We start from the raw sequence: 56,764 nt of genomic DNA, 5'->3' as shown, positions 1-56,764 counted from the left end.
GCTCGCCGTGCAGATACAGCGCCACGCGCTGCTCGACACTCAATGGCTGGTCGCACAGTTGCACCGCCAGATCCAGCCGCTCGACCTTGGCCGCGGTTCGCCGCGGGCCCGCCGGTAGGCCCACATGTCGACGCAGGCGCGGCAGCATTCGGCTCAATTGCTGCGCTTCAGCAGGGTCCACCGGCGCTGCGCTGGCCTCCTCGGCCAGTGCCAGGGCTTGCGCATAGGCGCCGGTCAGCTCCAGCACGCGAATCACCCGTGCACGGGCCTGGTGAAAGCTACAGCTTCTATAGATGGTCAGCGCCAGCTCCATGTTCTGCTGACGCTCACACGCGTAACCCAGGCGGAACAGCAGCTTTTCCCGGCGCCGCTGCAGCCAGGATTTGTCCGTATTGATGGCCAGCAACTGCTGGTGCAGGTCCGCGCTGGCCTCGCCGGCTTCCATGGCTTCTCCGCAGACGTGCAAGGCAATGCACGCGGCGACGTCATCGCGGTGAGTCAGGCCCCGGGATTCTGGCCCCATCGGCACCGACTCGTAACGGTATACCCCCAGATCGGCCAGGACGAAATCCGCCCAGCCCTGGCGCAGATTGCCGAAGAACAGCAAGCGCAGACGGTCACACAGCTCATCCACGGTCAGGCTGTACACGGCATCGCCAAGCGCCGGGCACCATTGCCCCAGCGGCTGGGCAGGCCATTCGCTTGCAGCCAATATTTCAAAGATCTGTGCCTTGGACAGCGTGCTGCGCAACTGGAGGTGGCTGAAATGGGTGATCAGCTCGGGCTTGACCAGCAGGTCGAACACCTGCTCCAGGGTCAAAGGTGCCTGGTCATCCAGCCATCCTTCGACCAGCAGCGGGCGTGCCGCCGTCAGGGTACAGCCAATTTCCGGGTAGTTCAGGCGACTGGCGCGGAACAGCGCGCCCTTGCGCATGATCATGCGCACCAGCAAGGCTTGGGCATTGTCCGGCAGCGTGGCGAAGCGACGGATGAACCCGTGCTCTTCGTCATCGAGTACATCGGCGTAGCGCTGCCCAAGCCACGCCAGTACCTGACGAAAGTTGGCCAGGTAATAGAAAGGGTTTTCCAGAGGTTCGAATGCCACGCCGCTGCCAGATCTGATACAAAATTTTACTGGTTATACATACAGACCGAAAATCAGGCAAACGGAAAATGACCGATGGTGCTAGACCCGATGCCGCTCCAGGGCGCAGCCCAGGGCAACCAGCAACCGCTCGAATGTGTTCGTATCGTGACGGCTGGCATCCACTCGCAGGTGGTGCTGGCAGTGGCCCTGGAGGCTGAAGATATCCCCGGGGGCAATCAGAAAGCGCTGCTGGCGCAGCGTCTCGAATACGCTGCGCATATCGACCGGGTGGCGAGCGGCCGCCCACAGCGTGGCGCCTCCCGCTGGCACGTTGATGTGCAGGTGTTCATCGAGCACTGTGCGCAGGACCCTGGCCCGAGCCGCCACCTGTGGCTGGACACGTGCGATCAGCCGGGTGATATGAGCGTCGTAACCACCGCTGCCGATGAAACGCGCCAGGGCTTTGTGGCGCAAGGGAGGGGGCACGGCCGCGCGTTGCAGGCAAAGGCGCTGCAGCCCGGCATGCCAGTGCCGGCTCAACAGGTAGGCAAAAGGTGCTTCGGCACCCAGGCTGTATTGCAGCGACCCCAGCACCAGCAGCCGCTGCGGATCGACCAGCTCGCGAAAGCGCATGCCGGGGCGCACGGCCAGGTCGCCTTGGGTATCGTCCTCGACCACCCAAACACCTTGCCGCTCGAGCAGTCGCGCGATCCCGCGCTTATCGGCGTCGCTCAGTGCCATACCCAACGGCCACAGGAACGACGAGCCGAGCACGATGACCCGTACCCGATGCCGGGTGAACAAGGCCTGCAGCCGCTGCAGGGGGAATTTCTCGCCAGGTGCCAGCGCCAGTTCAACCACCTGTGCCCCTGCGGCCTGCAACGTCCTGAGAATTCGCCATGAGCAAGGCGCCGGCACCGCCACCACCGCGCCCTTGAGCTCGAGCGCCGTCCAGGTCATCTCCAACACCGCGCTGAAATCGCTGCCGATGTAGACATCGTCAGCGCTCCAGGAGTCGTGCAGTGATCGAGTGTAGCGGGCCGCAAGCACACGACGCAGCTCCAGCTCGCCACCCGGCTGCGCCAACTCGGCCAGTCCCGCCGGGTAGCGACGTGCGAGCTGGGCTTCCAACTTCAGCAGTTGCCCAACGGCCACGGTGTCAGCCGGCGGCGCACCCCGACTGAAAGCCTGAATCGTCGGCTGACAGGCGCTGGCGAGCATTCGCTGCAGCAAGTCCGAACCGTAGAGGGCGGGCGGAAATGGTGCCGGCCCGTCGGCAAAATAGCCGGATTTGGCCACCGAATGGATGCGCCCCTCGGTTTCCAGAAGCGTATAGGCGGCCTGCGCCGTGGATACCGACACACCCAGCTGACGGCCCAGAGCGCGCAGCGAGGGAAGCTTGATCCGCTGTCCCGGCTCTACGGCGGCCAGCAGGGCAAGTAGATAGCGATAGACGCCCAGGTAAGCAAATTGCGCTGCGCCGCTTCCCCGCGCGCCCTTCATGTGGCCGGTCGCAGGCGGTACAGCTCCTGCAGAACGGGCAGTGGCAGCCCGGTACATTCTTGCAGCCACTGCGTAACCTGGTCTGGCGCGGCGGCGCCCTGCAGTGCCTTGTGCAGATAAGGCAACGCCACCAGCATGCCGGGATGACACGCACGCAGGAATGCCTCCATGCCTGCGGCATGGCCAACGATGGGGGCGAATACCAGACACGTCAGTTGGGTTTCGGTCAGGCCGTAGGCAACTCGGGCCAGCGCCTGGGCTTGCTCACGGGCAAGCTCCACAGGCGGCACCCGTACGGCGGGGTTTGCGCCTCCGCGCAATAGGCGGAGGTAGCGTTGCAAGCCTGCCGCATAACCACACTGTTCGACATGCTCGCCGCGCAGGCCAGCGATGTGGCCCAACAAGGCCACATGCCGATGCCTGCCCTCACTGGGGTGAAAGATCGGCTCCGCCACCTTGCAGCCCAGGAACGCCAGCAAGCCGCTGTAGTTGGGCAATGTCCCCATCATTTCGAACAGCGGCAGGAAGGCCGCTTCCTTGACCTCTCCAACGTAGCGACCATGCGCTGGGCACGGCAGCATGTCGCTGGGGTGAGCGAGCAACTCGAGGGCACGCAAGCAGCGTGTCCCCTGCCACTGACCTCGCGGCAGGGGACCCTGGCCAGCGCTGCGCAAACTGGCCATCCCCCACGAGACGAATCGACGGCGCTGGACAGGTGGATAGTCGACGGCAATGGCATCTGCCCCGCCGCGCCAGGCCAGCAAGCGTCGATAGATGCGCGTGAGGGCCATATAGCCTTCATGCTGCAAGCGGGCATACAACCTGGCGCTGCCCATATGGCCACACAACAGCAATTCATTGCGTCCACTGGGCTTGCCGCCGCCCGCCGCGAGCTTGAGGGGATCGTAGACGCCCACCTTGCCGTCGGACAGCTGGAGCATCTCCACCCTGGGATCGTCATGCACGAACAGTGCGTTGCAGCAATGCTGGATGTTCTCCCGCCGCTGCGCGTCAAACTGACCGTGAGCGTGCACCACCATGCGGATACGGAAAGTGGGCTGGTTGCGCGCGGCCAGGGTCAGCTGGGCCGCACGCAACAGGGCCATGGCGCCGGCACTGGCCTTGTCTCCCGCCACCAGCAGCATGATCTTGTAGGTACCCAACCGCTGCGCGCCTCCAGCGGCCAACTGCAGGCGCTGGATCAAGGTCTGCACGGCCGAACGCTGGGCGATGGAGAAAGTACCCAGCAGTTTGGTCAGCACCTGCTGGTAGACGTAGTTCATTGCTTGTTGGTGCATCACGCTCATTGCTTGATATCCGCGTCCAGTGCTCAGACTCCCCCGCGACATGCCTTGCTGCGCCGATTGGCGGGAGGACGGGACACGGGCGTCAGACCGGCATTATGGAGAGCTGCAACCTGATTAAAAGATACAGAAGGAGCGCAAAAAACCATGCAGATACGGACCTGGAAAAGACCCTGGGCGTGCTCGATCCATCGTCGAGACATGAGGCACCAGCAGCAGGTGTTCAGACAATTGGGCTGAGTCTGAAAAAAGGCGAGGACGCTTCCTACAGCGAAGCGGAAATGCAGAACAAAAAGCGAGGAAACCGGGCTGTTGCGGCGAGAGCCGCAACAGATGTGTCAATCAACACGTGAAGGGGACGTGCTCAGGCAGTGCCCAACTCCAGGGCGATGCGGCCGCCGCACGGGCACTCGTCCATGGCTTTATGCGCTTCCATGAACTTCTCGAACGGATACACCTTGGCGATCTGCGGCACCAGCACGCGGTCTGCGGTGAGCTGATTGATGTCGCGCAGGGCGCGCTGAAGCGCTTCGCCATCCTGGGTAATACCCAGTTCCGGCTTGCCCAGGAAGTTGCCCAGGCAGTGCACATGGAACTGGATATTCTTCTGGAACGCCGCGCAGGCTGGAAACGGCGTCTGGTTGCCACCCTGCAGGCCATACAGGATCAAGCTGCCGCGTGGCGCCAGCACATCCCCAAGCATGGACATCTGCGGACCGCCCAGACCATCCAGAACCATGTCGACACCCCGATTGCCAGTGTACTTGTTGATCTGCATCAGCAAGTCCTGCTCCTCGGTGACGATCACTTTCTCGGCGCCCAGCGACAACAGATAGTCGCGCTCATCCGGTGAGCGTGTGGCGGCAATCACTTTCAAGCCCAGGGCCTTGCCCAACTGCACAAACGAAGGGCCGGCACAGTGGCTCGCGTCAGTCACCAGGGCCGTCTGCCCTGGCTTGGCCCGCGCCAGTTCGGCATAGGCAAAATAAGCGATAAGCAATGGCGTGTAATGAACCGCCGCCTCGACTGGCGTGAGGAGGTCCGGGTAGCGGGTCAGCGCAGTGACCGGCAGGACGATGACCTCGCCATAGACCGGGTACTCGTTGGGGCTTTGCGCCGGAAAGCTGGCGACCTTGTCACCTACGGCAAAACCCTCCACGCCTTCGCCAAGCGCGGTCACCACACCGGACATTTCCTGGCCCAGACCAGCTGGCAAGCGAGCATGGGAAGGCGCCAGGTTCTGCCGCCAAAGGACGTCGTACCAGCTGATACCCACGGCCTGCACACGCACCTGCACTTCGCCCGCAGCAGGCGAAGCAGCCTCGTGCTCTTCGCACTTGAGAACTTCGGCCGGACCAAATTTATGAAAACGGATCGTGCGGGACATCGCAAACCTCGCCTTGTAAACCTCTAATACCCTGAACTTTATCTGGGCTTTGGCGCTTAAGCCACCCGCGCCTATTAATAGTCGACATGCTTGCCATCGATTTCGCCGAGCGCAGGCTCTACACCGGCTTTGCCAGACGAGCAAAACTGAATTTACCCGTGCAGGTTAACAGTCTTTGCCCTTAAGATTCACCACGCCACTCCCTTCTTCATGTTCCAGCGGGCCTATGAGATGAACCGTAACGACCTGCGTCGTGTCGACCTGAACCTGTTGATCGTGTTCGAAACCTTGATGCATGAGCGCAGCGTCACCCGCGCTGCCGAGAAACTGTTCCTGGGCCAGCCAGCGATCAGCGCGGCCCTGTCGCGCCTGCGCAGCCTGTTCGACGACCCGCTGTTCGTGCGCACTGGACGCAGCATGGAGCCGTCGGCACGCGCCACGGAAATCTTCGCCCTGCTCTCACCCGCTCTGGACTCGATCTCCACGGCCGTGAGCCGCGCCTCGGAATTCGACCCGGCCACCAGCACTGCGGTGTTTCGTATCGGCCTGTCCGACGACGTTGAATTCGCCCTGCTGCCGCTGCTGCTCAAGCGCATCCGCGCCGAAGCCCCTGGCATCGTCCTGGTGATTCGCCGGGTCAACTACATTCTGATGCCGGCGCTGCTCGCGTCCGGCGAGATTTCCATCGGCGTGAGCTACACCGATGACCTGCCCGCCAACGCCAAGCGCAAGGTGCTACGCCGCAGCCGGCCCATGCTGCTGCGCGCCGACACAAAACCCGGCGCCCTGACCCTCCAGGAATTCTGCGACCGCCCTCATGCCCTGGTGTCGTTTGCCGGGGACCTGAGTGGCTTCATCGACGGCGAACTGGAAAAGCACGACCGCAAGCGTCATGTGGTATTGGCCGTGCCGCAGTTCAATGGTTTGAGCTCGCTGCTGGCGGGTACCGATATCGTCGCGACCGTGCCTGACTACACCGCTGAAGCCTTGACGGCAGCAGGGGGTGTGCGAGCAGAACCGCTGCCGCTGGAGACGCAGACGTTCGAACTGCATCTGGCCTGGCGTGGGTCGCAGGATAACGATCCGGGAGAGCGGTGGTTGAGGTCGCGGATTCAGATGTTTTTTGGGGATCCTGACAGTCTTTAGCCGTTGTCTGACGGGAGCTCCTCCACCTCATTTACCACCCGTTACATCCAGAAACGTACCGGTAACGAATGATGCCTCCGCACTCGCCAACCACAGAATCGCACGTGCCACTTCCTCAGGCTGACCACCCCGCCCCATGGGAATGGAGTCCTTGACGCGATCGACTCGCCCCGGCTCACCGCCACTGGCATGCATTTCGGTGTAGATATGTCCGGGGCGGATACAGTTGACGCGTATGCCTTCCCGTGCGACTTCCTTTGCAAAGCCGGTGGTGAACGTCTCCAAAGCTCCTTTCGACGCCGCATAGTCGATGTACTCATTCGGACTGCCAAGGCGCGCTGCGGCCGAGGAGACATTGATCACTACGCCGCCTGGGCCGTTGTGACGGTAGGCCATGCGCTTTACCGCCTGCTGGGCGCAGAGTATTGGCCCAATGGCATTGACCGCAAAAATGCGCTGCATCCGTTCGAAGCCGAGACCCTCCAGGCGTGACTGAGGTGCCAGCATGCCGGCGTTATTGACCAGCACGTCAATGCGTCCAAACGAGTGGTCGATAGCCGCAAACAAATCAGCCACCTGCTGGGGGTCCGCACTGTCGGCCCGCACCGCCAATGCTCTGCGCCCCAACGCTTCCACGTCTGCGGCCACCGCGAGCGCTGCGGTCTCGTTGGCGACGTAACTGATCGCGACATCGTAACCTCTTGCGGCGGCCAGCCGAGCCGTTGCCGCCCCTACTCCACGACTTCCACCCGTGATCAGAATCAGCGGGGCCTGCGAGGCGTTGACCATTGAATTTAACTCCTGAACAAAGGGCTGTAACAGCCGCTGAGGAGCGTGCCCCACAGTCACCGTTCGCCCCAGCCTTCGTAATAAACGTCAACCTGCTGGAGCATCGTTGCTTTTCCTTCTGACGCGCTGACGTTTGGCGCCGCTTTCGTAACGGCGGATGTCTTCGATGGATTCAAGCCTAGGTAGGAACAAGGCTTCGAGCTCCTTGCCTCGGCCGAGCACCATGGCCACACGAACCATATTCTCCAGGCCTACATTGCGCCCTGCTTCAAGGTTGGAAACGGTGTTCACGCCAACACCTGCGCGGCCGGCAACATCGGCCTGGCTGAGCTGAAGAGCCAAGCGTTCCGTGCGCAGGCGCTCGCAAAGACGTCCCACCACTTCCTCCGGCTTACTGAAAGATAAGTCCAGCATAACGGGTGTTAACTCAATATTTTTGACTTAAGCCACAGTATAGCGGATTTATCAGTTTTTTATGGCCTGTAACTACCGCGCTAGAGCTCAGTCAAAAAGTTTTTTTGGCGACCCTGAGAGTCTTTAGCCGTTGTCTAACAGTCCGTTAAGCTGATCATATTTCCCGGACGCTGACCTCTTCACTCCAGCGGTAGGGCCGCTGAGCCTTAACCCGGCTTATGCTTGATTGGCATGGAATCGAAATTGACCGCGTAAGGATTATTCCTTACCATTCAGCCAATACACTCGGGAGAATACTCATGCCTGCCATCCACGAAATCGCCACGTTGACCTCGAAGGGGCAGGTCACACTACCCAAATCTGTTCGCCAGCTACTGGGCATTGACACGGGTGGCAAGATTGCATTCAACGTCCGCGGAGGTGAAATCGTGGTCAGCCGCGTAGAAACTACCCACGAAGACCCTGCCATCGGTGCGTTCCTGGGTTTGCTGGAGGCTGATATCCGAGGCGGCCGTCACCTCACCACTCTGCCGGAAAACTTGGCGCAAACCATGCTCGCCAACGCAAACCACTGCGTAAACCTGGACGATGATATCGATGGTGAGGTCGCGATCTGATGCTGCGACATGGCTGGACACTGTTGTTCCATGAAGGTGTGACTTTACAGCTACTCAAATTGCAAGAGGCTGCCACCCGAGCCGAGCAGAACGACCCGCAAGGTTTTGAGAGCAACGCCAACGTCAAGCTATTTCGGGCATTGAGCCATCTGATCATGGAGGCTGTGCCTACCGACCCGGGCCGGGATGAGTTCCGCCAAGGCAACACGCTTGGCACCGCCTACCGACATTGGCGGCGGGCAAAAATCGGGAGGCGCTTTCGGCTGTTCTTTCGCTACGACTCAAGGTCCAAGGTCATCGTCTACGCATGGGTCAACGACGAAAATACCCTACGATCCGCAGGCAGCAAATCCGACCCCTATGCCGTATTCGAGAAGATGCTGGGCCGCGGCAATCCTCCTGATGACTGGGATGCGCTGACTGCTGCGACCCGTAGCGACTGGGACGAGCCCAAAGCGTAAGCGGCACGCTTTGGCGAGTGATAGCACGTTCAACACGCCCCTCAGTGTGTCCACTGTTAACCCGTCGCGACCGGGGGCGAAACTGGGGGCATATCTGAAACTTATCTGCCTGAAAACTCTGATCTAGAGCCTGGTCAAAATTGTGCAGCGTTGAACCTTCCCCTGCTCCCCCGAGTCCGATTTCAAGGGCCTGAGTGCCCCCAGCCGTCCCCTCAGGAGCCTTGCCATGAGCACCCCCAACCCCCAGCCGCTCCCCGCGGATGCCCCGGCAGTCACTGCCCTGCACGTTTTGACGGTGAACACTCACAAGGGCTTCAGTCCGTTGAATCGGCGCTTCGTGTTGCCGGAGCTGCGCGAGGCCGTACGCACGCTGGGCGCCGACGTGGTGTTCCTGCAGGAAGTGCTCGGCGCCCACCGGGCGCATGGCAAGCGCTATGACAACTGGTCCGACACGCCGCAATACGAATTTCTCGCCGACAGCATGTGGCCGATGTTCGCCTATGGGCGCAACGCGGTGTATCCGGATGGGGATCACGGCAACGCGCTGCTGTCGAAATTCCCCATCGTGCGCCACGAGAACCTCGACGTGACGGTGAATGGCACCGAGGAGCGAGGTTTGCTGCATTCGGTACTGGCCGTTCCCGGTCAAGGCGAAGTGCACACGGTGTGCGTACACCTGGGCCTGACTGAAGCGCAACGTCAGCAGCAGCTCAAGCTGCTGTGCAAACTGCTGGACTCGCTGGACCCCAAGGAGCCGGTGATCGTCGCCGGCGATTTCAATGACTGGCGCCTGCGCGCCGATGACATTCTGGCTAAGTGCAACATGACCGAAGTTTTCGTTGAAGCGTTTGGCGCGCCGGCCAAGACCTTTCCCGCGCGATTGCCGCTGCTGCGCCTGGACCGTATCTATGTTCGCAACGCGACCGCGCACCAGCCCAAGGTGCTGTCGCGCAAACCCTGGTCGCATCTGTCCGACCATGTGCCCCTGGCGGTGGAGGTGCGGCTATGAACGAGCAATCCAACCAGCCGTTCACCGAGCAGTGGCGTGACAACAACGAAATCACCCTGCTGATCAATGGCGAAGAGTTCTTTCCCGCCGTGTTCGAGTGCATTGCCCAGGCCCGCGAAGAAGTCCTGATCGAAACCTTCATCCTGTATGAGGATGAAGTCGGCAGAGATCTGCAGCGGGCGTTGATCGACGCAGCCCAGCGCGGCGTGCGGGTCGAGTTGCTGGTCGACGGCTACGGCACCGCCGAGCTCAGTTCGCAGTTCCTCACCGATATGGCCAAGGCCGGGGTGCACTTGCAGGCGTTCGATCCGCAGCCCAAGGTCATGGGGATGCGCACCAACCTGTTCCGCCGCCTGCATCGCAAGATCGTGGTGATCGACGGCGAAATCGGTTTTGTGGGGGGCATCAACTACAGTGCCGATCACCTGGCTGAGTCCAGCGACCCGATGTCCAAGCAGGATTACGCCGTGAAAGTCCGGGGGCCTATCGTCCCCGACCTGCACCGCGCCACCCTGGCCCTGCTCGATCAGACCAGCAAGGTGGTGCGTACGCCGCAGCCCTGGCGCAGCAGCCGCAGCGCGCCGCCGGATGCGGACAGCGCCAGCGCCAGCCTGCTGTTGAGTATCCGCGACAACGACCAGCACACCAACGATATCGAGGCCCACTACCTGGAGGCGATCAAAGGTGCGCAGCAGCGCATCATCATTGCCAATGCGTATTTCTTTCCGGGCTATCGTCTGCTGCGCGAGCTGCGCAATGCCGCGCGCCGGGGTGTGGAAGTGACCTTGATTCTGCAGGGCATGCCGGACATGCCGCTGGTGCGCCTGTGCTCGAGACTGCTCTACAACTACCTGCTGCGCGACGGCGTAGTGATCCGCGAATACTGCCAGCGGCCCTTGCATGGCAAGGTTGCCGTGGTAGATGAACGGTGGTCGACGGTGGGCTCGAGCAACCTCGATCCACTGAGCCTGTCGCTGAATCTGGAAGGCAATCTGATCATTCGCGACAAGCGCTTCAACCAGCGCCTGTACGAGCATCTGCATGAGCTGGCCCACAGCACTTGCAAGTCCATCAGCCTGCAACGTGTGCTACGCGGTTACTGGTGGCGAGCGCCGATCATCTTCCTGACCTTCCACTTTCTGCGTCACTTTCCGGCGTTGGTGGGTTTCATCCCGGCGCACTCGCCCAAGCTCAAGCCATTGATCGAGGTCGAGCCGCAGCAGTGCGACAGCCGTGGCCTGGATCGCAAGGAGACGGTATGAACAGCGCCGATAGCACCGCCGGGCAACCGAAAAAGCGCGCCAGCAAATGGGTCTGGGCCAAACGCGCGATGACGCTGTTCTGCTTCATCCTGGTCCCCGTCCTGCTGTTCCTGCTGGTCAAGAATCTGGACTGGCAGGAAGTGCGTCACGCGCTGGGTTCCTACAAGCTGAGCACCTTGCTGATCGGCGCCGGGATCGCCCTGACCAGTTACCTGGTGTTTGCCAGCTACGACGTACTTGCCCGTCGCTATACCGGCCACAAGGTGCCGGTGACGCAAGTCATGCCGCTGGCGTTCGTCTGCTACGCCTTCAACCTGAACCTGAGCTCATGGGTCGGCGGCATCGCCCTGCGCTATCGCCTGTACTCCAAGCTGGGGCTGGATGTCCCGACCATCACCCGCATCCTGAGCATGTGCCTGATCACCAACTGGCTGGGCTACATGTTCATTGCCGGCACGGTGTTCGCCATGGGCCTGCCGGAGCTTCCGGAGGGCTACAAGATCGGCAGCACCGGGCTGCGAGTGATCGGTGTGGTGATCATCGCGCTGGGCCTGGTTTACCTGCTGGCCTGTCGTTTCGCCAAGAAGCGCACCTGGACCGTGCGCGATCAGGAAATCACGCTGCCCTCCTTCAAGGTCGCGGCAAGCCAGGCGTTACTGGGGGCCTTGAACTGGGCGTTGATGGGGGCGTTGGTGTGGTCGTTGCTGCCCGAGAAGGTCGGCTATCCCACCATCCTGGCGATCCTGCTGATCAGCAGCATCGCTGGTGTCATCGCCCACATTCCGGCGGGGCTGGGGGTGCTGGAGACGATTTTCATCACGCTGCTGCAAGGTCAATACTCCAAGGGCACGCTACTGGCAGCGCTGATTGCCTACCGCGCGCTGTACTTCCTCATGCCCCTGGCCATCGCCTGTGTGGTGTACCTGGTGGTGGAGCGGCGCACGCGCGACGTCGAGAAGCGCCGCGAATCCAATGCTCATTCCTGATCAATGGCCAGCGGCGCCCGGTGCCCGTGCAGCACCCGGCGCACCCTGTCGACGAAAGCATCCAGCAGGAACGGTTTGGTGAGCACGTGCATGTCATCGGCCAAGGGCGTGTGCTCGCTGATGACGTGCTCCGCGTAGCCGGTGATGAACAAGACTTTCAAGCCTGGGTCCAGCGTCCAGGCGGCATTGGCTACCTGGCGACCATCCAGGCCACCGGGCAAGCCGATGTCGGTGATCAGCAGGTCGGCCTTCAACCCGCCTTGAAGGATGGCCAGGCCCTCCACGCCGCTGGCCGCTTCGAGCACCCGGAAGCCCAATTCTCGCAACACCTCACCCATCATCTGCCGCAAGGTGCCCTCGTCGTCCACCAGCACGATAGTTTCACCCGTGGCAACGTTGCTCTCGTGATTGTAGGGCGCCGCCACGCTCTGGGCTTGCGCCTCACCCAGATGCCTGGGCAGGAACAGGTGCATGGCCGTGCCCTGCCCCGGGGTCGAATCGATCTGGATCTGGCCGCCTGATTGACGCGCAAAACCATAGACCATGGACAACCCCAGACCCGTCCCCTGACCCAATGGTTTGGTGGTGAAGAACGGGTCGAAGGCGCGGGCGATGGTGTCCTCGTCCATGCCGGTGCCGCTGTCGGTGACGCTCAAGCGTACGTATTGGCCTGGCTGCAGATCGTCATCGCTGCGCGCCCTGGCGAACTGGTGATGATTGCTGGCGCGCAGCCACAGGCTGCCACCGTCAGGCATGGCATCGCGGGCGTTGATGCACAGGTTGAGCAGCGCGCTCTCCAGCTGGTTGGCATCCACGCGCACGCGCCAGACGTCGGCACGGGTGTCGGCACTGAACTGGATGGTAGGACCCAGGGTCTGGCGGATCAGGTCTTCCAGATCGCCGATCAGCACCCCAGGCTCGACGGCACGCGGCGCCAAGGTCTGGCGCCTGGAAAAGGCCAGCAGCCGATGAGTCAGGGTGGCGGCGCGGCCTGCGGCGCCGTGGGCGGCATCGATGTAGCGGCCCAATTCGCCGGTGCGGCCCTGTGCGATGCGCTGCTTGAGCAACTCCAGGCTGGCGCTGATGCCGGTGAGCAGATTATTGAAGTCGTGGGCCAGGCCGCCGGTCAGCTGCCCTACCGCTTCCATCTTGTGGCTGTGGCGCAGCAACTCCTCGGCCTGGCGCAAGGCTTCGGCCCGCTCACGCTCCTGGGTCACGTCGCGGCCCACCGCATGGAAGCAGTCCTGGGCGGGTACCGCGGCCCAGTTGATCCAGCGATAGCTGCCATCGCGGTGGCGCAGGCGGCAGTTGATGTCACGCAAATGCTCGCCATGGGACAATGGCACCACGGCGGCGGCAACCATGTCGCGGTCGTCTGGGTGCACCAGCCCCATGGCGTGCTTGCCGATCAGATCCGCCGGCGCCCAGCCCAGTACCGTCAGCCAGGCAGGATTGATCGCAGTGACATTCAGTTCAGGCGTGGTCACCAGCATGATGTCCGAAGACAGTTCCCAGAACCGGTTGCGCTCGGCCGTGCGTTCGATCACCTGGCGCTCGAAATCATCGGACATGCGCTGAATCTGCTGTTGCGCAAGCACCGTGGAGGTGGTCTCGATGACCGTGTCGAGCATGCCCACCACCGCCCCGTGCTCGTTGCGAATCGGGCTGTAGCAGAAGGTGAACCAGGCCTGTTCCTCGGCACCGTTGCGCAGGATGGTCAGGGGGAAGTTCTCGATGAAGGTCGCGTTGCCAGAGAAGGCGCTGGTGAGAAACGGAGAGATGTCGTCCCAGACCTCGTTCCAGACGCTGCGAAACGATCGGCCCAGCGCTTCGGGCTTGCCCGCCAGCATGGGCTTGAAGGCATCGTTGTAAAGGGTGATCAACTCCGGCCCCCAGACCAGACACCCCGGAAACTTGGACACCAGCAACATGTCCACGGCCACTTTCAGGGCGGCGGGCCACTCCTCGATGGGGCCTAACGGTGTGGCTGCCCAATCATAGTGGCGTACTTGCTCGCTCATGCCTTCGCGCGGGAAGGGGAAGGGCTCGGTCATGTTCAACTCTGAATAAGGGTGCGCCAGCAACAATAGCATTGTGTGCCGGGACCGGCGACCAATGAGTACAGTTCCCATCTGCGCCACGGCCTGCGCGTCACAGGTTCAGGCGACCAGAATCGCTGATGAGTCCGCCACACGCCCGAGCCTGCGATCATTCACACCACCCCCGCATAGAACTCTTTCAGCGTCTCGATGAAATCCTCCGCCAATGTCGTCCGATTTTGCGCACTCGGCCAGATCACATAGGTGGGAAACAGGATATCCGGGCGAAACGGCCGCACCACGATATCCCGATGCAGGTAGTCCCTGGCCACCAGCGGATGCGCCAAAGTAATCCCCATCCCATGAGCCACCATCTCGCAATTGATCGCGCTGTACTGCGCTTCAACCGCCATCACCCGCTCCACCCCCGCCTGCTCGAACAGACCGTCTACCAACGCCCGCGTGCCGTCGCCGTGGCAGAGCGACACGAACGGCTGGCCTTCCAGATCACTGAAAGTAATGGACGCCTGCGCCGCCAACGGATGAGCCTTGGGCAGCACGCACACGGCCGACACCTGAGCCAGCAGCTCGACCTGATGGTTGGCCAGGTCGCCAGGGTGCACCACGATGCCGATGTCGCAGAACTGTGACTTCACCCACTGCTCCACCGTGGGTGAGGAGTTCACGTGCAGCGACACCGTGAGCTCTGGCCGGGTCTCAGTGAATGTCTTGAGCACCTGCGGGATGACACTCAGCCCCGTGGACGGCACCGCGGCTACCCGCAAGCGCCCGGTGCCCAGGTTGCGGATGTTCTTGGCAGAATGCTTGAGGCTGTCCAGCCCCACGAATGCCCGCTCCACCTCCTGAAAAAACGCCTGGCCTGCCTGGGTGGGTATCAGCCGTACGCCCGCACGTTTGAACAAGGTCAGCCCGGTGCTCAGCTCCAGCTGTGCAATGAGGCGGCTGACATTGGGCTGAGAGGTGTAGAGCACGTCGGCGGCCGCCGTCATCGACCCCATGCGCATGACGCTGCGAAATGCTTCGATCTGTCTGAGGTTCATGCTGGCGCTCCATGTCGAATATGTATAGCTAGCCCGGATATCCGTATTTGACCATATACCAGACTGCTCGCAATACTCGAACACAGCAGCACATAGCGCACACCAAGATGCGCTACCCGGCAGCCTTGGCCCCGGGAGCATGCACAGCGCATGCGTAGCGTCGAGAACCGTCGACGCGACTGACGCATTGTTCGATCTGCCCCATGCACTTCGGAGATAGTCTGTGAATAGCCAACAACCGTCCTTCGCTCGCTCCACCCTGCGCATCGCCCTCGCCCTGACCGCCCTCGCCGGCAGCCACGCCTTCGCCGCCCCGACCTTGTATGTAGCCGGTGTCGGCGGTTCCACCGAACAGATGTACAAGACCAAGGTCATCCCGGCATTCGAGAAACTGCACGACGTCAAAGTGGTGTACGTGGCCGGCAACTCCACCGAAACCCTGGCCAAGCTGCAGGCGCAGAAAGGCCGGCAGCAGATCAACGTCGCCATGATGGACGACGGCCCCATGTACCAGGCATTGCAACAAGGCCTGTGCGGGGAACTGAGCGACGCCCCGGTCTACCAGGACCTCTACCCGCTGGCCCGCCTGAGCTCGCAGGCTACCGGAATCGGCGTGGTCGCCACCGGTATCGGCTACAACGAAGAAGCCTTCAAGAAACGTGGCTGGGCCGCCCCCGATTCCTGGGAAGACCTCAAGGACCCACGTTTCAAGCAACTGCTGGGCATGCCGCCGGTGACCAATACCTACGGCCTGCATACCCTGGTGGAAATGGCGCGCCTGCGCGGTGGCAGCGAGAAAGACATCGACCCCGGCTTCAAGGCCCTCAAGGACGAGATCGGGCCGAACGTACTGGCCTGGGTGTCGGCGCCTGGCGAAATGGACGGCATGATGCAGAACGGTGATGTGGTCATGGCGGTGTACGGCAGTGGCCGCGCGGTTGCGCTGCAAGGCACCGGTTTCCCGCTCAAGTTCATCTACCCCAAGGAAGGCGGTATCGCCCTGCAGATCGCAGCCTGCGGCGTGACCCCCAACGCCCAGCCGGAGCTGTCCCAACAGTTCATCCAGTACGTGCTATCGCCCGAGGTACAGGCCATTCAGGCCAGGGAGAACGGCTTTGCGCCAGTCAACAAGACCGTGCAGCTGAGCTCCGAAATCGCCGCCCGCATGCCTTATGGCCCGGACAAGGTGAACGCCCTGATCAAGGTGGACTGGGACACCATCAACCAGCAACGCAGCGAGTGGACCACCCGCTGGAACCGCACCGTCGAGCGCTGAGCCGGCCCGATATCCGCTCCGTCCTGAAACCCTTCTGGAGACGCAGGCGCACGCCTGCGTGGCAAAGCCATGGCATTTCTGACACTTGAAGGCCTCGTCAAGAGCTACGGCTCGTTCAAGGCCATCGACGGTTTGAACCTGGAGGTGCAGCAGGGTGAGTTCGTCGCCCTGCTCGGCCCTTCCGGATGCGGCAAGACCACTACCCTGCAGTCGATCGCCGGATTCGTGCAGCCCACCGAGGGCCGCGTGGTGCTCAATGGCCGCGACATTACCCACGTACGTCCCGAAGCACGCGGCCTGGGTATCGTGTTTCAAAGCTATGCACTGTTCCCGCACATGACCGTCGCGCAGAACATCAGCTTCGGCCTGGAGATGCGCGGCGTGGCCAAGGCCGAACGGGCCAGACGCATCGCCGAGGCACTGGACCTGGTGCGCCTGGGGGGCTTGGGTGAGCGCTACCCCAAGGCGTTGTCCGGCGGGCAGCGTCAGCGCGTGGCCATCGCTCGTGCCCTGGCCATCCGCCCGGATCTGTTGCTGCTCGACGAGCCCATGTCCAACCTCGACGCCAAGCTGCGTGAAGAAATGCACATCGAGTTGCGCGCCATCCAGCGTGACCTGGGCATCACCACCATCCTGGTCACCCACGATCAGGTCGAGGCCATGACCATGAGCGATCGCATCGCCGTGATGCAGCGTGGCCGGATCGTGCAGATCGACACCCCGTTCGAAGCCTATGAACGGCCGCACTCGCCCTTCGCTTCGGCGTTCCTGGGCAAGACCAACGCCTTCGCCGGGGCCGTGCAGCATCGCAATGCCCGCTGCTGCGACGTGCAGGTGCAGGGCGCCCTGCTGCACGTGCCCCACGAAGACCGCGCCTTGGGCAACGACGTCAACGTCTACATTCGTCCGGAGAAGCTCCGCCTGACCCAGGCCGGCCTGGGGCGCCTCAATGGCCATGTGCGCCTGCGGGTATTTCTCGGCAACCTGTGGCTGATCGCCGTGGACAGCCACCTGGGGCTGGTACACATGACCCAGCCGAACCTGGGCAGCCTGCCGCCGGATGAAGGCAGCGAGGTAGGTCTGGACTGGTCCGACGATGACCTGCGCCTGCTGGATCGGGAGATTGCTCATGGCCAGGTATGACGCTGAACGTGTCGGCGCGGCGCCGTGGCTGTTGAGCGGGCCGGCATTGCTGGTATTCATCGCTCTGCTGCTGGCACCGCTGTTACTGACGGCCCTGCTGTCGCTGAACCTGTTCAGCGATACCGACGGTGTATTGCCGGTGTACAGCGCGGCCAACTACCTGGAAGTCTTCAAGGACGACTACTTTCACGAGATCTTCCTGCGCACTGGCTCCATGGCGCTGGCCGTCACCGTGTTGTGCGTGCTGCTGGGCGTTCCGGAAACCATCATCATTGCGCGCATGGCACCGCGCTGGCGGTCGCTGTTCCTGCTGGTAGTGCTGGGCCCGCTGCTGATCTCGGTCGTGGTACGCACCCTCGGCTGGGCGATCCTGCTGGGCAACAACGGCTTGATCAACGACGCCTTGCAGGCGCTGGGGATCACCGATACGCCCGTGAAGATCCTGTTCACCCAACTGGGTGTGGTGATCGCCCTGACCCATGTGCTGGTGCCGTTCATGGTCATTGCGGTGTGGGCCACCCTGCAGCGCCTGGACCTGCAGGTGGAATGGGCCGGGCTGTCCCTGGGTGCGTCGCGGTTGACGGTGTTCCGCCGCATCATCGTGCCGCAGATCATGCCCGGCATCCTGTCCGGCTCGATCATCGTTTTCGCCCTGGCGGCCTCGGCTTTTGCCACGCCAGCGATCATCGGCGGACGACGGCTGAAGGTGGTCGCCACGGCAGCCTACGACGAATTCCTCGGCACCTTGAACTGGCCCCTGGGCGCGGCGATCGCCATGCTCCTGCTGGTGGCCAACCTGATCATCATCCTGGGTTGCAGCAAGCTGGCCGAACGCCGCTTCAAGCAAGTCTTCGAGTGAGCCGCCATGCACAAGAACGGATTTTTCTCGCTGCTGTTCCATAGCCTGTTCATTGCCTTCATCGTCGCCCCGCTGCTGGTGGTGATGGCCATGGCATTCACCGACAAAGGTTACCTGTCGCTGCCCACCGATGGCCTGTCGCTGCGCTGGTTCCAGGCCCTGCTGGACAATCAGGAAATGCTCGACGCATTCATGCTGTCGCTCAAACTGGGGCTGGCCTCGGCCACGGTCGCCACGTTGCTGGCGATTCCGGCAGCGTTGGCCATCAGTCGCTACGACTTCCCCGGCCGCGGCACCCTGACCGGCTTTCTGCTGTCGCCGTTGATGATCCCCTCGGTGGTGCTGGGTATTGCCTTCCTGCGCTTCTTTTCCCTGGCACAGATTGGCGGATCGTTCTGGGCGCTGTGCCTGACCCACGTCATCGTGGTGCTGCCCTACGCCCTGCGCCTGACCCTGGCCTCCACCATTGGCCTGGAAAAAGACATCGAACAGGCCGCGCTGTCCCTCGGCGCCCGGCGCTGGACCGCTTTCTACCGGGTGATTCTGCCGCGCATCCGCACCGGCGTGATCGGCGGGTGGATGCTGGCGTTCATCCAAAGCTTCGACGAGCTGACCATGACCGTGTTCGTCGCCACGCCCGGCACCACCACGCTACCGGTGGCCATGTACAACCAGATATCCCAGACCATCGATCCATTGATCACCGCTGTGTCCACCGTGCTGATCGTCGGCACCCTGCTGCTGATGCTGGTACTCGACCGTCTGGTGGGGCTGGATCGGGTCTTGATAGGAGAAGGCAAATGAACCTGTCGACGACGGCGGTCAATGCCGACGTGATCGTGATAGGCGGCGGCCTGGTCGGCACCGCCGTGGCCTATGGCTTGGCCCGCAGCGGGGCACGCACCGTGGTGCTGGACCAGGGCGATGACGCCTTCCGTGCCTCGCGGGGCAACTTCGGCCTGGTCTGGGTCCAGGGCAAGGGTTACAACCTGCCGGACTATGCCCGCTGGACCCGCTCATCGGCCCAGCGCTGGAGCGCGCTGCGCGACAACCTGTTGCAAGACAGCGGCGTCGACGTTCAGCTCAAGCAACCGGGCGGTTTCCACATGTGCTTCAGTGACGAGGAACTGCTCGAACGTCAGCAACGCTTGCAGGTATTGCAGGACGTGGTCGGCGACTACCCTTTCGAGATGCTCGATGCCGCCGAGCTCAAGGCCCGTCTGCCGCTGATCGGCAAGGCCGTGGTCGGTGCCAGCTATACGCCCCAGGACGGCCATGTGAACCCGTTGAAACTGCTGCGCGCCTTGCACGGTTCGGCCCAGGCACACGGCGCGCGCTTTCAGGGCGGCGTGCAGGTAGACCGCATTGAAGGTCACGCGGGTGATTTCCGGGTCAGCGCCGGTCAGCAGCAGTTCTGTGCGCCACGCATAGTGCTGGCCGCAGGCTTGGGCAATCCGGGCCTGGCCCGCCAGGTGGGCCTGCATGCGCCGGTTGCGCCAAACCGCGGCCAGGTACTGGTCAGCGAGCGCGTGCAGCCTTTTCTTGACTACCCCACCATCAATGTACGCCAGACCGACGAAGGCACCGTCCAGTTGGGGGACTCCATGGAAGAGGTTGGCTTCGACGACAGCACCAGCCGCGAAGTGCTGTCGGCCATCGCCCAGCGCGGCGTCGCCACCTTTCCCCTGCTGCGCGACGTGCGGCTGGTGCGGGCCTGGGGTGCACTGCGGGTAATGAGCCCCGACGGCTTTCCGATCTATCAGCAGTCGTTGACCCATCCGGGAGCCTTCGTCATCACCTGCCACAGCGGTGTGACCCTGGCCGCCGCGCACGCGCTGCGCATCGCGCCCTGGATCATGGGCGCTGCCCAGCCCGACGAATTGGCCGTGTTCAACGGCGAACGTTTTCTCACCGACAAGGTGCTAGCCCATGCCCACTGAGCCGCTGTTCCAACCGGTCGCCAGCGAAACCCGCCCGACCCGCACCCTGAATCTCACCTTCAATGGCCAGCCCCTGACCGTACCGGCCGGCATCAGCGTGGCAGCGGCACTGCTGATGTCGGGCGTCAATCGATTCCGCGCCACGCCGGTGAGCGAAGCGCCCAGGGCGCCCTATTGCATGATGGGTGTGTGTTTCGAATGCCTGGTGGACATCGACGGCGTGCCCAATCGCCAGAGCTGCCTGATCGAGGTCGCCGAGGGCATGCAGGTGCGCTCCCAGGAAGGCGCCCGTGACCTGGTCTACCAGCCAGCCAATGTCCAGACCCTGGAGGTACAGCCATGAACCCGGAGCACGTCGATGTGGTAGTGGTGGGTGCCGGGCCGGCCGGTATGGCCGGTGCGGTGCGCCTGGCCAGCCATGGGCTGAAGGTCGTGGTGCTGGACGAACAAGGCAGCCCCGGTGGTCAGATCTATCGAGGCATCACTCTGGCGCCCCTGGCCCGCCGCGACATGCTCGGGCCGGATTACGCCCAGGGCAACGCGCTGGCCCAGGCGCTGGCTGGCGCCACCGTGCGCTATGAAAAAGGGGCTGCGGTATGGCAGGTGACCCGCGATCATCAGGTCAGCTATCTGCGCGATGGCCGCATGCACACCTTGCAAGCCAAGGCGGTGCTGTTGGCCACCGGCGCCATGGAGCGCCCTTTTCCGATTCCCGGCTGGACCTTGCCGGGGGTGATGACCGCCGGCGCGGCGCAGATCCTGCTGAAAAGCGCCGGGCTGGCGCCCACCGAACCGGTGGTGCTGGCCGGCTGCGGTCCCCTGCTTTACCTGCTGGGCTGGCAGTACCTGCGCGCCGGCGTGCCGATCAAGGCGCTGGTAGACACCACGCACCGTGATGACTACTGGCGAGCACGTCGGCATCTGGTCGCGGCGCTTCGCGCCTGGCCGTATCTGCGCAAGGGCTTGCAGCTGATGCGCAGCCTCAAGCAGGCGCGTATCCCCCACTACACCGGGGCCGAGGCCCTGGCCGTGGAAGGCCGCGAGGCTGCCCAGGCGCTGACCTTTGCAGTTGCAGGCAAACAGGAACGGATCGAAGCCCGCTGCGTGCTGTTGCATCAAGGCGTGGTGCCCAATATTCAATTCAGCCAATCGTTGCGCGCGACCCACGCCTGGGACCCGCTGCAACTGTGCTTCAGCCCCCTGCGCGACAGCTGGGGCGAGCTGGACGTGCCGGGCATCTTCGTTGCCGGTGATGGCGGTGGTATCGGTGGCGCGCAAGCCGCTGCCTTGCAGGGGCAACTGGCAGCCTTGGGCATCGCTGCGCGGCTCGATGCCCTGGGCGCCCCGCAGCGGGATCAGCTGGGTGCCGATCTGCAAAAGCAGCTGGAGGCGAACCTGCGCATTCGGCCCTTCCTCGACAGCCTTTATCGGCCGCGAGACGAGCATCGGGTTCCGGCCGACCAGGTGGTAGTGTGCCGCTGCGAGGAAGTCACCGCAGGCGAGCTGCGCGGTTTCGTGGCGCTGGGTTGCACGGGCCCGAACCAGGCCAAATCCTTTGGTCGTTGTGGCATGGGCCCCTGTCAGGGCCGGCTATGCGGTTTGACGGTCACTGAGGTGATTGCCCAGGCGCGACAGGTATCGGCCGCCGAAGTCGGATACTACCGGATTCGTCCGCCGATCAAGCCCATCACCCTGGGGGAGCTGGCCGGTGAGTGAATCCTCGTCCGTAGGCAGTGATGTACTGGTGATCGGTGGCGGCATCCATGGCCTGAGCACCGCGCTGCATCTGGCCGTCGCCGGCGTGCAGGTTACCGTTCTGGAGGCCGAGTACTGCGGGCGCCACGCCTCCGGCGTGAATGCCGGGGGGGTGCGAACCTTGGGCCGGCACGTTGCCGAGATCCCCCTGGCGCTGGCGTCTCGCGAGCTGTGGTACCAGCTCCCTGAGTTACTGGGTGACGACGGTGGTTTTGTCGCCAGCGGTCAACTCAAGCTGGCGGAGACCCCAGCAGAGCTCGACGAGTGTCGCCAGCGGGTTCAGCAGTTGAATGCATTGGGCTTCGATCATGAGGTGCTGATCGATCGCGAGCAGGTGCTGGAGTGGGTACCGACTGTCGCCCGGCATGTGGTGGGGGGCATCTGGGTCAAGGATGACGGCTATGCCGTACCCTACCGTACGGTGACCGCCGTGCGCCTGGCCGCACAGAAGCTTGGGGTCACGGTACTGGAAAACACGCCTGCGCAGGCCATCGAGCAAAAGGGCACGCGTTGGCAGGTCCGCACCGCGAACGGGGTGCACCAGGCCGAGCATCTGGTCGTGACCGCCGGGGCCTGGTCCGGGCGACTGGCCGCAGCAGTCGGCGAGCCGGTACCGGTGCATCCCGAGGGCCTGATGCTGATGGTCACCCATCGCGTCGCCCCGTTCTGCACGCCGGTGCTGGGGGCGACCGGCCGTGCGCTGTCGTTCAAGCAGTTTGCCAACGGCACGGTGGTGATCGGTGGCAAGCTGGTCGGGTCGGTGGATTTTGCCGCGCGCCATGGCGAGGTCGAGATGGACCGCCTGAGTACCAGCGCAAGAACGGTGACCGACCTGTTCCCCCACTTGCGCCATCTGGGCGTGAACCGGGTCTGGGCCGGGGTCGAGGCGTTTACCGCCGATGACCTGCCGGTGATTGGCCGCAGCGGCAAGGCCAGTCGGTTGAGTTATTCATTCGGCTTTTGCGGCAGTGGCTTTCAGATGGGCCCAGGCACCGGCAAGCGCCTGGCTCAAGAGATACTCGGCGAAACGTCGCCGATCAGCCTGGCACCTTTTTCCATCCAGCGCTTCGCGGCACCGGCTGCGCAAACGCTGAATTTCGCTTCAACCATCGGGCAACATTGAGGAGCCTTTATGCTGGACATCAAACGCATCGAAACCAACCAACGCATGAGCCGTGTGGTGCAGTGCAACGGGTTTACCTTTCTGGGTGGACAGACGGCCACCGACCGCAGCCTGGACATCAAGGGGCAAACGGCTCAGGTGCTGGCCAAGATCGATAATTTCCTGGCCCAGGCGGGTCTGGACAAAACGCGTATTCTGACGGCTCAGGTATGGCTCTCGGATATCGAAGCGAACTTCGCCGGAATGAACGAGGTATGGGACGCCTGGGCACCTGAAGGACATGCGCCGGCGCGGGCTACGGTGGAATCGAAGTTGGCGGCGCCCGATCTGTTGGTGGAGATCACCGTGGTGGCGGCAGGTTGATAGCCGATTGAAGCCGGGGTGGGGATCTTCAGTGAAGGGTCCCCCCTTTCAAACCGCCGTCAACCTGACCCCCAGATACAACACCACCATCCCCTCCAAGGTCATCGGATCCACCCCGCTCAACTCCGCAATCCGCTCCATCCGATAGCGCAAGCTATTGCGATGAATCCCCAGGGAATCGGCACACAACTGACTCTGCCCATCATGCTCGCACCATGCCCGCAGGGTGGCCAGCAATTGCCCGTTGCTGTCCTTGGCAATCACCCGCTGCAATGGCATCAGCCACTCATCCAGCGCATCGTCGTCGCGGTGCCGCCAGAGCAGGCTGGGCAGCCGGTAACGCTGCAGTTGCAACAAGGCCACCGTTGGCAGGATCTCGCGGCCATACGCCAACAGATCGCGCACTTGCCGGCAGCCGCGACGCAGATCCGGCAAGGTTTGCGCCGGATCACCGACCCCCAGGCGTCGCACCTGAAAGTCTTCCAGTCTGCCCAGCAGTTGCAGATCATCGGCGTGCGGTGCGGTAGGCCGGCACCAGAGCACCGTGCCCGCACCCGAGCACAGGCACCAGCTGTCGGCAACCCGCGACTGCAACCAGCGCGTCAGGGGCTCGGCATTAGACTCCCCGGCCAGTTCGAATACGCACGGCACACGTGCCAGATGCGGTTTGAGGCCCAGTTCACGGGCTTCGTCCAACAATCGTGGCGACAGCTCGGCATCGCCCAGGAGCATGGCCATGACGTCTTCGGTTCGCTCCGTGCGCCAGCGCTGCTCGACGCGCATGTGCCGTTGCGCCACCAGCATTTCGGCGGTCATGCGCACCAGCTGTGCCGAGGTGCGCAACTGCGCCGGATCGCCGGTCAGGCCCAGCACGCCGATCAGGCGTTGGTCGAGCATCAGCGGCAGATTGATCCCCGGCTGCACGCCACGCAGGGTGCGCGCCGTCTGCTCGTCGATTTCCACTTCGCGCTTGTTGGCCAGTACCAATTGGGCGCCTTCGTGGCGGGTGTCGATACGTTGCCGCTCGCCGCTGCCCAGGATGAGCCCCTGGCTGTCCATGACGTTGACGTTGCACGGCAGAATGGCCATCGCCCGGTCGACGATGTCTTGAGCCAGTTCGTGGTCCAGTTCGAACATTGCACAGCAATCCTTGAAGGCGAACGGAACCCAGATCCTACAGGATTTTGCAGTGCCGGCACCGGCCCCATCGCGGGTAGAACCCGCTCCCACAGGGGTATCGCACACCTCGACGCCCGCTCCACCACCGTACAGCTCCCTCTCCCCTAGGTAGAGGGCTGGGGTGAGGGGACCCTTCACCGCCGAACCACCCTGCACTCGCCACCCCCGAACACCCCACACGGCCCTGCCGGCGGCCCTGCCTGCATGCTACCCTTGCCCCTCTGCCCAACGTGACCTGCCATGGCTCTGCATACCCTGTTGCGTACCCACCCTCGCCTCACGGCCGCAGCCGTGCTCGGCACTGCCGTGGGGCTGTTCGCACCTGCCGATCCGATCATGCGCGCCCTGTTCGGCTGGAACGCCGGTGTCTGGTTCTACCTGGCACTGATGGCCTGGCTGACCTGTCGGGCCAAAGCCGAAGCCGTCAGGCGCACCGCCGAGATCGAGGACGAAAACGCCGGCCTGGTGCTGGTGACCGTCTGCGTCGCCGCGCTGGCCAGCCTGGCTGCCATTGGTTTCGAACTGGCGGGCAACCAGGGGTCCGGGACCCAGGCCCTGCACCTGGCAATCACCGCCCTGACCGTGATCGGTTCCTGGCTGATGATCGGGGTCATCTTCGCCCTGCACTATGCTCGCCTGTTCTACACCAGCGAGGCCAAAGAACCGATCCTGCGCTTCGCCGAGGGCCTGGACAGGCCCGACTACTGGGACTTTCTGTACTTCTCCTTCACCCTTAACGTCGCGGTGCAGACCTCCGATGTCGGTGTCGCTTCCCCTGCCCTGCGCCGCGTGGTACTCGGCCATTCGCTGATTGGCTTTGTGTTCAATACGGCGATCCTGGGGTTCTCCATCAATATCGCCGCCGGGTTGTTGCACTGAAAGGTGCATCGCGACCGGACAGGCGATATCCGGTGGTTGACGCGCGTGCTGATCTGGTGTTTCCTGAAACCGGTTTCAACGCATTCAGCCGCCTGGCAATAACATCCATAAAAGGAATCAGGCCGTGAACAGTATTTCCGTGCCCCCGCGCAGCCGGGTCACCATGCTCGACGTCGCCGAGCGTGCCGGGGTCTCCAAGGCCAGCGTGTCGCGCTTCATCGGCGACGACCGCGCGCTGCTCTCCGATGCCATCGCCCTGCGCATCGAACAAGCCATCGACGAACTCGGTTACCGCCCCAATCAAATGGCCCGTGGCCTCAAGCGTGGTCGCACACGCCTGATCGGCATGCTCATGGCCGATATCCGCAACCCCTATTCGATCGCCGTCATGCATGGCGTGGAAACCGCCTGCCGCCGCCATGGCTACAGCCTGGTGGTGTGCAACACAGACCGCGATCCGGCGCAGGAACTGCTGCAACTGCAAGCCCTGCGCTCCTACAACATCGAAGGCCTGATCGTGAACACCCTGGGCCACCACCTGGACGAACTGCGCCAGTTGCAGCAAGAGCTGCCCATGGTGTTGGTGGATCGCAAGGTCGAGCAACTGGCCTGTGATCTGGTGGGCCTGAACAACGAACAGGCGGTACGCATGGCCATCGATCACCTGCGCGAACGCGGCTACCGCGACCTGGCACTGGTCAGCGAACCCATCGATGGCACCAGTTCGCGCCTGGAACGCATCGACGCCTTTGCCCGGCTCACCGTCGGCACGACCTTGCAAACCGGTGCAGGCTTCAGCGCCCGTCTGCAAGCCTTTCTGGATACCCCAGAGCCCGGGCCCAAGGCGCTGTTCTGTGCCAACGGCGTGGCGACCCTGGCCTGCACCCTGGCGCTGCGCGAGTTGTCCTGCACGTTGTTTGACGACGTCGGCCTGATCGCTCTCGACGACCTGGAATGGTACCCCTTGGTGGGTGACGGCATTACCGCCCTGGCCCAGCCGACCCATGCCATCGGCGTACAGGCACTGGATTGCCTGCTGGCGCGTTTGAACGGCCACTCGGCGCCGGCTCAGGCCTACGACTTTGCCCCCGAACTCACCGTTCGAGGTTCCACACCGCCGCGCGGTTGAATCAACGCTGACCTCGGTGGTCAGTGTGTACAAGCTTTTTTGAAACCGGTTTCAGAGGCCAATAACAATGAATCTGTCCCCCGTCTCCATCAGTCTTTCCAGCTACGGCGCCGATTATGTCCGCGCGCGCGGCCAAGCCAGCCTGGCGCCTTTGCTCCGCCATGCCGGTGCCAGTCATATGGAACTGCGCGAAGAACTGTTCGAAGCGTTCGACGCCGCTGCACTCAAGCAGGCCATCGAGCAGCACGGCCTGACGTGCGTCTATTCCTCTCCCCTTGAACTGTGGCTGCCGGGGCAATCGGCCCCCAATCCGGCCCTGCACAAGGCCCTGAGCGACGCCGCCGCCTGCGGTGCGATCTGGCTGAAAGTGTCCTTGGGCTTCTTCGCTCCCATCAGCGACCTGGAACAATTGCGCGGCGCCTTGCACGGGCAGCCTGTTCGCCTGCTGGTGGAAAATGACCAGACCTCCCAGGGCGGTCGAATCGATCCCCTGGTGCGCTTCTTTGCCAAGGTCGAGGAAGGCGCGCTGCCGGTGGGCATGACCTTCGACATCGGCAACTGGCAATGGCAGCAGCAATCGGTGTCCAGCGCTGCCTTGCAGCTGGGTCGTTACGTCGAGTACCTGCATTGCAAGGCGGTACAGCGCAGCCCAGCCGGCAAACTGATCGCCACGCCGCCGGAACTCACCGACCTGCATCAGTGGCAGCGCCTGCTGACCCACATGCGTCCCGGCTTGGTCCGGGCCATCGAATTTCCCCTGCAGGGCGACGACCTGCCGAGCCTGACCCAGCGTCACGTCCACACCCTCGCCCGTCTGGGCCAGCCGACCCAGGAGGCCGCCCATGGCTGATGTCGACATTCTGTCCTTCGGCGAAACCATGACCATGTTCGTCGCCGAACAACCCGGTGACCTGGCCAGCGTCGAGCGTTACCACAAGCGCATCGCCGGCGCCGACAACAACGTCGCCATTGGCTTGTCGCGGCTGGGTTTCAAGGTGGCATGGCTGAGCCGGGTCGGCGACGACTCCATGGGCCGCTTCGTCGTCCAATCCCTTGAGCGCGAGGGACTGGACTGCACCCATGTCGGCGTCGACAGCCACCACCCTACTGGTTTCCAGTTCAAGTCCCTGGAGCTGGAAGGCCGGGACCCTACCGTCGAGTATTTCCGCCGCGGCTCGGCTGCCAGCCACATGAGCATCGCCGACCTGCCAGCACAGCTGCTCAATGCCCGTCACCTGCACGCCACCGGTATTCCGCCGGCGCTGTCGGACAGCATGAACGCGTTGTCCCGGCACATCATGAGCCGCATGCGCCAGGCCGGGCACAGTGTGTCCTTCGATCCCAACCTGCGGCCTTCGCTGTGGCCGAGCCAGGCGCGCATGATCGAAGAAATCAATAGCCTCGCCGCCCTCGCCGACTGGGTCCTGCCGGGCCTGGCTGAAGGTCGCCTTCTGACTGGCCACGAACGCTGCGAAGACATTGCCCGGTTCTACCTGGACCAAGGCGCCAAAGCGGTGGTGATCAAATTGGGCGCCGATGGCGCCTACTACCGAACCGCCGACACCGATGGCTATGTCGCTGGCCGCCCTGTGCCCAAGGTGGTGGATACCGTGGGTGCCGGCGATGGCTTTGCCGTGGGGGTGATCAGCGCCCTGCTCGAAGGCCGCGATCTGGCCGAGGCCACGGCCCGCGGCAACTGGGTGGGTAGCCTGGCCGTGCAGAGTCCCGGTGACATGGAAGGCTTGCCTACCCGCGCCCAGCTCGATGCCGACGAGCACGCACGAACGCGTTGAACCTGCTCCACCCGCTGCACCGTGATCGAACCGAAAACCTGTTGCGACAACTACAAGATGCTCAGGAGCAAGACCATGGAAACGTTGAAACTCGCCACCCGCCGCTGGTGGTACATCATGCCGATTGTGTTCATCACCTACAGCCTGGCCTACCTGGACCGCGCCAACTACGGCTTCGCTGCCGCGTCGGGCATGGCCGCGGACCTGAAGATCACACCCGGGCTGTCCTCGTTGCTGGGGGCGCTGTTCTTCCTGGGGTATTTCTTCTTTCAGGTACCCGGCGCCATCTATGCCCAGAAGCAGAGCGTGAAGAAGCTGATTTTCGTCAGCCTGATCCTGTGGGGCAGCCTGGCTACCCTCACCGGGGTGGTGTCCAGTGCCTATTGGCTGATTGCCATTCGATTCATGCTCGGGGTGGTGGAAGCGGTGGTGATGCCGGCCATGCTGGTCTATCTGTGCCATTGGTTCACCCGTGCCGAGCGCTCGCGGGCCAATACGTTTCTGATTCTCGGCAACCCGGTGACCATGCTGTGGATGTCGGTGGTGTCCGGCTACCTTATCCAGCATTTCAGCTGGCGCTGGATGTTCATCATCGAAGGCCTGCCAGCGGTGATCTGGGCGTTCATCTGGTGGCGCCTCGCCGACGACCGGCCGGCCCAGGCGAAGTGGCTCACCCAACAGGAAAAGGATGACCTGGAAAGTGCCCTGGCTGCCGAACAGGTGGGCATGAAACCGGTGAAGAACTACGCCGAGGCGTTTCGCTCGGGCAAGGTCATCATTCTGTCGATACAGTTCTTTTTGTGGAGCGTCGGCGTCTACGGCTTCGTGCTGTGGCTGCCGTCGATTCTCAAGCAAGGTGCGGAGATGGACATGGTCGAGGCCGGCTGGCTGGCTTCCCTGCCCTACCTGGCTGCAGTGATCGGCATGCTCACCGTGAGCTGGTTCTCCGACCGGCTGCAGCGGCGCAAGCGTTTCGTCTGGCCGCCGCTGTTTCTGGCAGCCCTGGCTTTCTATGGCTCCTACGCCTTAGGCAGTGAGCATTTCTGGTGGTCCTACGGCCTGCTGGTCATCGCTGGCGCCTGCATGTACGCACCCTATGGGCCGTTCTTTGCCATTGTTCCGGAAATCCTTCCGGCCAACGTTGCCGGTGGTGCCATGGCGCTGATCAACAGCATGGGGGCACTGGGCTCGTTTGCCGGTTCGTATCTGGTGGGCGTGCTCAATGCCAGCACCGGCAATCCTGGCGCGTCGTACCTGCTGATGAGCGGCGCCTTGCTGCTGTCGGCCGTGTTGACCCTATTGCTCAAGCCTGGCGGTTGCGACCTGAACGTGAATAACGGCGCAGCAACCGACCGTCCATTGACTGCCCACTGAGGAGCCCCGATGAAAAAGCGCGTGCTGCTGTACAAGAACCTTTCCCCGACCTTGCTCGCTCTGCTGCAGGAACACGCCGAGGTGACCTACATCGACGAGCCCAAGCGTGATGGCCTGGCGCGGCTGCGTGACGCCCTGCCCACGGCCCACGGCATCCTCGGCGCCAGCGTCAAGCTGGACGCTGAGCTGCTGGACCGGGCGCCTGATCTGCAAGCCATTGCCAGCGTTTCGGTCGGCATCGACAACTACGACATCGACTACCTCAACGGCCGCGGTATTGCCCTGTGCAACACCCCGGACGTGCTTACTCAGACCACCGCCGACACCGGTTTCGCGCTGGTATTGGCCAGCGCTCGGCGGGTCGTGGAGCTGGCCAATCTGATCAAGGCCGGACAGTGGACCCGCAGCATCGGCGACGCTCACTTCGGCACGGATGTGCACGGTAAAACCCTGGGCATCATCGGCATGGGCCGTATCGGCGAGGCGTTGGCGCAACGGGGGCATCTGGGTTTCGACATGCCGATCCTCTACAACAGCCGCCACCCGAAACCGGCGGTGGATGCCCGCTTCGGTGCCCGCCATTGCCCGCTGGACGAGCTATTGGCAACGGCGGATTTCGTCTGCCTGACCCTGCCCTTGACCGCCGAGACCGAGCATCTGATCGGTGCTCGCGAGTTGGCACTGATGAAGCCAACTGCGATCTTCATCAATATCTCGCGGGGCAAAGTAGTGGATGAGCGTGCGCTGATCCAGGCGTTGACGTCGGGGCAGATTCGCGGTGCTGGGCTGGATGTGTTCGAGCAAGAGCCGGTCAGCCCGGACTCGCCGCTGCTGCGCATGGACAATGTGGTGGCGACGCCGCACATTGGTTCCGCTACGGTGCAAACGCGGGAAGCCATGGCGCGGTGCGCAGTGGAAAACCTGATTGCGGCGCTCAAGGGCGAACGGCCGGCGAATATCGTCAATCCCCAGGTGTTGCGCGCCTGAGATCACCCCCCGCCTCCACAAGGCCCCTCTGTGGCCATGGGGTCTATGTTGCACCACCACTTCCTGTGGGAGCGGGCTCTGCCCGCGATGGGGTCATTACAGACATTGCACAGTCCGAATCGAATGGTGCATATCTCGGCCCCATCGCGGGCAGAGCCCACTCCCACAGGCAGCAGATGGATCAGCTCCCGGCGTCGCCGTGGGCTTCTTCGAAGAAGTAATCCTTCCAGCTGTCGGCCTTGTTCTTCAGCACGCCCAGTTCATGCAGCTTTTCGGCATAGATGAAGGTGCGTTGCGGGACCACGGTGAAGTCGATCTCCGGGTCTTGCACGATTTTCTCCACGAAGGCCTCGCTCAGGGTCGACTTCTCAACCCGGATGTAGGTCTTGGCCGCCGCAACCTTGTCGGCCTTGATGATCTGCGCGGCTTCGGCCAGCGCGTCATAGAAGGCCTTGTAGGTCTTGGGGTTCTCGTCGTGGAATTTCTGCGTGGTGTACAGCACGTTGAAGGTGGCCGGGCCACCGAGAATGTCGTAGCTGCTGAGCACCTTGTGCACCTTGGGATTTTCCAGCGCCTGGTACTGGAACGGCGGGCTGGAGAAGTGCGCGCTGATCTCGGAGCCACCGGCGAGCAACGCCGAGGTCGCGTCCGGATGCGGAATGCTGACCGAGATGTTGTCGAACTTCTTGAATTCCTTGTCGCCGAACTGCTTGGCGGTTTCCAGCTGCAAGGTCCGCGACTGGAAGCCGACGCCAGCCGCCGGCACGGCGATGCGGTCCTTGTCGGTGAAGTCCTTGAGGGTCTTCACGTCCGGATTGTTGCTGAGCAGGTAGTTGGGCATCGAGCCCAGCGAAGCAATCGCTTTGACGTTCTGCCGGCCCTTGGTGCGGTCCCACACGGTAAGCATGGGTGGCACCCCGGCCGACACCACATCCAGAGCCCCGGCCAGCAATGCTTCGTTCATTGCCGTGGCGCCGGAGATGCTGTTCCAGTCCACCTTGATGTCCAGACCTTCCTGTTTGCCGTGTTTCTCGATCAACTGCTGATCGCGCACCACGTCCAGGATCAGGTAGCCGATACCGAACTGTTGGGCAATGCTGATCTTGCCTTCGGCCTGCGCACCGCCGGCCAGCAACGCCCCGGCCAAGCCACAGACCAGGGAAAACTTGCGTGGAAATACCATGATCGATTCTCTATGCAAAAAAGAAGAAGAACTCAGCGCTGCATGCCCCAGCGCTTGATGGTCAGACGTTCGAAGGTGTTGAACAGCAGGTTCTCCACCAGCAGGCCGATCAGGATCACCGCAGCCAGCCCGGCGAATACCTTGTCGGTGTACAGCTCGTTGCGGTTCTGGAAGATGTACCAGCCCAGACCACCCTTGCCAGACGACGCACCGAACACCAGCTCGGCGGCAATCAGGGTCCGCCAGGCGAAGGCCCAGCCGATCTTCAAACCGGCCAGGATCGACGGCAGCGCTGCCGGGATCAGGATGTACCAGACGAACCGCAGCCCCCGCAGGCCATAGTTGCGCCCGGCCATGCGCTGGGTTTCGGACACGCCCAAAAAGCCCGCGTAGGTGTTCAGCGCCAGGGCCCACAGCACCGAGTGCACCAGCACAAAGATCAGGCTGTTCTCGCCCAGGCCAAACCACAGCAGCGACAGGGGCAACAGGGCAATCGCAGGCAAGGGGTTGAACATCGCCGTGAGGGTGCTGAGCAAGTCACGACCCAACTGGGTCGACACCGCCAGCGTGGTCAGACCGAACGCCAGCACGATGCCGATCAGGTAACCCTTGACCAGCACGGTCAGCGAAATCCAGACCTTGCTCAGCAACTCGCCGCTGGCGATGCCATCGACAAAGGCGCTGGCGGTCTGCAAGAAGCTGGGCAGCAGCAAGTCATTGTTCTGCCAGCGCGCGGCCAGCTCCCAGATGATCGCCAGGGCGATCAGGATCACACCCTTGCGCACCCACGCCTGTTGCCAGATGCGTTGGGGCAGGGAAATATCGCGAGCAAGCTCGGCTTGGGTGAAGGGTTCCAGGACCACTTCGTATTCTTCGCGCAGCGGCGGGGAAAGGCTCATGTCGGTACTCCGGATTCAACGAGATCAGTAGGCGATGCGCAGGTGCTGGAAGTCCACGGGACGCTCCACCACCGGTTCCTCGCCTTCGTCGAACAGCAACCGGTGAATACGCTGGGCACTGGCCTGGAAATCGACCCCGCCCAGGCTGCCGAGGTTGAACTGATGACTGTTGATTTCCGCGCGGACCCGGCCAGGGTGTGGCGACAGCAGCAGAATGCGGTTGCCCACCACCAGCGCTTCTTCGATGGAGTGGGTAACGAACAGCAGGGTGAAACGCACCTCTTCCCACAGTTCCAGCAGCTCTTCCTGCATCTTGCGCCGCGTCAAGGCATCGAGCGCCGCAAAAGGCTCGTCCATCAGCAGGATCTTGGGCTGCATGGCCAGGGCACGGGCGATCGCCACCCGGGCCTTCATGCCGCCGGACAGGGTGTGCGGATAGGCGTCGGCAAACGCACTCAGGCCGACCTTTTCCAGGTAATAACCAGCACGCTCCAACGCGTCGGCACGCTTGAGGGTGCGCGAGGCCAGCAGCGGGAACATGACGTTCTCGATCACGGTCTTCCAGGCAGGCAGCTGATCGAACTCCTGGAACACCACGATACGGTCAGGGCCGGGCTCTTCGATGCGTTCGCCCGCGAGGCGAATTTCGCCCTCACTGGGCGTGATGAAGCCGGCCACCGCCTTGAGCAGCGTCGACTTGCCACAGCCCGACGGGCCGAGCAGGACGAAGCGGTCGGAACGGTCGACTTCGAAGCTGACCTGGTGAGTCGCCCGCACCACCCGCTCGGGCGTGCGGTATTCAAGACTGACGTTGTCTACGTGCAACAAGGTTTCAGGGGTTGCCTGTTGGCCTGTTGCGGCGTCAGTGCCAGTGCTGGCCGTGTGGCCTGGCAGTGCAGCGTTCATGTAAAGCTCCCGATCAAAACGGCGCGTCGCCCTGGATGGTGGTGCGGTAAAGCTTGCGGCGCAGGTGGTCCGGGCAGCCCGCAGCGAGGTGGATCAGCGACCGGTTGTCCCAGAACACCATGTCATGGGGCTGCCACTGATGGCGGTAGACGTTCTCCGGACGCACGCTGTGGGCATACAACTGCTGCAGCAGGTCGCGGCTCTCGTCTTCCGGCAGGCCGACGATGTGCGTGGTGAAACCTTCGCTGACGAACAGCGCCTTGCGGCCGTTTTCCGGGTGAGTACGGACCACTGGATGAGCCACGGTCACCACCTGAGCCAGTTGCTCCGGGGTCAGGGTCGGGCGCCAGTTGGCGGCATTCTTGCCTTCGCTGTAGCGCGCGGTGTAGGAATGCACCGCCTGCTTGCCTTCGACCGCTTGACGCAGATGCTCGGGCAGGGTGTCCCAAGCCTTGTGCATGTCGGCGAACAGGGTGTCGCCGCCTTCGCTCGGCAGTTCCTGGGCATGCAGCATCGAGCCCAGGCTCGGCAATTCTTTGTAGGACAGGTCCGAGTGCCAGTATTTGCCGGCATCACCCAGGCCAACGGGCTGACCGTTTTCGACGATATTGGAAACGATGAGGATTTCCGGGTGCCCGGCCAGCAGGAACTGTTTGAGCACGTGAATCTGCAGCACGCCGAAACGGCGGCTGAAATCGATCTGCTGCTGCGGGGTGATGCGCTGGTCGCGAAAGATCACCACGTGGTAGTCCAGGTGCGCGCGGTGGACGCGGGCGAAATCGTGAGCGTTGAGCTCGCGGGTCAGGTCCAGGCCGACGATCTCTACGCCGACCTGGCCCGGCAACGGGCGCACTTCGAAGTGTTGGTTGCCCGGTGTGGGGCTGGAAGATGCAGAAAGAGGAACGGCCATGGTGTGCTCCGACTCTGGCTATTGAGTACGAGGGAATGGGCGAAACTCTATAGGTATAAGAATTTTATTTTAAATATCGTTATCGAATAACCATATCACCAGAAAACAGATGCCCCTGCCCAGGCCGGCCCGGCGTCGCTGCCCTCGCCCCTCAAATTTTCCGGCGCGTGCAGCAAATTCCCAAAATCACTGTCAGAAGCGCGCTTCTTTTTACCTGCTCTTGCGAAAATGCCTACAGTAAAATACTGTATGCACGTACAGCCTAATAAGGAAATGCTTCGTGACCACCGCCGCAGCAAGCACCCCCAGCGCCTATGAGCGCATGGGTATCCGCATTCAGAAAATCATCAATTCGCCGACCGCGCAGAAATCTCGTGCCGCGCTGATCTTTCGTCTGGAGCATGAAAGCGAAGACGACTGGGCCCAGTTGCTGGAAGAGATTGCCGAAAACGACAACGTCACCCTCGCTTATCGCGACGACGGCGGCGTGCAAATTTTCTGGGTCGTGCCGAAGGAAGATTGAACGGATGATGGTTCGTAGTATTGCTGCAAGTTTGTTGTTGATCAGTTTCGCCGCCCACGCCGACGCCCCCCGCACCTTCAGTGAAGCCAAGAAAATCGCCTGGAAGTTGTACGCGCCTCAGTCCACCGAGTTCTACTGCGGCTGCAAGTACACGGGCAATCGCGTCAACCTGGCGGCTTGCGGCTATGTGCCGCGCAAGAATGCCAACCGGGCAGCGCGTATCGAGTGGGAGCATATCGTCCCGGCCTGGCAGATCGGCCACCAGCGCCAGTGCTGGCAGAACGGCGGGCGCAAGAATTGCACCCGCAACGACAAGGTCTATCAGAAAGCCGAAGCGGACCTGCATAACCTGGTGCCCAGCATTGGCGAGGTCAACGGTGACCGAAACAACTTCAGCTTCGGCTGGTTGCCTGAACAGCAGGGCCAGTATGGGTCTTGCCTCACCCAGGTGGATTTCAAGGCCAAGAAGGTCATGCCGCGCCCTTCGATTCGCGGCATGATCGCCCGCACGTATATGTACATGAGCAAGCAGTACGGTTTGCACCTCTCGCGCCAGGATACGCAGCTGTACAAAGCGTGGGACAAGACCTACCCGGTGCAGGCCTGGGAGCGTCAGCGCAACCAGCAGGTGGCCTGTGTGATGGGCCATGGAAACGCCTTCGTCGGCCCCGTCGACCTCAAATCCTGCACCTGATCGGCGTCTGGGTATTGGCGTTTTCCGTGGGCGTTGCGGTGGGAGGGACGCGGCTACGGGCTGTAGCAGCGGCGTGAGCCGCGTCCGGGTTACCGCGTTTCTTTTGGGAATTGCGGTGGGGGGGACGCGGCTTACGCCGCTGCTACAGGGTTATTTCTACTATGCAGATGTGCGCTGCTGCGCCTTCCAGGGTGTAGCGCTGCAGCTGGCCGCTGGCGTTGATGCAGCGTAACGTGGCTCGCGGCGCCAGCTTGTAGCGCCGTCCATCACGGGCATCCGTTACCCCAACAGGTCCTGCCGAAGCGTTGAAGAACACCACCTCGCCCGCCTTTGAACCCACCACCACCGCCGGCTGACACTCCACCCAGCGCAACGACGCCTGGACTCGATCCTGGCGGTAGATCAGGTTGAAATCCTCAATCGGTGAACCCAGCAAGCGACAATGCACCTGCGCCCCGCCGTCGAAAATCAGTGGCTGGAACGGACCCAGCGCTTCACTGGGCACCCCGTCCACTTCCAATACCATGCCATCACCTTGCAGCACGCTGATGATCCGACGGTAACCGGCGAAGACCGAGAACGGCCCATCGGCATCGATCTGGGCGATAGACAGGCGCCAGTCGTACCCGCTGTCATCGGCGGACCGTCGCTGGACAATTTCCAGGGTGCTGCCCGCGCCGTTTTTCCAGGGCATGGCCGTGTAGTCTTCGGGCAGATACAACTGCGAGTCAGTCATCGGAATCCATTGTTGTCGAAGGAATGTCAGGCGGGCTTGAACGCCATGTACCGCTCGATCAGCGCGCGAAGTACCGGTTGCAGCTTCTCGACCTTGGCGGTCTGCAATCCATAGGGCGGCGTTTCCTGCATGTACGCACGTTGCGCCAACTCCAGCTGAACCGCGTGCACCCCATGGGCCGGGCTGCCGTACTGACGGGTGATGTAGCCACCCTTGAACCGCCCGTTGAGTACCGCCGGCAACTGTGGCGCCAGCTGTTCGGCCAAGGCGAGCAACTGCTCACCCAGGCCCGGCGCGCAGGCGCTTGCGCTTGCGGTGCCGAAATTGAACACCGGCAGCTCGCCGTCGAACAGGTGCGGGATGACCGAACGAATCGAATGCGCGTCCCAGAGCAGGGCGTATCCGTGGATCGCCTTGATTCGGGTCAATTGCTGCTGCAATGCCTGATGGTAAGGCTGCCAGTAATGCGCCAGGCGCCGGGCGATCTCGGCCTCGTCCGGCTGTTGCCCCGGCAGGTACAGCGGCACGTCGTCGAAGGTGGTCAGCGGGCACAGTCCGGTGGTGTTCTGGCCGGGGTACAGGCTGGCGCCATCGGCAGGTCGATTCAGGTCGATCACGTAGCGCGAATAACGTGGGCGCAGGGTCGAAGCACCCAGCGCGGCAGCGAAATCGTACAACTGGTGGATATGCCAGTCGGTGTCGTCCACCGCCTGGCCCACCTCGCTGTAGCGGGCCTTCAGATCCTCCGGCAGCTCGGTACCGACGTGGGGCATGGAAATCAGCAAAGGGCCGTCACCCTCATGCAGTTCGAACGTGTGTGCCTGGCTCATAGGGTTTTCTCCAACAGGTCGGCCAAGGTGGCGCGGTAGCCGTGCAAGGCTTCCACTTGCAGAGCGTGCTGGCCGTTGTCGATGACCTGCCTGCCGCCCACGAAGACATCACGAACCGGATGGTTGCCGTGTTCGCAGAACACCAGCGAAGACAACAGCTGTGCCGGGTTACCCGGATCGATATGGGCGGCATCCGCGTCGATGACCACCAGGTCGGCGCGTTGGCCTGCTACCAGTCCGGCGACCGCGCGGCCGGTGGCCGCAGCGCCGCCGCTCACCGCCTGCGCGAACAGTCGGTCGGCCACCACCGGTGCTTCAGGGCTGGCCAGCACGTTGCGCCGGCGGTGCACCAGCCGTTGGCCGTATTCCAGCAGGCGCAGTTCGGCCCAGGGGTTGACCGCCACGTTGCTGTCCGAGCCGATGCCCCAGCGGCCCTTGTCGCCCAGGAACCGCTGGGCATCGAACACCCCATCGCCCAGATTGGCTTCGGTGGTCAGGCACAGCCCGACAGTGGCTTCGCTGCGCGCCAGGGCGGCATATTCAGCGTCGTCCATATGGGTGGCATGCACCAGGCACCAGCGGCTGTCCAGGGGCTGGCGATCCAGCAACCATTGCACCGGCCGCTGGCCGAGAACGGCTACGCAGTCGTCGACCTCACGGGTTTGTTCGGCGATATGAATATGCACCGGGGCCCGCGGGTCCTCGGCATCCAGGCCCTGGAGCAGCCTGGACAAGGATGCCTCGCTCACGGCGCGCAACGAGTGCGGCGCCACGCCGTAGCGCCGGTTGCCATTCTGCGGCATCGCCTTTTGCAAGTGCTGACGCAGCGTCAGGATCCACTCCGGTGAATTGATGAAGCGGCGCTGGTGCGGCAAGGGCTCGGCCTGCCCAAAGCCACCGTACTGGTAGAGCACCGGCAGCAGGGTCATGCCGATGCCCACCTCCTCGGCCGCGCGCACCACCCGCAGCGACAGCTCGGCGGGGTTGGCGTAGGGCTCGCCGTCAGGGTCGTGGTGCACGTAGTGAAACTCGCACACCGAGGTGTAGCCGGCCTTGAGCATCTCGATGTACAGGTGCCGGCCGATGGCTTGCAGGTGACGCGGCTGCAGGCGCTGGGCAAACCGATACATCAAGGTGCGCCAGCTCCAGAACGAGTCGGCGGGATCGCCCATGGTTTCGGTCAAACCGGCCATGGCGCGCTGGAAGGTATGGGAATGCAGGTTCGGCATGCCGCTGATCACCGGGCCACGGGCCACCGGTATGCCGGCCGGACGCGTTGCATCGACGGTTACGGCCGTCAGGTCGCCGGCGGTGTTCCAGCTCAGCAGTACGTTGCGCTGCCAGCCGTCGGGCAGCAGTGCATTGTGGGCGAACAGGCTGCTCTGGGCCGGGTGGGCGACTGAATCTGTTGGTGTATCCACGGAAACCTCTGGGCAGTGGGTCGAGCGCAAGCAGTCAGAGAACGGGCGCGGCATCGCGTGACAGCACGCTTTGCAGGAAGCTGCGGGTGCGCGCTTCGCGGGGCGCGGTGAACAGCTGCGCCGGTGGCGCGGCTTCGACGATGGCGCCTTGGTCCATCACCACCACCACGTCGGCCACTTCCCGGGCAAAGCCCATCTCATGGGTGACGATGATCATGGTCATGCCCTCGTTGGCCAGGGTCTTCATCACCTGCAACACCTCGCCCACCAGTTCCGGATCGAGCGCCGAGGTGGGCTCGTCGAACAACATGACTTTGGGGTCCATGGCCAGCGCGCGGGCGATCGCCACCCGCTGCTTCTGCCCACCGGACAGGGTGCCTGGGTAGACCTGGGCCTTGTGCTCCAGGCCAACCTTGTTCAGCAGACGCAAGCCCTGCTCTTCGGCAGCCTGGCGCGACTTGCCGTGCAACGCCATGGGCGCCAGGGTGATGTTGTCCAGCACGCTGAGGTGCGGAAACAGGTTGAACGACTGGAAGACCATGCCGACTTCACTGCGCAGGGCGTCGAGCTTGCTTTCGGACATCATGCGTCCCTGCTCAACCACCGTGTGGCCGCAGGCGCGCAGCGTTCCGCCTTCGGCGGTTTCCAGGCCATTCATGCAGCGCAGGAAGGTGCTCTTGCCCGAACCGCTGGGGCCGATGACCACCACGACCTGGCTGGCCTGCACGCTGAAGTCGATGTTGTGCAGCACCTGATGTGTGCCGAATGACTTGCTCAGGTTCTGAATGTCGATGATGGGTGTGCTCATCACACTCTCCCGTCGGCGCGCAGCACCTTCTCGGTGCGACGCAGGATCAAGGTGGTGATGCTGGTGAGCATCAGGTAGATAAAGGCAATGGCCAGGTACACTTCAAGCGAGCGATAGGACACGCTGATGATCTTCTCGCCTTCGTGCATCACGTCGGCGATGGTGAGCAACGACACCAGCGCAGAGTTCTTGATCAAGGCAATGAATTCGTTGCCCAGCGCAGGAATCATGCGCACGAAGGCCTGGGGCAGGATGACCTTGCGCATGGCCAGCTTGTGCGGCAGACCCAGGGAGCGGGCAGCTTCCATCTGGCCTTTCTCCACCGACTGGATGGAACCCCGGACGATCTCCGACACGTAGGCGGCGCTGTAGATGCCCAGGCCGAAAATACCGCACACATAAGCCGGCAACTGAACGCCGAAGTGCGGCAGACCGAAGAACAGAATGAACAGTTGCACCAGCAGCGGTGTACCCCGTACCAGCGTCAGGTAGGTGGTGCACAGGCCGTAGATCACCGTGCGTTTGGGATTGAGGCGACCCAGTCCGATCAGCAGGCCCAGCACACAGCCCAGCACCAGCGCCGCAGCGGTGATTTCGATGGTGATCAAGGTGCCAGAGGCGAGCGCGCGCCAGCCGTCCCAGACCGGGGAAAAGTCGAGATCCATGATGTACTCCGCAGAGGCTTACGGTTGAAGGCGTGGTGTGTGCAGGCCCGCCTGAACGGGCAGGCCTGCATCGGCGGCTTATTCTTTTGTGGTGCCGAACCACTTCTGGGTCAGGGCAGCGTATTCGCCGTTGCTACGCAGGGTTTGCAGGGCCTGGTTCATCTGCTGTTGCAGCTCGGTATCGTTCTTGCGAATCGCGAAGCCGTACAGCTCGGTGGTCAGGCCTTCGTCCAGCACGCGGACCTTGGGCTGGCGCTTGGCATATTCCACCGCGGCCGGACGTCCGGTGACCGCAGCATTGACCCGGCCAATGGCCAACAGGTCGAACATGGCCTGGTTCTTCTCCACTTCCACCACACTCACGGCGGGGTAGTTGGTTTTCAGAAAATCGATGGACTTGGTGCCCACCTGGGCCGAGACCTTCTTGCCCGCCACCAGATCGGCCGGCGCATTGATGCTGGTGTCATCCTTGAGTACCAGTACCGCCAGGCCGCCGCGATAGTAGGAGTCGGTAAAGTTGACCACCTTCTGGCGTTCCTCGGTCATGTAGATGGCCGACGCGGCGACATCGAAGCGGTTGGAAATCAGACCCGGGATCAGCCCCTTGAAGCCGATGTCGACCCACTCGACCTTCTTGTTCAGCTGTTTGCCGATGGCCTCGATCAACTCGACATCGAAGCCGGTACGCTTGCCGTCCTGCACGAATTCCATGGGTGGGAAGGTCGCATCGGTACCCACACGCATCACTTCATCGGCGGCCTGGGCCGAGGTGCAGAACGAGGCCATCAGGGTCAATGCAGCAGCCAGGGGGGTGAACAACTTAAACGCTTTCATCACGAATTCCTTCGGCGAGGGTAAGTCCTGTCAGGACCCGAAACATGGATTGAGCGGCAGTTAGAAACGATTGCAAATGCGGCTGGCTGCTTTTCTGGTAAGGCTGATCAACTCAGCCTCCCGTGGGCCAACGCGCAGTGACGGCGCCATCAACGTAATGGTGCCTTCCAGGGCGCCGTCCGCTGAAATCAACGGGACACTGACGCCCCAAACCCCCAGATCGACCTCACTGTCACTGGTGGCATAGCCATTCTTGCGAATCCGTGCGATCTCCTTTTCCAGCGCGGCAACTTCCATAGCGGCCTGCCCCGATTGCTCTTGGAGCAGTTGGCGCTGCACCGGGTCGGGCAGAAACGCCAGCAGGCTCTTGGCCGATGCGCCCTGCATCATCGAATGCGCACGGCCTTTGGTGAATGAGCAGCGCAGTGAACTGCTGCTCTCTTCCATGGCGATGCACACCATCTGGCCATTGCTGTACACCAGCAAGCCGACGCTTTCACCGGTACGTTCGGCCAGGGTACTGATCTCCTCGCGGCTCTGGCTGATCAGGTTGGAGGTCTGATCGAAGCCCCATGCCAACTGCACGCCGGTCGCACCCGGCTCGTACAGCCCCGTGGTCATGTGCTCCTGCAGCAAGCCCCACTTCTTCAGCGATGCCAGATGCCGGTAGACCGTGCTCAGCGGCATATGCACTTGCGCGGCGATACGCTTGGCAGCAATCGGTTGCCCAGCCTTGGCCACGCAGGTCAGCACCTGCAGCACCCGGTCGACAATGCTTGTGGTTCGTGGATCGTTCATGGATGCACTATAAGAACAAATTCTCGATTCTGGCGGACGATTCTCACTGAGCGGGAAAAAAACTCTGGACGGCTTGCGACGAGAAACCGTTCCAGATCCCAAGCGACCGCTCTATTTCCGAACTCCTGGCATTTTGCGCGGGTCACAACTGCATGCGTTTGCACCCAGGACTCAAAACCCTCAGGAGACTGCCCATGCCCTACTCAATCCCATCGCTGCTGACACCCCTGCGCCGCGCCTGCCTGGCCGGTCTGCTGCTCGGCGCCCTGCCTCTGGCGCACGCCGACGACGTATTGCTGGTGGGCAACAAGGACGGTGCCAGTGTCTCGGCACTGAACATGGTCAACGGCAAGGAACTGCTGAAACTGCCGGTGGGCACCGGCCCCCACGAAGTGATCGTTGCCGGCGACGGTCGCCTGGCAGTGGTCGGCAACTACGGTGCCCAGGGTGTGGCCAACAACAGCCTCAGCGTGATCGACTGGCCGGCGCGCAAGGTACTGCGCACCATCGATCTGGGACAGGATTCGCGTCCCCATGGCATTCGTTTCTTCCCTGACAATCAGCGCATCGTGGTCACCACTGAAGACAGCGAGCGCCTGCTGGTGGTCGACCTGGCCCAGGGCAAAGTCCTCGAGCGCATCGACGTGGGCGGCGGCCAGCCCCACATGGTGGTGCTGTCGCCGGATGCCAGCCGTGCCTATGTGACCCATGTCAAAGGCGGCAGCCTGTCGGTGGTCGACCTCAAGCAACAGCGCAAGATCGCCTCGGTGGCTACCGGCAACAGCACCGAGGGCATCGCCCTCGAGCCCTCTGGCAAGCACGTGTGGGTGAGCAACCGTGAAGACAATGAGGTGGCTCTGGTTGATACCCAGACGCTGAAAGTGGTCGACCGGATCAAGACCGGGCGCTTTCCGATCCGCATCGTCATGACGCCGGATGGCAAGCATGCGCTGGTCAGTTGCGCCAAATCCGCCGAACTGTCGGTGATCGATGTGGCCAGCAAGCGTGAGGTCAAGCGCATCGACCTGACGCGCGAAGGCGCGGTGTATCGCGAGACCCTGTTGGGTGCTGCGGCGCTGCCTATCGGGGCGGTGGTCGCGCCGGACGGCAAGCGCGCTTTCGTGGCCATCAGCGGCGGTGACGAGGTGGCGGTAATCGACACGGCTACCTGGACCGTACAGGCCCGTTGGCCGGCAGGCCCTGAGCCCGACGCCCTGGCCATTATCCCGCAAGGGTAAATTATCCCTGGCGACGCTGCAGCTCCCGAAGCACGGGGGCTTCAGCGTATTCAGAGGCCGCGTCAAAGCGCCGCAAGCCTTGAACCAGACGCCTCAGGCATGTTAAGTCTAAAAAGGAATCCCACACTTTGCGCAGGACAATTCGACGGCCCATGCACGGAATCACACGTATCCATCGCCCCTTCGGCTCACTGTCCGCCTCCCTGATTGCGCACCGTGAGCCTAACCGAAAATACGGTGACAACACCGCCACAGGGCTCGCTACTCTCCCCCGCTACACCCCGCTGCACCCCGTTCCAACCTTCGGCTCCCTGAGCCTCTGCGCTACCCGGCACCTACGCCGCGCGCCTGCCCTCATTGATCGTCTGCCCTCGAAACGACCGGGTACCCCGCCGCGCTATTAGCGTCGCCATTTGCCCGCCTGGGCCATCCATCGCGATCTGCCCGAGGCCAACCGTTTCCAGCGACGACTCACGCAACACTGACAGCAGTACCGTCAGCAAAAACAGGAGTAACAGCCATGATTTTCTTCCAGGGAAAAAGAATCTTCAGTGCCATCTTCGATATGGATGGCACCATGTTCGACACCGAGCGCCTGCGCTTCAAGACCTTGAAGCAGGCCTCCAGCGAGATTTTCGGCAAGCCCCTGAGCGAGCACACCCTGGTCGGGTCCCTGGGTCTGAGCGCGAAGAAGGCCGAAGCCCTCGCCAAGGCCCATAACGGTGACAACTTCCCCTACGCCGAAATCCGCAAGCGCGCCGACGAACTTGAACTCGAGTACGTACGCAACCACGGCGTGCCGATCAAGGCCGGTCTGCTGGAGGTGCTGGAGCGCTTGCGCAAATGTGGCCTGACCATGGCCGTGGCCACCTCGAGCCGCCGCGCCATCGCCGAGGAGTACCTGATCAACGCCAATGTGCTCAAGTACTTCGACATCACCGTGTGCGGTGACGAAGTCAGCCAGGGCAAACCGCACCCCGAGATTTTTCTGCGTGCCGCCAGTGCCCTGAACTGTGAGCCGAACCAGTGCTTCATGGTCGAGGACTCGGAGAACGGCATGCTTTCGGCCATTCGCGCCGAAGGCCAGCCGATCCTGATCGAAGACATCAAGCCGCCAGCGGCCGAGGTGAAAGCCGGCGCGTTGAAAGCCTACAGCAGCATGCATCAATTCCTCGACGATCTCAGCGAGTGCATCCCGCACCTGGGGACGCCCGAGTTGAGCGAGCCGTTTCCGCAGTCGCTGAATCAGTTCCGTGTGGGCATTCACGGTTTCGGCGCCATCGGCGGCGGCTACCTGACCCAGGTGTTCTCGCACTGGGACGGCTACACCCGCCCCTGTGAAATCATTGCCGCCACCCGCTCGCGAATGCTGCGCGAAACCGTGTCGGCATTCGGTCGCTACAGCGTGCGCTATGGCGCCACCTCATTCGACCAGACCATCGAAAACGTGCGCATGATCGACATGGACGACGCCGAGGCGGTCATCGACATGTACGACGTCGCCGAGATCATTGGCCTGAGCCTGCCCGAGCAGGCCATCCGCAACCAGGCTGAAGTGATCGCCAAAGGCCTGCTGCGCCGCTTCGAGCGCCGCGGTCGCGAGCTGACCATCTTGATCGTGCTGAACAAGATCGGCGGTGCTGCCTTCGTCCGCCGTCATGTGGAGGCCGAACTGGGGCTGTTGTGCTCGGCCGAGCTCTGCCAGCAGATCATGGGCAAGACCCACTTTGCCGAGACGGTGGTCAGCCGCATCGTTTCCAAGATCAGCAACGACGCACTGATGCGTCAGTTGCGCATCAAGTCGCAGATGTTCCAGAACAGCCTGGACGAAGAGCCGGCACCCCGGGTCAAGTCTTCCAAACCGCCGCTGGAATATCAGCGCCTGATCGGGCGCTTCCAGCCGTTCGCCCAGTCCAGCGCCGCCCTGAGCCAGCTGCACCTGATCCTGTTCAACAGCGAGCCAGACATGCCGCTGTATGTGGAGCGCGGCAGCGACCTGCTGGAGCGTCTGCGCCAGGTGAAAACGGTCGACGACATCGCCCAGATTCAGTTGATCAAGAACCGCCTGTGGAACGGTCCCCACGCCATCATTGCCTGGTATGCCAGCCTGCTGGGCTACTCCTGGGTGGGCCAGGGCATGGGCGACCCGCGCGTCGCGGCATTGGCCGAGCGCCTGATTCGCCAGGAAGTGGCGCCGGCGCTGTTGGCCGACAACGCCGACATGAATGAAACGGTGACCGCCTTTGCCCAGACTTTCCTGGAACGCTGCAAGACCTCGTTCAAGGACCCGTGCGTGCGTGTAGGCCGTGACCCGCTGCGCAAGCTGCAGCGCAATGAACGCATCCTCAGCAGCATCGACCTGGCCAGCAAGCACGCGATCCAGTCCCCTGCCCTGGCTTTCGGCACGGCGCTGGCGATCCACTATGCGCTGCGCACCACCGACAGCAAGGACCAGGAAGCGCAGCAGATGAAGCAGTTGTATGAAGACACTGGCAGCGTCGAGGCCGTGCTGACCCATTCCGGCGACTATAACGGCCGGCCGTATTCGGGGATGGACCCGGTCGACGATGCTCAGTTGATAGCGACGGTGTCCGGGCATTTCCATCGGTTGATGGAGGCGGATTCGGGGCATTGGGGGTGGCCGTTGCAGGGTGATGGTTGAGGGTTGAGGGTTTGAGATTTGGGGTGAGGGGACCATTCACCACAGATCACAACCCCACCCCCACCCTCCAAAGCCCCCCCAAAGAAGTCGTGTAACTGCAGCTCATCATCTCCCGCCGCATCCCCCAATCCGGGTTCATCGGCACGGCTGCAGGCCGTAGCGTTCCCCTGCCCCATCGGCCGTTCACTGCATCCAGCACGCCCATCAGTTTCTGGGCCGCAGCAGGCTGGGAACTGGCGAACAAGTCATCGGTGAACTCCCCCCGCTGACACAACCCCAACAGCAGCACCTCCGCCTTGCTATAGGTGAAACCACTGCGAAACACATGCTCCAACCCCTGTACCGCCGCCTTGGTCAACAAGCGCACATCGTCGGTAGGGTAAGGCAACTGCACCACCACGCCGTTGGCATATTTGGCTTCGTCGGGGTTGAGCATGCCGGTGCGAATGCTCACCCGCAGCTGACGGCACAGCGACTTCTGCGCCCGCAGTTTTTCCGACGCGCGCATCACATAGCTGGCTACCGCCTCACGAATCGGCGCGATCTCGGTCAGGCGTTTGCCGAACATCCTGCTGCAACAGATCTCCCGCTTGGGTGGGTCCGGGTCGTCCAGTTCCAGGCATGCGGTGCCCGCCAGCTCCCGGGCAGTCTTCTCAATCACCACACTGAACTTCTTGCGCAGCAACCACGGGTCGGCGTGGGCCAGGTCCCAGGCGGTATTGATGTTCATCCCTTGCAGATGAGCCGTCATCTTGCGGCCCACCCCCCAAACATCACTGACCTCGGTGATCTTCAGCAGCCGATCACGCCGGGCCGGGTTGCGCAGGTCCAGCACACCGCCCAGCTGCGCCTGCCATTTCTTTGCTGCATGATTGGCCAGTTTGGCCAGGGTCTTGGTGCCGGCGATGCCCACGCCAACGGGAATCCCGGTGTACATATGCACCCGAGCACGGATATCCCGACCCAGGGCCTCGAGGTCCTGCTGCACGCCCGTGAGGTCGGCGAAAGCTTCATCGATGCTGTACACCTCCACCGCCGGCACCATCGACTCGATGACACTCATCACCCGTTCGCTGATATCGCCATACAGCGCGTAGTTCGACGAAAACGCGACCACGCCATGACGGCGCAACTGCTCCTTGATCTGAAAATACGGCGCCGCCATCTTCACGAACGGCTTGGCTTCGGCGGAACGCGCGATCACGCAGCCGTCGTTGTTGCTCAGGACCACGATCGGCGTCTTCGCCAGATCCGGGCGAAACACGCGTTCGCAGCTGGCATAGAAGCTGTTGCAGTCGATCAGGGCATATACGGGGTCGGGCTTTTTCATGGCTGTGCAGATTTACTGTATGAATATACAGTTAACCTTGGAAGGCCGTTCAGGTCAATAACAGCACCGCTCAACCCGACAGGTAGGACACCTCTGCGCCCGACGAGCATCGATCGGCAGCGGCTAGTCGCCGAGAAGATTGCGCAGCAACTCGATCATCGGCTCAACCGCCGGACTGCTTCGATTGGAGGGCCGAACCAGATGCAGCTGGCGAGACGGTACCGAATCATCCATATCCCTGACCACGATATCCGCGCGGCAGGTCGTGGTTGAAAGCTTGGGCGCCAGGGCCACGCCCAGCCCGGCAGCCACCATGGCCTGGGTTTCCTGGTAGTCATTGGCGAGCATGGCAATACGCGGGGTGAAGTTGCAGTGGGCAGAGGCTCGATGCAAAAGCTCGGTGATTTCATGGCCGTCGGATCTACACACCCAGGCCTCGTCGGCAAGCCGCGCGACGTTCACGGGGCCTGCTTCGTCCCCGATGGGATGGCCGACCGGCAGCAATACGACGGTCGGATCAGTTCTCAGCGCCTGTGCAGGTGAAGACTCGGTCAGCCACGGGTACGTCCAGGTGATCGCCAGATCCAGCTCTCCAGACGCCACGAGGCTGCGCAAAGCAGCCACCCGGGTGCTGCGCACATTCAAGGCGATGTCTGGATGCTGCTTGCTGAAGTCCATGACAATGCGCGGCAGCAGCGACGAAGCGAGCGTTGGAAAAACCCCCAGCGAGAGATGCCCCGAGCGACCCTGCGCCACGCTGCGCAGCTCATTTTCGAGTTGTGCCAACTGGGCCTCCATGAGGCTGACCCGCCGCACGACCCGCTCACCCGCATCGGTCAGCACCATCCCGTGCGGGCGGCGTTCGAACAGCGCCAGGCCGATAGCACTTTCCACCCGCTGTACGGTTTGGGAAACCGCCGACGGTGTCAGGTGCAGACTGCGCGCCGCCGCCGTCATGGAGCCGACCCGCCCAACCTGCGCCACAACCCTGAGTTTTTCGATATCGAGTTTCATGCGCTCATGCTAACCGCCGTTAAGCTGCGCTTCAATCGGGGTTAAGTATTTATCGTTATGCTTAATCGGACGGCCTTGATACATTTTTTTCGAAGCCTGTTGGTGAGGGCTTGATCAAGACATAACAAAAACAAGAGGTTCAAAAGAGATGCTGGCCGTCCTCGGTTTTTCCACACTGGCGTTGTTCATGCTGTGCGTCATTCGCAAATGGATGACCGCCTTCGTCGCAATCATCGTGATTCCCGCTTTTTTCCTGCTGTTCACGGGCCAGGGTGCGCAACTGGGCGAAATGATCGCGGCAGGCATCAAGACCGTGGCGCCCACTGCGGTACTTCTATTGTTCGCCGTCCTGTACTTCGGCCTGATGATGGATGCGCGCCTGTTCGATCCCCTGTCGCGCCTGATCATCCGGATTTCCAAGGGCGACCCGGTGAACATCTGCGTCGGCACCGCAGTGCTTGCCTGCCTGGTGGCGCTGGATGGCGATGGCACCACGAGCTACATGATCATCTGCTCCGCTTTCCTGCCGCTTTACAAAAGGCTGCACATCAATCCCCTGATCATTGCCACCATCGCGACCATGGCGCTGGGCACCGTGTCGGGTACCACGCCCTGGGGCGGTGCCGCCACTCGCGCGATCAGCATCCTGCACCTGGACGCCAGCCAATACTTCGCGGGCATGATCGGCCCCATGGTGATGTCGTGCGCATTCGTCTGCCTGATTGCCTATGTGCTGGGCCGTCAAGCGCGCAAAGCCATCGACCCGGCGCACATTGCCCAGGTTTCTGCGCAGATCATGGCCGAGAGTTGCCATGTCGAACACGGTGCCACCTGGCGCACGGCGCTGAATGCGGCGCTTACCGTGCTGTTACTGGTGTGCCTGGTGGCGGGCATCGCCAACCTGATGGTCTTGTTCATCGCCGGATTCGTCATCGCACTGTTCGTCAATGTCCCCCGTGCTTCCGAGCAAGGCGCGGTGATCCAGCGGCACGCCGCCAGTGCGGTTCCGGTGGTGATGCTGGTGCTGGGCGCCGGCGTGTTTACCGGAATCCTGACCCAGACCGGCATGACCACAGCCATGGCCGAAGCCTTCGTCGGTGGACTACCTGATCACCTGGGGTCACTGATTCCTCTGGCGACCGCAGTGATCGGCATTCCATTGAGCTTCTTCATGGCCAACGACGCCTACTTCTTCGGCATTGTGCCGGTGCTCGCAGAGATGGCCGGGCGTTATGACATCCCCGCCATGGACATTGCCCGTGCCGCCGTGATCGGGCAGATGGCCCATTCCATCGGTCCGGCATCGGCGCCGCTCTGGGCGCTGCTTGGAATCATCAAGGCAGATCTGGGCGATTTTCAGAAGTTCGCCTGGAAATGGGTATTGCTCGGATCACTGGCATACCTGGGATTTGCGGTCCTGACCGGCGCGATTTCCGTCAGCACGTAAACCTACCTTCGGCGCCGATCTACGGCCATTCATCATCAACGCTGCCTGTGGCCACGGTACAGACGCGGCGTGGGTAACCGAACCCTCAAGACTGGACTCATCATGCATCTGACAACAGCCCTGGCGGCGCGCATCTGCACGCTGCAATTCGAAGACCTGGAACCCCAGGCCCTGGTCAACGCCAAGGTGGCCATTCTCGATACGCTGGGTTGCGCCTTGGCAGGCGCACGCGAGCCGGTGGTGCAAACCCTGCTTCGAACCGCTGGGCTGAACACCCGAGGGGCAGTGCCGCTATTAGGCAGGGCCGAACGACTGGAGCCGTTGTGTGCCGCCCTGGTCAACGGCGCCGCAGCGCATGCCCTGGATTTCGATGACGTGAACATCGCCATGGGCGGCCACCCCACCGCGCCGCTGCTGCCAGCATTGCTGGCACTGGCCGCCAGCCGTGGCTGCACCGGCCGTCAACTGTTGCTCGCCTACATCGCCGGGTTCGAAATGCAAACCCGCCTGGCGCGCAGCGTCAACTTCCATCATTACGACAAGGGCTGGCATCCCACGGCCACGCTGGGCGTCTTCGGCGCTGCGGCGGCCAGCGCCAAACTGTTGGGACTGGACGAGCAGCAGACCGCCACCGCGCTGGCGCTTTGCGTGTCCCTGGCATCGGGTGTGAAAGCCAATTTCGGTACCATGACCAAGCCCTACCATGTCGGGCATGCGGCGAGAAATGGGTTGATGGCAAGCCTGTTGGCCGAAACGGGTTTCACGGCAAGCCAGGATGCCTTCGAACATCGGCAAGGCTTTTTCGAGGTATTCAATGGGCCAGGCAACTATGCGCCTGAACGCGCGTTGGAGCACTGGGCAAGCCCACTGGACATTGTCGAGCCTGGCATCGGTATCAAGCTGTACCCTTGCTGCGACAGCACCCACGCCAGCCTCGATGCACTGTTCAGCCTGCGCAGCGACCACCCTTTCGACACGGCAGAGGTCGCCCGCATCGACGTGCTCATGCACCCGCTGCGTCTGACCCACGTCAACCGCCCGCAACTGCGCAACGGCCTGGACGCGAAATTCAGCGTGCAATACTGCCTGGCGCGTGCACTGCTGGACGGCCATATCGTGCTGGACAGTTTCAACGACAGCGCCCTGAACGACAGTAAGGCATTGGCACTGATGCCGCTTGTGCATGCGGCGCCGCACCCCACCCCTTCGCTGGCAGAACCTGGCAATTACCTCACCGAGCTGCGCATCCAGCTGCACGATGGGCAGCGCTTTGCACTGACATTGCAGCACCCTTATGGGCGAACCAGAGCCCAACCTGCGCCGCTGCACAGCATCATGACCAAGTTCCACCACAACGCAGCCAAGGCTCTGAACGACCACGATGCGGCGAACCTGAATGAAACGGTCATGGCGATGGAGCGGTTGAGCGACGCCAGCGTGATCGGCCGGTTATGTGCAGCGGGCTAGGTAGCGTCGCCAAGCTCACGGGGTCGATTGTCAGCTAGCCGGTGGCCTCAGCAGGCCTTCTCGTGCGCCCGCACACTGAAGGTCACCACGCCCCAGATGGAAAGTTCATCCCCCTCCATGATGTAGCGCGGCGGATAGTTGCGGTTCTCCGACTGCAGGATCACCTCCCGACCGCGCTTGTGCAGGCGCTTGCACACCGGCTCGGTATTCACCGCCGCGATGACGATATGCCCGTGCTCGGCCTCGATCGAACGATCAACCACCACCAGATCGCCGCAGAAAATCCCCGCCCCTTGCATGCTGTCGCCCTGAATTCGCACCAGGTAGATATGCGGCGCGCGGATGTCCAGCAGCTCATCCAGGGAAATGCGCTTTTCCATGTGATCGGCCGCCGGGGACGGAAAGCCTGCCGGAACCAGGAATGAATACAACGGATGCGCGGCGCTGCCCGATGCGAGCGGGCCTAGGATAGTGATCATGGGACTGCCTGTTATTGATACTGTACGAATATACAGTTAACTTTGTAGGACGCCTGCGGTCAACCGGAGACAGCGGCAATCTGACGGAGAGCAGTATGTGCGGCCGATACTCGATGTACGAACCGATGGAGGTGTACCTGCGCGAGCTCGCCCCGCGACAGCAGGTGATCAGCTATGTCGACCCGCAGCCGGCGGAGCGCTACAACATCGCCCCCACCCAGCCGGCAGCGGTACTGCGAGGTACTGACGCGGGCCTGCGTATCGATGCGGTGAAATGGGGCTGGGCGCCCTTCTGGGCCCAGGGCAAGCGCCCCGCGCCGATCAACGCTCGGGTGGAAACCGTGGCGACCGGCAGATTCTTCAAGCAGCTGTGGCCCAATGGTCGGGTACTGGTACCCGCCAACGGCTGGTACGAATGGGTCAAGGACCCTGCCAATCCCAAGCTCAAGCAGCCCTGGTTCATTCGTTTGAAGGGCGACAAGCCAATGTTTTTCGCAGCCTTGGCCCAGGTAACGCCAGGGTTGGAACCCCACGATGGCGACGGTTTCGTGATCATCACCGATGCCAGCAACGAGGGCATGGTCGATATCCACGATCGGCGGCCGGTGGTGCTGGCGCCGGAGCAGGCGCAGGAATGGCTTGAAAGCGATCTACCCGGCGAACGCAGCAGTCAGATTGCCCAGTTCGAAGGCCGACCCGTGAGTGATTTTGAGTGGTACAAGGTAGGCCGTGCGGTGGGGAATGTACGCAATCAGGGGGCCGAGTTGATCGAGCCAGTGGACGAGGCGTCGTGAAACGGTCGCCGCAGCGCATGGAATGCGGCGACCGGACGCGTACGACGCTACCTAAACCCTGAACTGCCGCAACAACCCGTTCAACTGCTCGCTCAACTGCTTGAGCTGCAGGCTCGCCGCATTGGACTGCTCAGCGGCCGTGGCGGCATTGCGCGACAACTGCGCGGCCTGGGTGACGTTCTGGTTGATGTCTTCGACCACGTGGGACTGCTGCAAGGTGGCGCTGGCGATGGAAGCGTTCAGGCCGTTGAGGTTGCCCAGGGCGCTGCGGATGGAGGTCAGGCTGCTGCCGGCCAGGTTGGCTTGCTCGATGGTCAACTGCGATGCGCGGCTGCTGTCGCCGATGACTTTCACTGCAGCATCGGAATGGGTCTGCAGGCGTTCGATCATGCCGTGAATTTCGGCAGTGGACTTCTGGGTGCGTTGCGCGAGCAGCCGGACCTCGTCGGCTACCACGGCAAAGCCGCGGCCCTGATCACCCGCGCGGGCGGCTTCGATGGCCGCGTTGAGGGCCAGCAGATTGGTCTGTTCGGCAATCGAGCTGATCACCTCCAGCACGCTGCCGATCTGCGTGCTCTCGCTGGCCAGGGTCCTGATCACCCCCACGGCCTGATCGATGGTGCCCGACAGCGCGTCGATCTGGCGCAGGCTGTTATCGATGTTGGTCTGGCCTTGCTGGGCCTGATCCTGGGCGTTGCGCATCTCGCTGGCCGCATGCTCGGCGTTCTTGGCCACGTCCTGTACACCGTAGGTCACCTGGTTGACCGCGGTGGCAACCAGCTCCATCTGCTGAGACTGTTGCTGGCTGCGGGCGTGGGCCTGGTCGGCGTTGCTGCCCAGCGCACTGGAGGCCTGGCCCAGCCCGGTGGCGGATTGCTGCAGCTCGCCGACCACCCGACGCAGCTTGGCGGTAAAGCCATTGAAGTGCCTGGCCAGTTGAGTGATTTCGTCGTTACCGTCGGTGGCCAGACTGCGGGTCAGATCGCTTTCGCCGCTGGCGATATTGGCCATGGCCTGCACTGCAGTGTCCAGCGGGCGCACGATGCTGCGGGCGATCAACGTCAGCAGGATGATCATCACCACGATGATGCCCAAACCGATGGATGCCGCCTTCCACACCTGCTGGCGGAATTCGACCTGCACATCATCCACGTACACGCCGGAACCGATGATCCAGCCCCAAGGCTCGAACAGGCTGATGTACGAAGTTTTCTCGACAGGATCGGTGGCGCCGGGTTTCGGCCAGCGATAGTTGACCATGCCGGCGCCTTTGGCCTTGGCCACGGCGACCATTTCGTTGAAGACCTGAAAACCGTCGGGGTCTTTTATGCCGGAAAGGTCCTGGCCAATCAGCTTGGGGTTGGCCGGGTGCATGATCATCACCGGGCGCAGATCGTTGATCCAGAAGTAGTCAGTCTGGTTGTAGCGAAGCCCGCCGATCGCTGCCATGGCCTGCTGCTGGGCTTGCTCGCGGGTCAACGTCCCGGCTTTCTCCAAGCCTTGGTAATAGCCGAGCACGCCGCTGGCGGTTTGCACCACGTGCATGGTTTTCTGAGCCTTGGCGTCGTACAGGTCGTCGTGAATCTGCTTGAGCATGGCCACCGACATCGCCAGCAACATCAGTACGGCGACGATCAGAATCAGCCATAGCCGACGGCTGATGGAAAGACTGCGCATATTCATGACTCCCGTGGATTCATTGCTTTTGTTATGGGCCAGGCACATCGGCGCGCCAAGCGGCGCGTGGATACTGAAGCTGTCGGCGGCGGCAGGGGAAACGTTAGGGGACGGGAGCACCGCGCGTCGGCATGTCCTGAGGAACGGCAGAATTGCCCTGCCAGAGGCAGGCGCGGGTGCGACAAATTGACAGCGGCCCCTGGGTGCTTTTAATCTGGCTTCCATGGATTGTAAATTGGTCTTACCAATATTTTGATACCCCATTGCAGCGCGTTGAGCATTGGCTGCAATACGTCGAACAATAATCAGGGCCCGCCAACATGCGTATGCACATCCACGCGAATTCCGCCGCCGTGCGCGGCAGCGTCACCCTCGGCATGGAGCACCCCCGCCCATGATCATCTCCGCCTCTACCGACTACCGCGCCGCTGCGCAACGCAAACTGCCACCCTTTCTATTTCATTACATCGACGGCGGCGCCTACGCCGAGCACACCTTGCGTCATAACGTTTCGGACCTTGCACAGATCGCCCTGCGCCAGCGGGTGCTGCGCAACATGTCCGAGCTGAGCCTGGAGACTCAGCTGTTCGGCCAGACGTTGTCGATGCCGGTAGCCCTGGCGCCTATCGGCTTGTGCGGCATGTTTGCCCGGCGTGGTGAGGTGCAGGCGGCGAAGGCGGCGGATGCCAAGGGCATTCCGTTTACCCTGTCGACGGTGTCGGTGTGCCCAATCGAGGAAGTGGCACCCACCATCACCCGGCCGATGTGGTTTCAGCTGTACGTACTCAAGGACCGCGGCTTCATGAAAAACGCCCTGGAGCGAGCCAAGGCCGCCGGGGTGACGACGCTGATCTTTACCGTGGACATGCCAGTGCCCGGCGCCCGCTACCGCGACGCCCATTCCGGCATGAGCGGCCCCAACGGGCCGCTGCGCCGGATGCTGCAAGCGTTCACGCATCCCGCCTGGGCGTGGGATGTGGGTTTGCACGGCCGGCCCCACGACTTGGGCAATATTTCCACCTACCGCGGCAACCCTACGGGGCTGGCCGACTACATCGGCTGGCTGGGCAGCAACTTCGACCCGTCGATTTCCTGGAAGGATCTGGAGTGGATCCGCGAGTTCTGGGAGGGCCCGATGGTCATCAAGGGGATTCTGGATGCCGAGGACGCCAAGGATGCGGTGACCTTCGGCGCCGATGGCATCGTGGTTTCCAACCATGGCGGACGTCAGCTCGACGGCGTGCTGTCCAGCGCCCGCGCCTTGCCAGCGATTGCCGATGCAGTGAAAGGCGACCTGGCGATCCTGGCCGACTCAGGGATTCGCAGCGGCCTGGACATCGTGCGCATGATTGCCCTGGGCGCCGACAGCGTATTGCTCGGCCGGGCGTTCATCTATGCGCTGGCGGCGGCAGGGGGTGCCGGGGTGAGTAATTTGCTGGATTTGATCGAGAAGGAGATGCGCGTGGCGATGGTGCTGACAGGGGCCAAGTCGATCAAGGAGATTACCGGGGAAGCGTTGGTGCGTTAGGGGATGGGGTTGGGATGTGCGGTGGATGGTCCCTTCATCAGCCCTACCCCACCACTCCCCGATATTCCCGCGGGGTAAATCCGGTCAGCAGTTTGAACTGCCGCGTGAACGCACTGTGGTCCGTGTACCCGCACTGCAAAGCCACCTCGGTAATCGGCAGCTCGCTGCGCAACAGCCCCCGCGCATGCTCCAGACGCACCTTCTGGATCATCTGCCGCGGGGTCAGGTGAAACACCCGTTTGCAGTACCGCTCCAGTTGCGCCACGGAGATACCTGCAACTTGGGTCAATTCGCTCAGGGTCACTCGTCGTTGGAAGTGCGTGCGAATGTAGTGGTCTACCGCCGCCAGGCGCGGATAGGTGGGGTGGGCTTCACTGGCTGAATGCAGATCCACGGAAATGCCCGCCAGGCCAACGATATGCCCTTGGTGATCGACCAGCGCACGCTTGTGAGTCAGACACCAGCCGGGCTCGCGGCTGCCATACAGGTGCAGTTCCAGTTGATCCTCCAGCACCAGCCCCTGCTCCAGCACGCGCTTGTCCTGTTCGGTGTAGCCGGGACCCATGGGCTCAGGGAAACTTTCGGCGCTGGTCTTGCCCAGCAACCCTTGCAGGCGCTTCAAGCCGCAGCGCTGGACCAACGTCCGGTTGGCCAATACATAACGCGCCTGACGGTCCTTGATGAAAATCGTCGCATTGGGAATGGCGTCCAGCAACGGCAGCAACTGCGCCACATGGGCGGTGATCTGCTCAAGGCTTGCAGCAGGGCCGCCCACCAGCGACTGCAAGCCCATCTCCATCGGATTCATCACGCATTATCTCAAGGCCGCCTACCCGCCCGATGCTAACAGATCGCAACGCACGGCTGTGTGCACCTGCAAGATCATACGCCAGTCATGCCGGCCTCTTCGCGGCTTTACGCCGCTCCTACAGACTCCCCGCTCTCCCTGTAGGAGCGGCGTCCAGCCGCGAAGGCGTCAGCCCAGCCAGCGCACCTGCAAGTTCATGCGCCGATCACGCCGCCCCTACAGGCTCCCCAATCCCCTGTAGGAGCGGC

General features: G+C 62.6%; 53 protein-coding genes and 2 pseudogenes (1 of these 55 cut by a window edge). 29 read left to right on the top strand and 26 right to left on the bottom strand.

Annotation, left to right across the window (positions count from 1 at the left end; genetic code table 11):
- The 4 genes from B3397_RS13765 to B3397_RS13750 all read right to left on the bottom strand — a co-directional run.
- Positions 1-1,105 carry the 5' portion of a VRR-NUC domain-containing protein gene (locus tag B3397_RS13765; protein ID WP_296250961.1) on the bottom strand. The gene continues 548 nt to the left of window position 1, outside the view, so the window shows 1,105 of its 1,653 coding nt (coding positions 1-1,105); it begins with the start codon at positions 1,103-1,105; its stop codon lies off the left edge, out of view.
- Positions 1,106-1,186: 81 nt separating this feature from the next.
- Complete coding sequence (locus tag B3397_RS13760) at positions 1,187-2,590, bottom strand: PLP-dependent aminotransferase family protein (RefSeq protein WP_296250960.1); 1,404 nt, start codon at positions 2,588-2,590, stop codon at positions 1,187-1,189.
- Positions 2,587-3,888 (bottom strand): hypothetical protein, encoded by a 1,302-nt coding sequence (locus tag B3397_RS13755; RefSeq protein ID WP_296250958.1) that lies wholly within the window; start codon positions 3,886-3,888, stop codon positions 2,587-2,589. Before B3397_RS13755 ends, B3397_RS13760 begins: the two co-directional genes overlap by 4 nt.
- A gap of 370 nt (positions 3,889-4,258) precedes the next feature.
- Positions 4,259-5,281: a zinc-dependent alcohol dehydrogenase family protein gene (locus B3397_RS13750; protein WP_296250957.1), complete on the bottom strand. Its 1,023-nt coding sequence runs from the start codon at positions 5,279-5,281 to the stop codon at positions 4,259-4,261.
- Between the two features lie 231 nt (positions 5,282-5,512).
- Between B3397_RS13750 and B3397_RS13745 the strand changes: the two genes are divergently transcribed.
- A complete protein-coding gene (locus tag B3397_RS13745; protein WP_296250955.1) occupies positions 5,513-6,427 on the top strand; it encodes a LysR substrate-binding domain-containing protein in 915 nt (304 codons plus the stop codon).
- A 27-nt stretch (positions 6,428-6,454) separates the two neighbouring features.
- Here B3397_RS13745 and B3397_RS13740 read toward each other — a convergent pair whose 3' ends face one another.
- Complete coding sequence (locus B3397_RS13740) at positions 6,455-7,216, bottom strand: SDR family oxidoreductase (RefSeq protein WP_296250954.1); 762 nt, start codon at positions 7,214-7,216, stop codon at positions 6,455-6,457.
- 87 nt (positions 7,217-7,303) lie between these two features.
- Positions 7,304-7,630, bottom strand: a complete 327-nt coding sequence (locus B3397_RS13735) for a helix-turn-helix transcriptional regulator (protein WP_296250953.1) — start codon at positions 7,628-7,630, stop codon at positions 7,304-7,306.
- Positions 7,631-7,929: 299 nt separating this feature from the next.
- Here B3397_RS13735 and B3397_RS13730 point away from each other — a divergent pair, with 299 nt between their 5' ends.
- The 5 genes from B3397_RS13730 (at position 7,930) to B3397_RS13710 (ending at position 11,965) form a co-directional block, all read left to right on the top strand.
- Complete coding sequence (locus tag B3397_RS13730; protein ID WP_296250951.1) at positions 7,930-8,247, top strand: type II toxin-antitoxin system PrlF family antitoxin; 318 nt, start codon at positions 7,930-7,932, stop codon at positions 8,245-8,247.
- Positions 8,247-8,708 carry a type II toxin-antitoxin system YhaV family toxin gene (locus tag B3397_RS13725; protein ID WP_296250949.1) on the top strand — a complete coding sequence of 154 codons (462 nt, stop codon included), beginning with the start codon at positions 8,247-8,249 and terminating at the stop codon, positions 8,706-8,708. The genes B3397_RS13730 and B3397_RS13725 overlap by 1 nt, the downstream gene beginning before the upstream one ends.
- A gap of 226 nt (positions 8,709-8,934) precedes the next feature.
- Entirely contained in the window at positions 8,935-9,717 is a 783-nt protein-coding gene (locus B3397_RS13720) for an endonuclease/exonuclease/phosphatase family protein (protein WP_296250947.1), read from the top strand.
- On the top strand, positions 9,714-10,979 hold the full coding sequence (gene clsB, locus B3397_RS13715) for a cardiolipin synthase ClsB (RefSeq protein WP_296250945.1): 1,266 nt from the start codon (positions 9,714-9,716) through the stop codon (positions 10,977-10,979). The genes B3397_RS13720 and clsB overlap by 4 nt, the downstream gene beginning before the upstream one ends.
- A complete protein-coding gene (locus tag B3397_RS13710) occupies positions 10,976-11,965 on the top strand; it encodes a lysylphosphatidylglycerol synthase domain-containing protein (RefSeq protein ID WP_296250943.1) in 990 nt (329 codons plus the stop codon). The genes clsB and B3397_RS13710 overlap by 4 nt, the downstream gene beginning before the upstream one ends.
- Here the strand turns inward: B3397_RS13710 and B3397_RS13705 are convergent.
- On the bottom strand, positions 11,956-14,019 hold the full coding sequence (locus tag B3397_RS13705) for a hybrid sensor histidine kinase/response regulator (RefSeq protein WP_296250941.1): 2,064 nt from the start codon (positions 14,017-14,019) through the stop codon (positions 11,956-11,958). The two genes, B3397_RS13710 and B3397_RS13705, sit on opposite strands and share 10 nt — an antisense overlap.
- A 158-nt stretch (positions 14,020-14,177) precedes the next feature.
- Positions 14,178-15,065, bottom strand: coding sequence for a LysR substrate-binding domain-containing protein (locus tag B3397_RS13700; protein ID WP_296250938.1), 888 nt, complete (start codon positions 15,063-15,065; stop codon positions 14,178-14,180).
- Between the two features lie 223 nt (positions 15,066-15,288).
- On the opposite strand from B3397_RS13700, the gene B3397_RS13695 reads away from it, so the two are divergent.
- From B3397_RS13695 to B3397_RS13655, 9 genes are all read left to right on the top strand, one after another.
- Positions 15,289-16,341 (top strand): ABC transporter substrate-binding protein, encoded by a 1,053-nt coding sequence (locus B3397_RS13695; protein WP_296250937.1) that lies wholly within the window; start codon positions 15,289-15,291, stop codon positions 16,339-16,341.
- A gap of 69 nt (positions 16,342-16,410) precedes the next feature.
- Positions 16,411-17,484: an ABC transporter ATP-binding protein gene (locus B3397_RS13690; protein WP_296250935.1), complete on the top strand. Its 1,074-nt coding sequence runs from the start codon at positions 16,411-16,413 to the stop codon at positions 17,482-17,484.
- Positions 17,471-18,343, top strand: a complete 873-nt coding sequence (locus tag B3397_RS13685) for an ABC transporter permease (protein ID WP_296250932.1) — start codon at positions 17,471-17,473, stop codon at positions 18,341-18,343. The genes B3397_RS13690 and B3397_RS13685 overlap by 14 nt, the downstream gene beginning before the upstream one ends.
- A gap of 6 nt (positions 18,344-18,349) precedes the next feature.
- Positions 18,350-19,147, top strand: a complete 798-nt coding sequence (locus tag B3397_RS13680; protein ID WP_296250930.1) for an ABC transporter permease — start codon at positions 18,350-18,352, stop codon at positions 19,145-19,147.
- Positions 19,144-20,283 carry an NAD(P)/FAD-dependent oxidoreductase gene (locus B3397_RS13675; protein WP_296250928.1) on the top strand — a complete coding sequence of 380 codons (1,140 nt, stop codon included), beginning with the start codon at positions 19,144-19,146 and terminating at the stop codon, positions 20,281-20,283. Before B3397_RS13680 ends, B3397_RS13675 begins: the two co-directional genes overlap by 4 nt.
- On the top strand, positions 20,273-20,626 hold the full coding sequence (locus tag B3397_RS13670) for a (2Fe-2S)-binding protein (RefSeq protein ID WP_296250925.1): 354 nt from the start codon (positions 20,273-20,275) through the stop codon (positions 20,624-20,626). Before B3397_RS13675 ends, B3397_RS13670 begins: the two co-directional genes overlap by 11 nt.
- Entirely contained in the window at positions 20,623-21,999 is a 1,377-nt protein-coding gene (locus B3397_RS13665; RefSeq protein WP_296250921.1) for an NAD(P)/FAD-dependent oxidoreductase, read from the top strand. The genes B3397_RS13670 and B3397_RS13665 overlap by 4 nt, the downstream gene beginning before the upstream one ends.
- The gene (locus tag B3397_RS13660) at positions 21,992-23,161 is read left to right on the top strand and encodes an NAD(P)/FAD-dependent oxidoreductase (protein ID WP_296250919.1); all 1,170 of its coding nucleotides are present in this window, start codon (positions 21,992-21,994) and stop codon (positions 23,159-23,161) included. Before B3397_RS13665 ends, B3397_RS13660 begins: the two co-directional genes overlap by 8 nt.
- Before the next feature lie 9 nt (positions 23,162-23,170).
- Positions 23,171-23,524 (top strand): RidA family protein, encoded by a 354-nt coding sequence (locus B3397_RS13655; protein WP_414704382.1) that lies wholly within the window; start codon positions 23,171-23,173, stop codon positions 23,522-23,524.
- A gap of 48 nt (positions 23,525-23,572) precedes the next feature.
- Here B3397_RS13655 and B3397_RS13650 read toward each other — a convergent pair whose 3' ends face one another.
- Positions 23,573-24,661: a sugar diacid recognition domain-containing protein gene (locus tag B3397_RS13650; RefSeq protein ID WP_296250918.1), complete on the bottom strand. Its 1,089-nt coding sequence runs from the start codon at positions 24,659-24,661 to the stop codon at positions 23,573-23,575.
- 282 nt (positions 24,662-24,943) lie between these two features.
- On the opposite strand from B3397_RS13650, the gene B3397_RS13645 reads away from it, so the two are divergent.
- The 6 genes from B3397_RS13645 (at position 24,944) to B3397_RS13620 (ending at position 30,865) form a co-directional block, all read left to right on the top strand.
- Complete coding sequence (locus B3397_RS13645) at positions 24,944-25,582, top strand: DUF1345 domain-containing protein (protein ID WP_414704381.1); 639 nt, start codon at positions 24,944-24,946, stop codon at positions 25,580-25,582.
- A 163-nt stretch (positions 25,583-25,745) separates the two neighbouring features.
- The gene (locus B3397_RS13640; protein WP_414704385.1) at positions 25,746-26,711 is read left to right on the top strand and encodes a LacI family DNA-binding transcriptional regulator; all 966 of its coding nucleotides are present in this window, start codon (positions 25,746-25,748) and stop codon (positions 26,709-26,711) included.
- A gap of 67 nt (positions 26,712-26,778) precedes the next feature.
- On the top strand, positions 26,779-27,561 hold the full coding sequence (locus B3397_RS13635; RefSeq protein ID WP_296250913.1) for a sugar phosphate isomerase/epimerase family protein: 783 nt from the start codon (positions 26,779-26,781) through the stop codon (positions 27,559-27,561).
- On the top strand, positions 27,554-28,504 hold the full coding sequence (locus tag B3397_RS13630) for a sugar kinase (RefSeq protein WP_296250911.1): 951 nt from the start codon (positions 27,554-27,556) through the stop codon (positions 28,502-28,504). The genes B3397_RS13635 and B3397_RS13630 overlap by 8 nt, the downstream gene beginning before the upstream one ends.
- Before the next feature lie 75 nt (positions 28,505-28,579).
- Positions 28,580-29,878 (top strand): MFS transporter, encoded by a 1,299-nt coding sequence (locus tag B3397_RS13625; protein ID WP_296250910.1) that lies wholly within the window; start codon positions 28,580-28,582, stop codon positions 29,876-29,878.
- A gap of 9 nt (positions 29,879-29,887) precedes the next feature.
- The gene (locus B3397_RS13620) at positions 29,888-30,865 is read left to right on the top strand and encodes a 2-hydroxyacid dehydrogenase (protein WP_296250908.1); all 978 of its coding nucleotides are present in this window, start codon (positions 29,888-29,890) and stop codon (positions 30,863-30,865) included.
- A gap of 181 nt (positions 30,866-31,046) precedes the next feature.
- On the opposite strand, the gene B3397_RS13615 is transcribed toward B3397_RS13620, so the two are convergent.
- From B3397_RS13615 to B3397_RS13600, 4 genes and pseudogenes are all read right to left on the bottom strand, one after another.
- Positions 31,047-32,048: an ABC transporter substrate-binding protein gene (locus B3397_RS13615; protein WP_296250906.1), complete on the bottom strand. Its 1,002-nt coding sequence runs from the start codon at positions 32,046-32,048 to the stop codon at positions 31,047-31,049.
- A 32-nt stretch (positions 32,049-32,080) separates the two neighbouring features.
- Positions 32,081-32,947: an ABC transporter permease gene (locus tag B3397_RS13610; protein WP_296250903.1), complete on the bottom strand. Its 867-nt coding sequence runs from the start codon at positions 32,945-32,947 to the stop codon at positions 32,081-32,083.
- A 24-nt stretch (positions 32,948-32,971) separates the two neighbouring features.
- Positions 32,972-33,853, bottom strand: coding sequence for an ABC transporter ATP-binding protein (locus B3397_RS13605; RefSeq protein ID WP_296250901.1), 882 nt, complete (start codon positions 33,851-33,853; stop codon positions 32,972-32,974).
- 13 nt (positions 33,854-33,866) lie between these two features.
- A pseudogene (locus tag B3397_RS13600) lies at positions 33,867-34,747 on the bottom strand (TauD/TfdA dioxygenase family protein).
- Between the two features lie 338 nt (positions 34,748-35,085).
- Here B3397_RS13600 and B3397_RS13595 point away from each other — a divergent pair.
- Together B3397_RS13595 and B3397_RS13590 are read left to right on the top strand one after the other, a co-directional pair.
- Positions 35,086-35,286, top strand: a complete 201-nt coding sequence (locus B3397_RS13595) for a DUF1654 domain-containing protein (RefSeq protein WP_296250988.1) — start codon at positions 35,086-35,088, stop codon at positions 35,284-35,286.
- 4 nt (positions 35,287-35,290) lie between these two features.
- A complete protein-coding gene (locus B3397_RS13590; protein ID WP_296250897.1) occupies positions 35,291-35,980 on the top strand; it encodes an endonuclease I family protein in 690 nt (229 codons plus the stop codon).
- A 142-nt stretch (positions 35,981-36,122) separates the two neighbouring features.
- On the opposite strand, the gene B3397_RS13585 is transcribed toward B3397_RS13590, so the two are convergent.
- The 7 genes from B3397_RS13585 to B3397_RS13555 form a co-directional block, all read right to left on the bottom strand.
- Positions 36,123-36,716, bottom strand: coding sequence for a HutD family protein (locus B3397_RS13585; RefSeq protein ID WP_296250896.1), 594 nt, complete (start codon positions 36,714-36,716; stop codon positions 36,123-36,125).
- A gap of 26 nt (positions 36,717-36,742) precedes the next feature.
- The gene (gene hutG, locus B3397_RS13580; RefSeq protein WP_296250895.1) at positions 36,743-37,546 is read right to left on the bottom strand and encodes an N-formylglutamate deformylase; all 804 of its coding nucleotides are present in this window, start codon (positions 37,544-37,546) and stop codon (positions 36,743-36,745) included.
- Positions 37,543-38,967: a formimidoylglutamate deiminase gene (locus B3397_RS13575; protein ID WP_296250893.1), complete on the bottom strand. Its 1,425-nt coding sequence runs from the start codon at positions 38,965-38,967 to the stop codon at positions 37,543-37,545. Before B3397_RS13575 ends, hutG begins: the two co-directional genes overlap by 4 nt.
- A gap of 34 nt (positions 38,968-39,001) precedes the next feature.
- Entirely contained in the window at positions 39,002-39,763 is a 762-nt protein-coding gene (locus tag B3397_RS13570; protein ID WP_414704384.1) for an amino acid ABC transporter ATP-binding protein, read from the bottom strand.
- Positions 39,764-39,774: 11 nt separating this feature from the next.
- Positions 39,775-40,440, bottom strand: a complete 666-nt coding sequence (locus B3397_RS13565) for an amino acid ABC transporter permease (protein ID WP_296250889.1) — start codon at positions 40,438-40,440, stop codon at positions 39,775-39,777.
- Between the two features lie 78 nt (positions 40,441-40,518).
- The gene (locus tag B3397_RS13560; RefSeq protein ID WP_296250886.1) at positions 40,519-41,274 is read right to left on the bottom strand and encodes a transporter substrate-binding domain-containing protein; all 756 of its coding nucleotides are present in this window, start codon (positions 41,272-41,274) and stop codon (positions 40,519-40,521) included.
- 60 nt (positions 41,275-41,334) lie between these two features.
- Positions 41,335-42,072, bottom strand: a complete 738-nt coding sequence (locus B3397_RS13555) for an IclR family transcriptional regulator (protein WP_296250883.1) — start codon at positions 42,070-42,072, stop codon at positions 41,335-41,337.
- A 194-nt stretch (positions 42,073-42,266) separates the two neighbouring features.
- Here B3397_RS13555 and B3397_RS13550 point away from each other — a divergent pair, with 194 nt between their 5' ends.
- Complete coding sequence (locus tag B3397_RS13550; protein ID WP_296250882.1) at positions 42,267-43,310, top strand: YncE family protein; 1,044 nt, start codon at positions 42,267-42,269, stop codon at positions 43,308-43,310.
- Between the two features lie 520 nt (positions 43,311-43,830).
- Entirely contained in the window at positions 43,831-45,972 is a 2,142-nt protein-coding gene (mtlD, locus tag B3397_RS13545) for a bifunctional mannitol-1-phosphate dehydrogenase/phosphatase (RefSeq protein ID WP_296250881.1), read from the top strand.
- 46 nt (positions 45,973-46,018) lie between these two features.
- Here mtlD and umuC read toward each other — a convergent pair whose 3' ends face one another.
- On the bottom strand, positions 46,019-47,302 hold the full coding sequence (gene umuC / locus B3397_RS13540; protein WP_296250879.1) for a translesion error-prone DNA polymerase V subunit UmuC: 1,284 nt from the start codon (positions 47,300-47,302) through the stop codon (positions 46,019-46,021).
- A 123-nt stretch (positions 47,303-47,425) separates the two neighbouring features.
- Entirely contained in the window at positions 47,426-48,316 is an 891-nt protein-coding gene (locus B3397_RS13535) for a LysR family transcriptional regulator (protein ID WP_296250877.1), read from the bottom strand.
- A 148-nt stretch (positions 48,317-48,464) separates the two neighbouring features.
- Here B3397_RS13535 and B3397_RS13530 point away from each other — a divergent pair, with 148 nt between their 5' ends.
- On the top strand, positions 48,465-49,763 hold the full coding sequence (locus tag B3397_RS13530) for a CitMHS family transporter (RefSeq protein WP_296250874.1): 1,299 nt from the start codon (positions 48,465-48,467) through the stop codon (positions 49,761-49,763).
- A gap of 102 nt (positions 49,764-49,865) precedes the next feature.
- Positions 49,866-51,230, top strand: coding sequence for an MmgE/PrpD family protein (locus tag B3397_RS13525; protein ID WP_296250872.1), 1,365 nt, complete (start codon positions 49,866-49,868; stop codon positions 51,228-51,230).
- 47 nt (positions 51,231-51,277) lie between these two features.
- Here B3397_RS13525 and B3397_RS13520 read toward each other — a convergent pair whose 3' ends face one another.
- A complete protein-coding gene (locus B3397_RS13520; protein ID WP_296250870.1) occupies positions 51,278-51,709 on the bottom strand; it encodes a LexA family protein in 432 nt (143 codons plus the stop codon).
- Positions 51,710-51,804: 95 nt separating this feature from the next.
- On the opposite strand from B3397_RS13520, the gene B3397_RS13515 reads away from it, so the two are divergent.
- Positions 51,805-52,503 (top strand): SOS response-associated peptidase, encoded by a 699-nt coding sequence (locus tag B3397_RS13515; RefSeq protein ID WP_296250868.1) that lies wholly within the window; start codon positions 51,805-51,807, stop codon positions 52,501-52,503.
- Positions 52,504-52,554: 51 nt separating this feature from the next.
- Here the strand turns inward: B3397_RS13515 and B3397_RS22575 are convergent, their stop codons facing one another.
- Both B3397_RS22575 and B3397_RS22570 read right to left on the bottom strand, forming a co-directional pair.
- Positions 52,555-53,289 carry a methyl-accepting chemotaxis protein gene (locus B3397_RS22575; protein WP_414704383.1) on the bottom strand — a complete coding sequence of 245 codons (735 nt, stop codon included), beginning with the start codon at positions 53,287-53,289 and terminating at the stop codon, positions 52,555-52,557.
- A gap of 123 nt (positions 53,290-53,412) precedes the next feature.
- Positions 53,413-54,099 (bottom strand): annotated as a pseudogene (locus tag B3397_RS22570) (cache domain-containing protein); the annotation flags it as partial.
- A 475-nt stretch (positions 54,100-54,574) separates the two neighbouring features.
- Here B3397_RS22570 and lldD point away from each other — a divergent pair.
- Positions 54,575-55,708, top strand: coding sequence for an FMN-dependent L-lactate dehydrogenase LldD (lldD, locus tag B3397_RS13505; RefSeq protein ID WP_296250861.1), 1,134 nt, complete (start codon positions 54,575-54,577; stop codon positions 55,706-55,708).
- 43 nt (positions 55,709-55,751) lie between these two features.
- Here the strand turns inward: lldD and B3397_RS13500 are convergent, their stop codons facing one another.
- Positions 55,752-56,516: an AraC family transcriptional regulator gene (locus tag B3397_RS13500; RefSeq protein WP_296250987.1), complete on the bottom strand. Its 765-nt coding sequence runs from the start codon at positions 56,514-56,516 to the stop codon at positions 55,752-55,754.
- Between the last annotated feature and the right edge of the window lie 248 nt (positions 56,517-56,764).

This window comes from Pseudomonas sp. UBA4194 (assembly GCF_002379585.1).
GTDB lineage: Bacteria > Pseudomonadota > Gammaproteobacteria > Pseudomonadales > Pseudomonadaceae > Aquipseudomonas.
The sequence above is the reverse complement of the archived record's forward strand: the minus strand, read 5'-3'. Positions and strand labels throughout refer to the sequence as shown.

Bases quoted from the DNA above. Each gene is read 5' to 3' on its own strand.
- B3397_RS13760 (WP_296250960.1), bottom strand. From the start codon at position 2,590: ATGAAGGGCGCGCGGGGAAGCGGCGCAGCGCAATTTGCTTACCTGGGC.
- B3397_RS13755 (WP_296250958.1), bottom strand. From the start codon at position 3,888: ATGCACCAACAAGCAATGAACTACGTCTACCAGCAGGTGCTGACCAAA.
- B3397_RS13750 (WP_296250957.1), bottom strand. From the start codon at position 5,281: ATGTCCCGCACGATCCGTTTTCATAAATTTGGTCCGGCCGAAGTTCTC.
- B3397_RS13745 (WP_296250955.1), top strand. From the start codon at position 5,513: ATGAACCGTAACGACCTGCGTCGTGTCGACCTGAACCTGTTGATCGTG.
- B3397_RS13740 (WP_296250954.1), bottom strand. From the start codon at position 7,216: ATGGTCAACGCCTCGCAGGCCCCGCTGATTCTGATCACGGGTGGAAGT.
- B3397_RS13735 (WP_296250953.1), bottom strand. From the start codon at position 7,630: ATGCTGGACTTATCTTTCAGTAAGCCGGAGGAAGTGGTGGGACGTCTT.
- B3397_RS13730 (WP_296250951.1), top strand. From the start codon at position 7,930: ATGCCTGCCATCCACGAAATCGCCACGTTGACCTCGAAGGGGCAGGTC.
- B3397_RS13725 (WP_296250949.1), top strand. From the start codon at position 8,247: ATGCTGCGACATGGCTGGACACTGTTGTTCCATGAAGGTGTGACTTTA.
- B3397_RS13720 (WP_296250947.1), top strand. From the start codon at position 8,935: ATGAGCACCCCCAACCCCCAGCCGCTCCCCGCGGATGCCCCGGCAGTC.
- clsB (WP_296250945.1), top strand. From the start codon at position 9,714: ATGAACGAGCAATCCAACCAGCCGTTCACCGAGCAGTGGCGTGACAAC.
- B3397_RS13710 (WP_296250943.1), top strand. From the start codon at position 10,976: ATGAACAGCGCCGATAGCACCGCCGGGCAACCGAAAAAGCGCGCCAGC.
- B3397_RS13705 (WP_296250941.1), bottom strand. From the start codon at position 14,019: ATGACCGAGCCCTTCCCCTTCCCGCGCGAAGGCATGAGCGAGCAAGTA.
- B3397_RS13700 (WP_296250938.1), bottom strand. From the start codon at position 15,065: ATGAACCTCAGACAGATCGAAGCATTTCGCAGCGTCATGCGCATGGGG.
- B3397_RS13690 (WP_296250935.1), top strand. From the start codon at position 16,411: ATGGCATTTCTGACACTTGAAGGCCTCGTCAAGAGCTACGGCTCGTTC.
- B3397_RS13685 (WP_296250932.1), top strand. From the start codon at position 17,471: ATGGCCAGGTATGACGCTGAACGTGTCGGCGCGGCGCCGTGGCTGTTG.
- B3397_RS13680 (WP_296250930.1), top strand. From the start codon at position 18,350: ATGCACAAGAACGGATTTTTCTCGCTGCTGTTCCATAGCCTGTTCATT.
- B3397_RS13675 (WP_296250928.1), top strand. From the start codon at position 19,144: ATGAACCTGTCGACGACGGCGGTCAATGCCGACGTGATCGTGATAGGC.
- B3397_RS13670 (WP_296250925.1), top strand. From the start codon at position 20,273: ATGCCCACTGAGCCGCTGTTCCAACCGGTCGCCAGCGAAACCCGCCCG.
- B3397_RS13665 (WP_296250921.1), top strand. From the start codon at position 20,623: ATGAACCCGGAGCACGTCGATGTGGTAGTGGTGGGTGCCGGGCCGGCC.
- B3397_RS13655 (WP_414704382.1), top strand. From the start codon at position 23,171: ATGCTGGACATCAAACGCATCGAAACCAACCAACGCATGAGCCGTGTG.
- B3397_RS13650 (WP_296250918.1), bottom strand. From the start codon at position 24,661: ATGTTCGAACTGGACCACGAACTGGCTCAAGACATCGTCGACCGGGCG.
- B3397_RS13645 (WP_414704381.1), top strand. From the start codon at position 24,944: ATGGCTCTGCATACCCTGTTGCGTACCCACCCTCGCCTCACGGCCGCA.
- B3397_RS13640 (WP_414704385.1), top strand. From the start codon at position 25,746: ATGCTCGACGTCGCCGAGCGTGCCGGGGTCTCCAAGGCCAGCGTGTCG.
- B3397_RS13635 (WP_296250913.1), top strand. From the start codon at position 26,779: ATGAATCTGTCCCCCGTCTCCATCAGTCTTTCCAGCTACGGCGCCGAT.
- B3397_RS13630 (WP_296250911.1), top strand. From the start codon at position 27,554: ATGGCTGATGTCGACATTCTGTCCTTCGGCGAAACCATGACCATGTTC.
- B3397_RS13625 (WP_296250910.1), top strand. From the start codon at position 28,580: ATGGAAACGTTGAAACTCGCCACCCGCCGCTGGTGGTACATCATGCCG.
- B3397_RS13620 (WP_296250908.1), top strand. From the start codon at position 29,888: ATGAAAAAGCGCGTGCTGCTGTACAAGAACCTTTCCCCGACCTTGCTC.
- B3397_RS13615 (WP_296250906.1), bottom strand. From the start codon at position 32,048: ATGGTATTTCCACGCAAGTTTTCCCTGGTCTGTGGCTTGGCCGGGGCG.
- B3397_RS13610 (WP_296250903.1), bottom strand. From the start codon at position 32,947: ATGAGCCTTTCCCCGCCGCTGCGCGAAGAATACGAAGTGGTCCTGGAA.
- B3397_RS13605 (WP_296250901.1), bottom strand. From the start codon at position 33,853: ATGAACGCTGCACTGCCAGGCCACACGGCCAGCACTGGCACTGACGCC.
- B3397_RS13595 (WP_296250988.1), top strand. From the start codon at position 35,086: ATGGGTATCCGCATTCAGAAAATCATCAATTCGCCGACCGCGCAGAAA.
- B3397_RS13590 (WP_296250897.1), top strand. From the start codon at position 35,291: ATGATGGTTCGTAGTATTGCTGCAAGTTTGTTGTTGATCAGTTTCGCC.
- B3397_RS13585 (WP_296250896.1), bottom strand. From the start codon at position 36,716: ATGACTGACTCGCAGTTGTATCTGCCCGAAGACTACACGGCCATGCCC.
- hutG (WP_296250895.1), bottom strand. From the start codon at position 37,546: ATGAGCCAGGCACACACGTTCGAACTGCATGAGGGTGACGGCCCTTTG.
- B3397_RS13565 (WP_296250889.1), bottom strand. From the start codon at position 40,440: ATGGATCTCGACTTTTCCCCGGTCTGGGACGGCTGGCGCGCGCTCGCC.
- B3397_RS13560 (WP_296250886.1), bottom strand. From the start codon at position 41,274: ATGAAAGCGTTTAAGTTGTTCACCCCCCTGGCTGCTGCATTGACCCTG.
- B3397_RS13555 (WP_296250883.1), bottom strand. From the start codon at position 42,072: ATGAACGATCCACGAACCACAAGCATTGTCGACCGGGTGCTGCAGGTG.
- B3397_RS13550 (WP_296250882.1), top strand. From the start codon at position 42,267: ATGCCCTACTCAATCCCATCGCTGCTGACACCCCTGCGCCGCGCCTGC.
- mtlD (WP_296250881.1), top strand. From the start codon at position 43,831: ATGATTTTCTTCCAGGGAAAAAGAATCTTCAGTGCCATCTTCGATATG.
- umuC (WP_296250879.1), bottom strand. From the start codon at position 47,302: ATGAAAAAGCCCGACCCCGTATATGCCCTGATCGACTGCAACAGCTTC.
- B3397_RS13535 (WP_296250877.1), bottom strand. From the start codon at position 48,316: ATGAAACTCGATATCGAAAAACTCAGGGTTGTGGCGCAGGTTGGGCGG.
- B3397_RS13530 (WP_296250874.1), top strand. From the start codon at position 48,465: ATGCTGGCCGTCCTCGGTTTTTCCACACTGGCGTTGTTCATGCTGTGC.
- B3397_RS13525 (WP_296250872.1), top strand. From the start codon at position 49,866: ATGCATCTGACAACAGCCCTGGCGGCGCGCATCTGCACGCTGCAATTC.
- B3397_RS13520 (WP_296250870.1), bottom strand. From the start codon at position 51,709: ATGATCACTATCCTAGGCCCGCTCGCATCGGGCAGCGCCGCGCATCCG.
- B3397_RS13515 (WP_296250868.1), top strand. From the start codon at position 51,805: ATGTGCGGCCGATACTCGATGTACGAACCGATGGAGGTGTACCTGCGC.
- B3397_RS22575 (WP_414704383.1), bottom strand. From the start codon at position 53,289: ATGGAGCTGGTTGCCACCGCGGTCAACCAGGTGACCTACGGTGTACAG.
- lldD (WP_296250861.1), top strand. From the start codon at position 54,575: ATGATCATCTCCGCCTCTACCGACTACCGCGCCGCTGCGCAACGCAAA.
- B3397_RS13500 (WP_296250987.1), bottom strand. From the start codon at position 56,516: ATGAATCCGATGGAGATGGGCTTGCAGTCGCTGGTGGGCGGCCCTGCT.